Annotated in this window: 45 protein-coding genes and 2 pseudogenes (1 of these 47 running past the window's edge); 29 read left to right on the top strand and 18 right to left on the bottom strand. The window is 70.4% G+C overall.

The features are described from left to right. Both htpX and pspAB read left to right on the top strand, forming a co-directional pair. Positions 1–545: the 3' portion of a zinc metalloprotease HtpX gene (gene htpX / locus N4G66_RS35980; protein ID WP_261708507.1), read on the top strand. It extends 400 nt beyond the left edge of the window; only the last 545 of its 945 coding nucleotides appear in the window; its start codon lies beyond the left edge, outside the window; the stop codon is at positions 543–545. Positions 546–549: 4 nt separating this feature from the next. After that, positions 550–1,134, top strand: coding sequence for a PspA-associated protein PspAB (pspAB, locus tag N4G66_RS35975; protein ID WP_261708506.1), 585 nt, complete (start codon positions 550–552; stop codon positions 1,132–1,134). A gap of 38 nt (positions 1,135–1,172) precedes the next feature. Here the strand turns inward: pspAB and N4G66_RS35970 are convergent, their stop codons facing one another. Beyond that, on the bottom strand, positions 1,173–1,478 hold the full coding sequence (locus tag N4G66_RS35970; RefSeq protein WP_261708505.1) for a hypothetical protein: 306 nt from the start codon (positions 1,476–1,478) through the stop codon (positions 1,173–1,175). Between the two features lie 274 nt (positions 1,479–1,752). Between N4G66_RS35970 and N4G66_RS35965 the strand changes: the two genes are divergently transcribed. Together N4G66_RS35965 and N4G66_RS35960 are read left to right on the top strand one after the other, a co-directional pair. After that, positions 1,753–2,442 carry a DUF1269 domain-containing protein gene (locus N4G66_RS35965; RefSeq protein WP_261708504.1) on the top strand — a complete coding sequence of 230 codons (690 nt, stop codon included), beginning with the start codon at positions 1,753–1,755 and terminating at the stop codon, positions 2,440–2,442. A 131-nt stretch (positions 2,443–2,573) separates the two neighbouring features. After that, on the top strand, positions 2,574–3,359 hold the full coding sequence (locus N4G66_RS35960; protein ID WP_261708503.1) for an alpha/beta hydrolase: 786 nt from the start codon (positions 2,574–2,576) through the stop codon (positions 3,357–3,359). Between the two features lie 120 nt (positions 3,360–3,479). On the opposite strand, the gene N4G66_RS35955 is transcribed toward N4G66_RS35960, so the two are convergent. Beyond that, a complete protein-coding gene (locus tag N4G66_RS35955) occupies positions 3,480–4,838 on the bottom strand; it encodes a DUF2252 domain-containing protein (RefSeq protein WP_261708502.1) in 1,359 nt (452 codons plus the stop codon). A gap of 5 nt (positions 4,839–4,843) precedes the next feature. Further along, complete coding sequence (locus tag N4G66_RS35950) at positions 4,844–5,353, bottom strand: FxLYD domain-containing protein (protein ID WP_261708501.1); 510 nt, start codon at positions 5,351–5,353, stop codon at positions 4,844–4,846. A 145-nt stretch (positions 5,354–5,498) separates the two neighbouring features. Here N4G66_RS35950 and N4G66_RS35945 point away from each other — a divergent pair, with 145 nt between their 5' ends. Then, entirely contained in the window at positions 5,499–6,749 is a 1,251-nt protein-coding gene (locus N4G66_RS35945) for a winged helix DNA-binding domain-containing protein (protein WP_391858942.1), read from the top strand. A gap of 293 nt (positions 6,750–7,042) precedes the next feature. On the opposite strand, the gene N4G66_RS35940 is transcribed toward N4G66_RS35945, so the two are convergent. Further along, positions 7,043–7,351, bottom strand: a complete 309-nt coding sequence (locus tag N4G66_RS35940) for a hypothetical protein (RefSeq protein ID WP_261708499.1) — start codon at positions 7,349–7,351, stop codon at positions 7,043–7,045. Positions 7,352–7,515: 164 nt separating this feature from the next. Here N4G66_RS35940 and N4G66_RS35935 point away from each other — a divergent pair, with 164 nt between their 5' ends. From N4G66_RS35935 to N4G66_RS35905, 7 genes are all read left to right on the top strand, one after another. Then, positions 7,516–7,875 carry an arsenate reductase family protein gene (locus N4G66_RS35935; protein WP_261708498.1) on the top strand — a complete coding sequence of 120 codons (360 nt, stop codon included), beginning with the start codon at positions 7,516–7,518 and terminating at the stop codon, positions 7,873–7,875. A gap of 358 nt (positions 7,876–8,233) precedes the next feature. Further along, complete coding sequence (locus N4G66_RS35930) at positions 8,234–8,908, top strand: septal ring lytic transglycosylase RlpA family protein (RefSeq protein WP_261708497.1); 675 nt, start codon at positions 8,234–8,236, stop codon at positions 8,906–8,908. Positions 8,909–9,326: 418 nt separating this feature from the next. After that, positions 9,327–10,355, top strand: a complete 1,029-nt coding sequence (gene glnII / locus N4G66_RS35925; protein WP_261708496.1) for a glutamine synthetase — start codon at positions 9,327–9,329, stop codon at positions 10,353–10,355. A gap of 128 nt (positions 10,356–10,483) precedes the next feature. Further along, the gene (locus N4G66_RS35920; protein ID WP_261708495.1) at positions 10,484–11,407 is read left to right on the top strand and encodes a DUF6891 domain-containing protein; all 924 of its coding nucleotides are present in this window, start codon (positions 10,484–10,486) and stop codon (positions 11,405–11,407) included. Between the two features lie 330 nt (positions 11,408–11,737). Beyond that, positions 11,738–12,370 (top strand): winged helix-turn-helix domain-containing protein, encoded by a 633-nt coding sequence (locus tag N4G66_RS35915; protein WP_261708494.1) that lies wholly within the window; start codon positions 11,738–11,740, stop codon positions 12,368–12,370. 230 nt (positions 12,371–12,600) lie between these two features. Beyond that, positions 12,601–13,587, top strand: coding sequence for an SDR family oxidoreductase (locus N4G66_RS35910; protein WP_261708526.1), 987 nt, complete (start codon positions 12,601–12,603; stop codon positions 13,585–13,587). A gap of 511 nt (positions 13,588–14,098) precedes the next feature. Beyond that, a complete protein-coding gene (locus tag N4G66_RS35905; RefSeq protein ID WP_261708493.1) occupies positions 14,099–15,664 on the top strand; it encodes a DUF1996 domain-containing protein in 1,566 nt (521 codons plus the stop codon). Between the two features lie 98 nt (positions 15,665–15,762). On the opposite strand, the gene N4G66_RS35900 is transcribed toward N4G66_RS35905, so the two are convergent. Continuing rightward, complete coding sequence (locus N4G66_RS35900; RefSeq protein WP_261708492.1) at positions 15,763–16,191, bottom strand: hypothetical protein; 429 nt, start codon at positions 16,189–16,191, stop codon at positions 15,763–15,765. Between the two features lie 156 nt (positions 16,192–16,347). Between N4G66_RS35900 and N4G66_RS35895 the strand changes: the two genes are divergently transcribed. The 3 genes from N4G66_RS35895 (at position 16,348) to N4G66_RS35885 (ending at position 19,804) form a co-directional block, all read left to right on the top strand. After that, positions 16,348–16,857 carry a tetratricopeptide repeat protein gene (locus N4G66_RS35895; RefSeq protein WP_261708491.1) on the top strand — a complete coding sequence of 170 codons (510 nt, stop codon included), beginning with the start codon at positions 16,348–16,350 and terminating at the stop codon, positions 16,855–16,857. A 50-nt stretch (positions 16,858–16,907) separates the two neighbouring features. Continuing rightward, entirely contained in the window at positions 16,908–18,836 is a 1,929-nt protein-coding gene (locus N4G66_RS35890) for a hypothetical protein (protein WP_261708490.1), read from the top strand. Between the two features lie 266 nt (positions 18,837–19,102). After that, complete coding sequence (locus tag N4G66_RS35885; RefSeq protein ID WP_261708489.1) at positions 19,103–19,804, top strand: TetR/AcrR family transcriptional regulator; 702 nt, start codon at positions 19,103–19,105, stop codon at positions 19,802–19,804. An 85-nt stretch (positions 19,805–19,889) separates the two neighbouring features. Here N4G66_RS35885 and N4G66_RS35880 read toward each other — a convergent pair whose 3' ends face one another. The 4 genes and pseudogenes from N4G66_RS35880 to N4G66_RS35865 all read right to left on the bottom strand — a co-directional run bounded on the left by N4G66_RS35880 (position 19,890) and on the right by N4G66_RS35865 (position 29,189). Next, complete coding sequence (locus N4G66_RS35880) at positions 19,890–20,246, bottom strand: 5-carboxymethyl-2-hydroxymuconate Delta-isomerase (RefSeq protein ID WP_261708488.1); 357 nt, start codon at positions 20,244–20,246, stop codon at positions 19,890–19,892. A 132-nt stretch (positions 20,247–20,378) separates the two neighbouring features. Next, on the bottom strand, positions 20,379–25,778 hold the full coding sequence (gene pulA, locus N4G66_RS35875; protein WP_261708525.1) for a pullulanase-type alpha-1,6-glucosidase: 5,400 nt from the start codon (positions 25,776–25,778) through the stop codon (positions 20,379–20,381). Between the two features lie 144 nt (positions 25,779–25,922). Next, positions 25,923–27,305 (bottom strand): alpha-amylase, encoded by a 1,383-nt coding sequence (locus tag N4G66_RS35870; protein ID WP_261708487.1) that lies wholly within the window; start codon positions 27,303–27,305, stop codon positions 25,923–25,925. A 198-nt stretch (positions 27,306–27,503) separates the two neighbouring features. Next, positions 27,504–29,189 (bottom strand): annotated as a pseudogene (locus N4G66_RS35865) (IS200/IS605 family accessory protein TnpB-related protein). Positions 29,190–29,414: 225 nt separating this feature from the next. Here N4G66_RS35865 and N4G66_RS35860 point away from each other — a divergent pair. Together N4G66_RS35860 and N4G66_RS35855 are read left to right on the top strand one after the other, a co-directional pair. After that, a pseudogene (locus N4G66_RS35860) lies at positions 29,415–29,786 on the top strand (RNA-guided endonuclease TnpB family protein); the annotation flags it as partial. Between the two features lie 50 nt (positions 29,787–29,836). Then, the gene (locus N4G66_RS35855; RefSeq protein WP_261708486.1) at positions 29,837–29,980 is read left to right on the top strand and encodes a carbohydrate-binding module family 20 domain-containing protein; all 144 of its coding nucleotides are present in this window, start codon (positions 29,837–29,839) and stop codon (positions 29,978–29,980) included. 189 nt (positions 29,981–30,169) lie between these two features. Here N4G66_RS35855 and N4G66_RS35850 read toward each other — a convergent pair whose 3' ends face one another. The 4 genes from N4G66_RS35850 to N4G66_RS35835 all read right to left on the bottom strand — a co-directional run bounded on the left by N4G66_RS35850 (position 30,170) and on the right by N4G66_RS35835 (position 35,433). Next, positions 30,170–31,849 (bottom strand): glycoside hydrolase family 13 protein, encoded by a 1,680-nt coding sequence (locus N4G66_RS35850; protein ID WP_261708485.1) that lies wholly within the window; start codon positions 31,847–31,849, stop codon positions 30,170–30,172. 249 nt (positions 31,850–32,098) lie between these two features. Beyond that, positions 32,099–33,010: a sugar ABC transporter permease gene (locus N4G66_RS35845; protein WP_261708484.1), complete on the bottom strand. Its 912-nt coding sequence runs from the start codon at positions 33,008–33,010 to the stop codon at positions 32,099–32,101. A 13-nt stretch (positions 33,011–33,023) separates the two neighbouring features. Further along, the gene (locus tag N4G66_RS35840) at positions 33,024–34,028 is read right to left on the bottom strand and encodes a carbohydrate ABC transporter permease (RefSeq protein ID WP_261708483.1); all 1,005 of its coding nucleotides are present in this window, start codon (positions 34,026–34,028) and stop codon (positions 33,024–33,026) included. Positions 34,029–34,158: 130 nt separating this feature from the next. Then, on the bottom strand, positions 34,159–35,433 hold the full coding sequence (locus tag N4G66_RS35835; protein ID WP_261708482.1) for an extracellular solute-binding protein: 1,275 nt from the start codon (positions 35,431–35,433) through the stop codon (positions 34,159–34,161). Between the two features lie 469 nt (positions 35,434–35,902). Here N4G66_RS35835 and N4G66_RS35830 point away from each other — a divergent pair, with 469 nt between their 5' ends. Both N4G66_RS35830 and N4G66_RS35825 read left to right on the top strand, forming a co-directional pair. Beyond that, a complete protein-coding gene (locus tag N4G66_RS35830) occupies positions 35,903–36,937 on the top strand; it encodes a LacI family DNA-binding transcriptional regulator (RefSeq protein WP_261708481.1) in 1,035 nt (344 codons plus the stop codon). A gap of 108 nt (positions 36,938–37,045) precedes the next feature. Then, a complete protein-coding gene (locus N4G66_RS35825) occupies positions 37,046–37,906 on the top strand; it encodes a phosphatase PAP2 family protein (protein WP_261708480.1) in 861 nt (286 codons plus the stop codon). Positions 37,907–38,049: 143 nt separating this feature from the next. Here N4G66_RS35825 and N4G66_RS35820 read toward each other — a convergent pair whose 3' ends face one another. After that, complete coding sequence (locus N4G66_RS35820; protein WP_261708479.1) at positions 38,050–41,046, bottom strand: bifunctional [glutamine synthetase] adenylyltransferase/[glutamine synthetase]-adenylyl-L-tyrosine phosphorylase; 2,997 nt, start codon at positions 41,044–41,046, stop codon at positions 38,050–38,052. Between the two features lie 265 nt (positions 41,047–41,311). Between N4G66_RS35820 and N4G66_RS35815 the strand changes: the two genes are divergently transcribed. The 4 genes from N4G66_RS35815 to N4G66_RS35800 all read left to right on the top strand — a co-directional run bounded on the left by N4G66_RS35815 (position 41,312) and on the right by N4G66_RS35800 (position 45,242). Further along, the gene (locus N4G66_RS35815; protein WP_261708478.1) at positions 41,312–42,199 is read left to right on the top strand and encodes an alkaline phosphatase family protein; all 888 of its coding nucleotides are present in this window, start codon (positions 41,312–41,314) and stop codon (positions 42,197–42,199) included. Between the two features lies 1 nt (position 42,200). Beyond that, entirely contained in the window at positions 42,201–43,529 is a 1,329-nt protein-coding gene (locus N4G66_RS35810; protein WP_261708477.1) for an MFS transporter, read from the top strand. Next, complete coding sequence (locus N4G66_RS35805) at positions 43,526–44,545, top strand: TolB family protein (RefSeq protein WP_261708476.1); 1,020 nt, start codon at positions 43,526–43,528, stop codon at positions 44,543–44,545. Before N4G66_RS35810 ends, N4G66_RS35805 begins: the two co-directional genes overlap by 4 nt. A gap of 424 nt (positions 44,546–44,969) precedes the next feature. After that, positions 44,970–45,242 carry a hypothetical protein gene (locus tag N4G66_RS35800; protein ID WP_261708475.1) on the top strand — a complete coding sequence of 91 codons (273 nt, stop codon included), beginning with the start codon at positions 44,970–44,972 and terminating at the stop codon, positions 45,240–45,242. A gap of 242 nt (positions 45,243–45,484) precedes the next feature. On the opposite strand, the gene glnA is transcribed toward N4G66_RS35800, so the two are convergent. After that, complete coding sequence (gene glnA / locus N4G66_RS35795) at positions 45,485–46,846, bottom strand: type I glutamate--ammonia ligase (protein WP_261708474.1); 1,362 nt, start codon at positions 46,844–46,846, stop codon at positions 45,485–45,487. A 339-nt stretch (positions 46,847–47,185) separates the two neighbouring features. Between glnA and N4G66_RS35790 the strand changes: the two genes are divergently transcribed. Both N4G66_RS35790 and N4G66_RS35785 read left to right on the top strand, forming a co-directional pair. After that, entirely contained in the window at positions 47,186–48,391 is a 1,206-nt protein-coding gene (locus N4G66_RS35790; protein WP_261708473.1) for a globin domain-containing protein, read from the top strand. A gap of 299 nt (positions 48,392–48,690) precedes the next feature. Beyond that, the gene (locus N4G66_RS35785) at positions 48,691–49,467 is read left to right on the top strand and encodes a DUF4232 domain-containing protein (protein ID WP_261708472.1); all 777 of its coding nucleotides are present in this window, start codon (positions 48,691–48,693) and stop codon (positions 49,465–49,467) included. Between the two features lie 359 nt (positions 49,468–49,826). Here N4G66_RS35785 and N4G66_RS35780 read toward each other — a convergent pair whose 3' ends face one another. Beyond that, positions 49,827–50,261: an RrF2 family transcriptional regulator gene (locus tag N4G66_RS35780; RefSeq protein ID WP_261708524.1), complete on the bottom strand. Its 435-nt coding sequence runs from the start codon at positions 50,259–50,261 to the stop codon at positions 49,827–49,829. 205 nt (positions 50,262–50,466) lie between these two features. On the opposite strand from N4G66_RS35780, the gene N4G66_RS35775 reads away from it, so the two are divergent. Together N4G66_RS35775 and N4G66_RS35770 are read left to right on the top strand one after the other, a co-directional pair. Then, positions 50,467–51,138 carry a DUF3105 domain-containing protein gene (locus N4G66_RS35775; protein ID WP_261708471.1) on the top strand — a complete coding sequence of 224 codons (672 nt, stop codon included), beginning with the start codon at positions 50,467–50,469 and terminating at the stop codon, positions 51,136–51,138. Then, positions 51,135–51,758: a DUF305 domain-containing protein gene (locus N4G66_RS35770; RefSeq protein ID WP_261708470.1), complete on the top strand. Its 624-nt coding sequence runs from the start codon at positions 51,135–51,137 to the stop codon at positions 51,756–51,758. The genes N4G66_RS35775 and N4G66_RS35770 overlap by 4 nt, the downstream gene beginning before the upstream one ends. Positions 51,759–51,838: 80 nt before the next feature. Here the strand turns inward: N4G66_RS35770 and N4G66_RS35765 are convergent, their stop codons facing one another. Beyond that, entirely contained in the window at positions 51,839–52,477 is a 639-nt protein-coding gene (locus tag N4G66_RS35765; RefSeq protein WP_261708469.1) for a hypothetical protein, read from the bottom strand. Beyond that, positions 52,474–52,974: a sigma-70 family RNA polymerase sigma factor gene (locus N4G66_RS35760; protein WP_261708468.1), complete on the bottom strand. Its 501-nt coding sequence runs from the start codon at positions 52,972–52,974 to the stop codon at positions 52,474–52,476. The genes N4G66_RS35765 and N4G66_RS35760 overlap by 4 nt, the downstream gene beginning before the upstream one ends. 304 nt (positions 52,975–53,278) lie before the next feature. Here N4G66_RS35760 and N4G66_RS35755 point away from each other — a divergent pair, with 304 nt between their 5' ends. Then, positions 53,279–55,219, top strand: coding sequence for a S53 family peptidase (locus N4G66_RS35755; protein ID WP_261708467.1), 1,941 nt, complete (start codon positions 53,279–53,281; stop codon positions 55,217–55,219). Positions 55,220–55,391: 172 nt separating this feature from the next. Continuing rightward, entirely contained in the window at positions 55,392–57,437 is a 2,046-nt protein-coding gene (locus N4G66_RS35750) for an NAD(+) synthase (RefSeq protein WP_391858943.1), read from the top strand. Positions 57,438–57,671: the final 234 nt, after the last annotated feature.

Here is a 57,671-nt window from a genome sequence, read left to right as displayed (position 1 = left end):
TCGAGGGCGTCCTCGCGCACGAGCTGTCGCACGTGGCGCACAAGGATGTCGCCGTGATCACCGTGGCGTCCTTCCTCGGGGTGCTCGCCGGGCTGATCGTGCGGTTCGCGTTCTACTCGCAGCTCTTCGGCGGGCGGGGCCGCAAGGACCAGAACACCGTCGCCATCTTCATGGCGGTGATGGCGGTGTCCGCGGCCGTGTACGCCATCAGCTTCATGCTGATCAGGGCGCTCTCCCGGTACCGCGAGCTGGCCGCCGACCGTTCCGCGGCCCTGCTCACCGGCCGCCCCTCGGCACTGGCGTCCGCGCTGACCAAGGTGACCGGCGACATCGGCCGGATCCCGACGAAGGACCTGCGGACCGCGCAGGCCTTCAACGCCTTCTACTTCACCCCCGCGCTCGGCGCCCAGCCGGGCATCGCCAACCTCTTCTCCACCCACCCGAGCCTGGAGCAGCGGCTCGAACAACTGGCCCGCATCTCCGTCGAACTGGGCGAGCCCGCGGTCCCGGACGCGATCACACCGACTCCCGGAGAGGCCCTCTGACCGCATGGGGTTCCTGGACATCCTGCTCGGCCGCAGCAAGCCCGCCGCACCCGACCTCGACCAGCTCTTCGGGCTGCCGTCGGCGGCCGTGACCCTCCAGGCGGCGGCCGGGTTCACCCCGACCGGCACGGGCGCGGTGTGCTTCGCGTCCGCCGAGGGCGCGGCCTTCGCCGAGGCGCACCAGGAGGCACAGGCCCTGCTCGACGCGGACACCGGACGGACGGGCTCCCCCGTGGAAGTCGGCAAGGACGAGTACGGATACTCGTGGCTCGTCTCCCGACGCGCGCCCGACGACCTGCCGGCGCTGGTGAGCGATCTGCACGCGGTCAACAGCTCCCTGGAGAGCACCGGCTTCGGACCCCAGCTGCTCTGCTCCGTGGTGGGTTTCAAGGACAGCGGGCAGCGACGGCTCGACCTCGTCTATCTCTACAAACGAGGTTCCTTCTACCCCTTCGCGCCGCTCGGCGACGAAGGTGAGCGGCGCGACAACGCGCTGGAACTCCAGATCAAGGCGGCGCTCGTCGACGACCTGCGCATCGAGCAGGACCTCGCCCGCTGGTTCCCGATCTGGGGTGCCCCGGGACTGTGACGCCCCGGGCCGGGGCCAGAACCGGACAGGTTCTGCTTCTACTCCTGCTTCTGGCGCTCCTGGCGGCGCGTCTGGAGGGGGCGTTCGCGGCGGTAGCGGCGTTCCCACCTGGCCTGGCGGTCGCGCCGGTCGCGGTACGCCCGGTAGTTGTTGTCCGTGCGGCCCGCGGCTGCGCCCGAGCCCGGTGCGGCGGAGCCCGGGGACCCCGCGGCGGACGCGCTCCCCCCGGTGCGGCCGTAGCGGACGTACAGGAAGAGCAGGACGATCGCCGCGAGCCAGAGGGTGTGGTTGGAGAAACCCATGACGACCAGGATCGCGGTCGCGGAGAAGATCAAGGTGCCCATGACGGGACTCCTTGTATGCGTGAGTGAAAAGGCCTTGACGGCTTTCTGGATGTGCCGACGGGGCGCTGGGGGAGGCGGCCGTCCGGCGGTGCGTAGAGAGTAGCCCCGAGACCGCGAACTGATGCCTGTCCGGCGAGAAGCGGTGCGCTGCTGCTCCGGAACGCGCCTTCGGCGTAGGGAGCGTGACCGCCCGTACGCATCCGGATTTCTCCCGACTGCATCACATCCCATATCGCTATAAAGTCGAACGGAATCGACATAAGGGGTGCCCCTCATGAGCAATCTGTTCGTCATCGCCTACGACGATGTCGCGACCGCGAGCCGGGTGCGCGACAAACTGTTCGAGCTGTCGAAGCAGCATCTCGTCGAGCTGGAGGACGCGGTCGTCGTCGAGCGGAGCGAGGACGGCAGGATCAAGCTGCACCAGGCGGTCAGCCACACGGCCGTCGGCGCGGCCGGGGGCGCGCTGTGGGGCGGGGTGATCGGGCTGCTCTTCCTGGCGCCGCTGCTCGGCGCGGCGGTGGGCGCGGCGGCCGGTGCCGCCGGTGGCGCGATCACGGACACCGGGATCGACGACAAATTCATGAAGGATCTCAGCCAGAACCTGCGGCCGGGCGCCGGCGCACTGTTCGTTCTGGTCAAGCAGGCGGCCGGAGACAAGGTGATCCCTCAGATCGCCGAGTTCGGCGGCCAGTTGGTGCAGACCTCACTGAGCCAGGAGCAGGAGGACGCGCTGCGCGAAGCGGTCGCCGCGGCACAGGCGAAGGCGGCCGGCACCGCCGCGACGCCGGAAGCGGGCGGTACGGCCGCACCGGCAACGGGCGCGACAGCCACACCGGAAGCGGACGCCGCGGCCACATCCCGGACAGGCCCCGCGGCCGCGTCGGGAGCAGGCGCCGCGGTCCCGTCGCCGCCGATCAGCACCACCAAGCCGGACGCGAGCGGGGCTCCCGCATCCTCCTGAGCCGACGGTCCGACCCCGTCAACCACCCATCCCGGAAAGGGATTTCGCGCGTCACTCCCGTCACCCGGGTGACGTCCCACGCGCCGCACCCTCCTCAGGAGCGGCGCGGTCTGCCTGCGTAAATTGAGGGGATGCCCTCTCCCTTCGCACACGACCACGACGGTGAACGACTGAGCTGCGTCAGCGGCGGCGGGGACGACTCCGGTGGCGGCGCGCCCACCGCCGTCCTCCTGCACGGCGCGGGCAACGGCAGCAAGGAGCGACTGCTCCCGCTGCTCGACGACTTCGCCGCGCGAGGCTGCGCGGGGCTCGCCTTCGACTTCTCCGGACACGGTGAAAGCACCGGCGAACTGGGCGAGTTGAGCCTTCGGCGGCGTTTCGAGCAGGCCGTGTCGGTGATCGACGCGACGGTTCCGGCGGGTGCCCCGCTGATCCTCGTCGGGTTCAGCATGAGCGGCCAGACGGTGGCCGATCTCGCGCGGCACTACGGGGAACGCGCGGTGGCGCTCGTGCTGTGCGCGCCCGCGGTGTACGCCGCCGAGGCCTGGCCGGTTCCGTTCGAGGACGCGGAGGGCACCTCCCGGCAGGACGGCGCCGAAGCGGCGCAGAGCCGCTTCAGCCGGATCATCCGTACCCCGGACAGCTGGCGGCGGGCTCCCGCGCTCGACGTACTGCGGGCGTACGAGGGGCGCGCGGTACTCGCCGTACCCGCCGCGGACGCGGTCATCCCGCCCGCGGTGACGGAGGCTGTCGCGGACGCGCTCACCGCCCGCGCCCGCTTCACCCGCTTCGAACTGCCCGACGCCGATCATCTGCTGGGCCTCTGGTTCCGCGACCACGCCGAGGACCGGCAGCGGCTCGTGGACCTCGCCCTCACCGGACTCGGCGACCCGGTCCGGACAGCCGCCGGCGCCTGAACGGCCGCGCGGGGCGCGAAGGATGACGCCGTATCCGACTCCTGTCACCGTCCGGAACTCCTGTCACCGTCCGGAACTCCTGACGGCGGCAGGAGTCCGACAGGAGTTCCGAACGGGGTCTCACACGCCCGGGGCTGCCGGGACCACGCCCGCCATCACCGCCGCGCCCAGTGCCGCGTGGTCGGTGGCGTTGCGGCCCGTGTAACGTAGTGCGAACTCCGCGACGGCGCGGTCGAAGGTGTCGGCGCCGCCGAGATAGGCGGCGATCGCGATCCGGTCGCCGGAGCGGGCGTGCGCGCGGGCCAGGGCGGTGCCGCACAGCCGGGCGTAGGCGCGCAGTTCGCCCGGACTCATGCCGGCGATGTCCGCGGACCCCTTCATGTCGTGCAGTTGGCGCCAGTAGAACGCCCGCCCCTCGGGGCCGGTGGTCCAGCCGAGGAAGATGTCACCGGCGGCCTGCATCAGCCGCTGCCCCGCGACGACCCGGCGCCCGGGATGGACGTACGGGCCGCTGGGCAGATGCTCTTCGAGTACGGACCGTCCCGCCTGCTTGATCTGCAGGAACAGCGGGTCGTCGGCATCCCGCCCGGCGAGCAGCACGATGAAGCAGCGGGTGCCGACACTGCCGACCCCGACGACTTTGCGGGCCGCGTCGACGAACCGGTAGCGGTCGAGGAGCAGGCGGCGTTCCTCGGGGAGCGTGGAGCGGTAGTCACTGAAGATCTTGCGGAGCGAGGCCGTGTCGAGGGATCCGGCCGGTTCCAGCAGGGGCGGGTCGTGGACGATACGGCGGCGTCCGTCGACGGTCTCGGTGAGTTTGCCGAGCGCCTGCAGGCTGGTGCGGCGGCGGGCCCGGGTGAGTGTCGCCTCGGCCCGTCGGCGCTGTCGCCCCGAGCGGACCAGAGGCAGCAGCAGATCGGCGTCGATGTGCTGGTACCAGACGCTCAGCTCGCCCTGCCGGGCCAGCCGTCGCACCACCTCGCGGTACTGCCCGGCGGCGGCTCGTGCCGCGCCGAAGACGTGTTCCTCCTTGTGCCCGTTCTCCCGGGCCGCGACCGCGACGCTGGCCGCGAGGCGTTTGACGTCCCACTCGAAGGGGCCGGGGAAGGTCTCGTCGAAGTCGTTGAGGTCGAAGAGCAGGGAGCGTTCCGGGGAGGCGTACAGGCCGAAGTTCAGCAGGTGGGCGTCGCCGCACAGCTGGACGGTGAGCCCGGTGTGCGGCTGGGCGGCCAGGTCGGCCGCCATGACGGCGGCGGCCCCGCGCAGGAACGCGAGCGGTGACGCCGCCATCCGTGCGTACCGGATCGGCAGCAGTTCCGGAAGCCGCTCCCTGCCCTGCTGTTGCAGGAGGCCGACCGGATCGGGTCGGTCGGCGGCGGGGATCCAGGTGCCGTGCGCGGAACGGGAGACCCTCTTTCGGGCGGCCCGGCCCCGGGCGGCCCGGTCCGCCGAGGTGGCCGTGACGCTGTTGCGGAGCACGGCGGTCAGTGCCTTACTGCTCGGGCGACGGTGGTCTTGACGTCGCCGGTGAGAGAACGGTTGCTGCGGGCGGTGGCGTCCTTGGAACCGTTCCCCGCGACGTCGTTCACCGTCACGACCGTCGTGTCGAGCAGGTTGCCGCTCTGGTCGCGGAAGTCGACCTGGACGACGTACGACTTCGCCGAGGAGGTGGGATTGGTGACGGTCACCTTGACCGTGGCCCGCCCATCGGAGTCGGGGCTCGCGTTCCCGTCGAGCTTCACCTCGTCCTTGGCGTCCACGCCGCCCTTGAACTCGTCGAACTTCCGGCCGGCCTCGGCGGTCGCGGAGGCGAGGGCGTCACCCGCCTGGGTGGCGGCGGACGCGGCCTGCGAGACCGCGGACGCGGCCTTGGAGGCGGTGTCGGAGGGGCTGCTGTCGTCCGAACAGGCGGCCAGCTGCGTGGCCAGGGCCGCCACCACGAACACGGCCAGGATCAGTCGGACCGGTCCTCGTATGCCGTTCCTCTGATGCATCGTCTCTCCCCACGTGGTCCTGGTTCGCCTTTCCGGATTCCGCTTCGTCGCGGTGGCCCCAGTCAAGGCCGAGGGCAGGGCCGCCGCATGCCCGGCTACGTCGAACGGGTGAGCCTCGTCCTGTGACGGGCGGCTGTCCGAGAGGATGGGGAGCGCCGAGCAGGGAGCGCGGAGTACGAGGCGACCGGACGGAGGCGACGTGACGGGGAAGCCGCGGCACATCGGGGTGGCGGAGCGACGGGCACGGCTCGGGCTGCGGCAGCGGCTCGCGGACGCCGCTCGGGCCGCGACCCCCGAGGAGGTGGCGGACTCCCTGGTCGCGCTGCACGGCACCGACCCGGCGACGGTGTATCTGGCGGTGGGCGCACGGCTCGCGGACGCCGGGGGGACGGTGGCGCAGGTCGACCGGGCGCTGTACGAGGACCGGTCACTCGTACGGATGCACGGCATGCGGCACACCGTGTTCGTGTTCCCCACCGGGCTGGCCGCCGTCGTGCATGCCTCGACGGGGCTCGACATCGCCGCGAAGGCCCGTGCCGGGCTGGTCAAGGACATCGCCACCGGAAGCGACGGCCGGCTGACCGAGGAGTGGCTCGATGAGGTCGAGGCGTCCGCGCTCGCCGCGCTGGCCCGGCGCGGACAGGCAACGGTGAACGAACTCACCCGGGACGAGCCGCGGTTGAAGGAGCAGTTCGTCTACGGAGCCGGGAAGAGCTATGAGAGCCCGCAGACCGTGTCGTCCCGGCTGATGCGGGTGCTGGGCGTCGAGGGCCGGGTGGTGCGGGGGCGCCCGCTCGGTTCCTGGACGTCGAGCCAGTTCCGCTGGGCGGTCGCGCCGCCGCATCCTCGGCTCCCGCCCGCCGAGGCCCGGTCCGAGCTGCTGAGCCGCTGGCTCACGGCGTGCGGGCCCGCCACGGAGGCCGACCTGAAGTGGTGGACGGGGTGGAAGGTCACCGACGTACGGCGGACGCTGGCCGCGATCGGTGCGGTGGCCGTCTCGCTCGACGGCGGGGTCACGGGGTACGTGGCGGCGGGCGACGAGGGCCCGGTCGACGGGCCGGACGCGCCCTGGGCCGTGCTGCTGCCGGGCCTCGATCCGACGCCCATGAGCCGGCAGGAGCGGGACTGGTATCTCGGACCGTCCCTGCGGCCCGCCCTCTTCGACGGCAGCGGCAATGTCGGGCCGACGGTGTGGTGGGACGGACGGGTGGTCGGGGGGTGGGCGCAGCGGCCCGACGGCGAGGTCGTCTGGCGGCTGCTGGACACCGAGGCTGTCGGCCGCGAGGCACGGGCCGCGATCTCGGCGGAGGCGGAGCGCCTTCAGACCTGGGTCGGTCGGACCCGGGTCACGCCACGCTTCCGGACCCCCTTGGAACGGGAGCTGTCGGCGGGGTGACCCCCTGTGACGGGAGTTGCCAGGGGGGTGACGACCGGTACGGGAGCGGGAGTTGCCGACGGGTCCCGGTCTGCGCCGGGGCCTGTTCCGAAGGGGTGCCGGCGTCGGGTCGGGGCCGGCGTCGGGTCGGGGCCGGCGTCGGGTCGGGGCCGGTGCCGAAGTCGGGGCCGGTGCCGAAGTCGGGGGCAGGGCCAGGATCGGGGCCAAGGTCAGGGTTGGTGGCGAGGTCGGTGCCGGGTGGCTCCGCGGCGGGCGGGGTCACCCGGCACCGGTGAACCGGCGCGCTCAACTCCTCAACGCGCGTACCTCATCAGCGCACGCACCATGTGGCACGTGATGTCCGACGGCGGGTGAACGCCGATGACTTCCGCGGTGCTGCGGATCTTCTCGTTGCGGGCCTGGTTCGGCACGTACACACCGGAGTCGAGCAGAGCGATGGCGAGTCGCATCGCCTTGAGCCGGCGGTTGTGCGTGACGTACCAGTCGCGGGGGCGCCCCGGCGGCAGCGGGCGCTTCTCCACGGGCTCGTACGGCAGATCCAGCAGGACCGCCCTCTTGGATGTGGACTGAGTGGGCAGCGGCTTCAGTGCGGCAGCGGGCACAGGCATCCTCCTGTCGCGGTCAGGGCGCCGTCCGGACCGCCCGGCGACACCCTCGAACACTGCTTCTATTCTACCGCCGGGCACTGACAAAAGCCGCTGGCCACGAGGCCTTCGGGAGGGCCGTGACGGCAGCGTACGAAGGTGTCCCCCGTAACGTGTGCGGCATGGAGATCTGGATCAACCCGGCCTGTTCGAAGTGCCGCAGCGCGATCGGCCTGCTCGACGCCGAAGGCGCCGACTACACCGTCCGCCGCTATCTGGAGGACGTGCCCGGCGAGGACGAGATCCGCGACGTCCTCGCCCGCCTCGGCCTCGAACCGTGGGACATCACGCGGACCGAGGAAGCCGACGCGAAGGAACTGGGACTCAAGGAGTGGGCGCGGGACGCCGGTTCACGGGACCGGTGGATCAAGGCACTGTCCGAGCACCCGAAGCTCATCCAGCGGCCGATCATCACCGCGGACGACGGGACGGCGCTGGTGGGCCGCACGGACGAAGCGGTGCGGGACGCCCTGTCGCGGTGACGGAGCGGGGCGGAGCGCTCAACATCCCGCCACGTCACTCCCGGAACGAGGGCACCCGGCCGACGCCGGTTCCGACCAGGGGCAACGCCTGGCCGGTGTCGGTCCCGGGACCAGGGGCAACACCCGGCCGGTGTCGGTCCCGGGACCAGGGGCAACACCCGGCCGGTGTCGGTCCCGGGACCAGGGGCAACACCCGGCCCGCCTCCACTCCGGCACCCGGCCGACGCCCGGCCCCCACCCGTTCCGCCCAACTCCCGTGTGATCCAGGTTACTTAAGTGAATGTCGTAACCGTTGAGCAACTGCGTTCGGCATCTCGTACATAGCGGCGTAACGCCCCCCACCGCTCTGGAGGCGCGCATGTCGCGTAGGAGAAGGACTCTCAGCACCAAGAAGAAGATCGCTCTGCTGGTCAGCGCGGCGACCGTGGCGGGCGGCGGGGCCTTCGCCCTGGCCGCCACCTCGAACGCGGCGTCCGTGCAGACCGCTCAGACCTCGGTCGCGTGTCAGGGCCTGGCCACCGCGCTCGGCAACAATCAGAGCTTCATCGCGGACCAGAAGGCCCACCCCGACTCCCAGTCGGCGGCCAGAATCGCGAACCGCGAAGCGGTCATCGCGCAGATCAAGGTTCAGCAGCAGGCGTCGGGCTGCGCTGTCGGGGAATCGGCTCAGGGCTCCCAGACCGCTCAGCAGCCCGCCCAGTCCGCACCGGCCAAGACCGCGCCGGCCGCCTCGGCTCCGGCGCAGACCGCCCCCGCGAACAACGCCGGCGGTGCCGCCGCCACCGGCCAGCAGGTCTGCACCGGTTCGACCGTCACGCTCTCCGGCGAGGCCGGCGCACCGGCCGCGTCCAGCAACCAGTTCCCGGCCGGGACGAAGCTGAAGGTCACCAACCTGGACAACAACAAGTCCACGACCGTTCAGGTCACCTCGGTGTCCGGCAGCTGCGTCCTGCTGAACAACGCGGCCTTCGAACAGGTCCGCGAGCCGGGCAAGTTCCTGATCCGCAAGGCCCGTATCGAGAAGGTCGGATAACGGGCGGAACGTGTCGAAGGCCCTGCCGTCACCGATCCCCTCCCGGTCGGAAGCGGCAGGGCTTTCGCATGGGCGGGCAACCGTTCTCGCGGACAGGCAACCAGGACGGAACCGGGCCACATCCCCCGTACCGCTTCCACGCGCATCGCATACGAGCGGCCCCCGCCGGACCTGCCGGGCCCCGGGCGGACGACGGGTCGGCCGATCGCGGTCGCGAACAATCACGCGCGGACGACCGCGTCGGCGCAGGTCGTGTGAGACCGCGCACACACAGCCCAGGTAACACGGGGTTCACATTCGGGCAACGCTCGGGAAATCGCTGGTTGACAGGCTGCCCGGCATGTCCAGCGGCGCCCCAGTGCCGCAGCGCCGCAGCACCCGCAAGTGCGATCAAGACCCACCCCGAAGGATGTGGCCCGTGAGCTTCAAGGCTGAGTACATCTGGATCGACGGCACCGAGCCGACGGCCAAGCTCCGTTCCAAGACGAAGATCCTGGCCGACGACGCCAAGGGTGCCGAGCTGCCGATCTGGGGCTTCGACGGCTCCTCGACGAACCAGGCCGAGGGTCACGCCTCGGACCGCGTACTCAAGCCCGTGGCCAGCTTCCCGGACCCGATCCGCGGCGGCGACGACATCCTCGTCATGTGCGAGGTCCTCAACATCGACATGACGCCGCACGAGTCCAACACCCGTGCCGAGCTGGCCGGGGTCGCGGAGAAGTTCGGGGTGCAGGAGTCGATCTTCGGCATCGAGCAGGAGTACACCTTCTTCAAGGGTGCGCGCCCGCTCGGCTTCCCCGAGGGCGGCTTCCCGGCCGCGCAGGGCGGCTACTACTGCGGCGTCGGCGCGGACGAGATCTTCGGCCGTGACGTCGTCGAGGCGCACCTGGACAACTGCCTCAAGGCGGGCCTCGGCATCTCCGGCATCAACGCCGAGGTCATGCCCGGTCAGTGGGAGTTCCAGGTCGGCCCGCTGGCGCCGCTGGAGGTCTCGGACCAGCTGTGGGTCGCCCGCTGGCTGCTCTACCGCACCGCCGAGGACTTCGGCGTCTCCGCGACGCTGGACCCGAAGCCGGTGAAGGGCGACTGGAACGGCGCGGGCGCGCACACCAACTTCTCCACCAAGGCGATGCGCGAGGGCTACGACGCGATCATCACCGCGTGCGAGTCGCTCGGCGAGGGCTCGAAGCCGATGGATCACGTCAAGAACTACGGTGCCGGCATCGACGACCGCCTGACGGGCCTGCACGAGACCGCCCCGTGGAACGAGTACAGCTACGGTGTCTCCGACCGCGGCGCCTCGGTCCGCATCCCGTGGCAGGTCGAGAAGGACGGCAAGGGCTACATCGAGGACCGCCGCCCGAACGCGAACGTCGACCCGTACGTCGTGACGCGCCTCATCGTCGACACCTGCTGCACCGCGCTGGAGAAGGCCGGCCAGGTCTGATCCGCCCCCGCACCCACGAAGGGGCGCCCGCCGAATCGGCGGGCGCCCCTTCCGCGTGTCCCGCGCCGCCACGGAGGCCGTTCCGCCCGGCCCGTCGCGTTGTCAGTGGGATGTGTCAGCCTTGATCCATGCGGAGCGACGAGTCCCTCGCCATCAAGGCCGAGACGGAGAACCGGCAGAAGCACGCGCGGATTTCGGGCGGGCGGCTGCGGGAGCTGGTGCACCGGATCGGCGGTGACGACGACCACTTCCTGGTCGTGCAACGGATACCGGACGTCCCGGACGTCTTCGTCCAGGTGTGGCACAAGCACGGCGGGGAGTACCAGCTGGAGTACCGCGAAGGCCGCGCGCGTTTCTTCGGCACGGTTCTGGGCGACCGCGACCGGGTCGCGGACGCCATGACGGGGTGGGCCCGGAAGGATCCCGACTGGGATACGGGCATCACCTGGGAGCCGCTCGGCCACGACGCCCCGCAGGAGATCCCGGAACTCCCCGAGGATGTGCGGGAAGAGGTCGAGGCCCGGATCAGGGAGCTGCTGGCCTGCGGGTACGCGGACCGGGCCCAGCTCGCCGAGGACGCCGAGGAGTGTCTCGTCTCCGGCGACCACCGTCCGGTGTCCAAGGCGCAGGCCCGGGAGCTCGTGGACCTGCTGTGGACGGAGCGGCTGGCCGAGCAGGAGGCCTGGGAAGGGGGCACCGATCCCGAGCGCCTCACCGAGGTCTTCGAGGCGCTGGACGCGAGTGGCATCACCGCGCGCGAGAACTTCGCCTGCTGCCGCAACTGCGGCACCACCGAGATGGCCGAGGAGCGCGGCGAGGGAGCGCGTGGCTTCGTCTACTTCCACAGCCAGTGCACGGAGAGCGTCGTCGCGGGTCACGGACTGAGCCTGCTCTACGGCGGGTTCGACGGCTCGGCCGAGACGACGGCGGCCGTCGGACGCGAGGTCGTCGCGGCGCTCGGCGCTGCCGGGCTGTCCACACAGTGGGACGGCTCCGCCGACAGCACGATCCGCGTCACTGGGCTGACTTGGCACAAGCGCCTGGTCGGATAGGGGTTCGCACCGTCAGCTTCACACCAAGGAAGTGTCCGGCCCTCGCAAGGAGTCTGCTGCCGGGCTCGTGTTTCTGCTTCAATGGGGTCATGGCCAGCTTCCAGAAGTGCATCGCGACGGGTCGCCATGACCTCGAGCCCTTCTGGCCCTCTCGTCAGCACCACGACTTCGACCGGGTGTGTTGTCGCGCGATGAACGCGCCGGCCCTCTAAAGCCGTACACCCCGGCCTTCGGCCAGCGCGCACGACGTACGTCCTCGACGGCCCCGACCACGAACTCGCGGTCGTCGACCTTCCCGACGAACTTCTCGCGCGAAAGAGCTGACCTCTCATGGCTTCCACTCGTTCCTTCTCCTCCGTCGCGACGGCCCCCACCCCCTCGACCGCTCCGGGACGGCACCGACTCCGTGCCGTCGACCGGGACGAGGATTGGGGCCTCCCCCGCTCGAACGCAGTTGAGAGTTCGGGGAACGACGTCGCCGACTTCCTGCCGCCGGGTGCCACCTGGCTGCCCGCTCCTCAGCACGCGCTGCCGGTCCTGCCGGGGCAGCCGCCGATGATCGGCTACCTGGTCCTCGTACCGGCGGACCAGCAGCCCCTGTTCCCGCTCGCCGTGACGGACCGGGCCGAGCCCCCGGCCGCCACCGGTGGCGGCGCCGACCGTGCCGCCGACCCGCTGGTGCGCATCGACACCGTGCAGCGCACCGCCGAGGTCGACGGGCGGGTGCTGGACCTCACCTACCTGGAGTTCGAGCTGCTCGCGCATCTCGTCCGGCATCCGCACCGGGTGCACACCCGCGACCAGTTGGTCTCCACGGTGTGGGGCTACGGGCATGTCGGCGACGGACGGACCGTCGACGTCCATGTCGCCCGGCTGCGCCGCAAGCTCGGCACCCAGCACCGGCAGGCCATCCAGACGGTGCGCCGGGTGGGGTACAAGTACACCCCGCCGACCGGCCGTTGACACCTCCGATCGGACGTTCACCCACCTCCTGACGGGAGTCCACCCACGTCCGGCCGGGAATCGGTCCTCCTCCGGCCGGGCGTTCACGCACATCCGGCCCGGGTTTGATCCGTCCCACGAACCGCCTCCGGCCGGGCGTCGACCCGCCCCGCGAGTCTTCTGTCAGCAGATTCGCGTGCCACCGGGTGGCCGGTCCGTGCAGAGTCGTCCGTATGACACGGAGACTTCTGATGCTGGGCGGTACGGAGTTCGTGGGGCGCGCCGTCGTGGAGGCGGCGCTCGCCCGAGGATGGGAGGTCACCGTCTTCCACCGCGGACGCCACGAACCCCCGGCCGGGGTGCGGTCGTTGCTGGGCGACCGCACCACGCCGGACGGGCTCGCGGCGCTGGCCGGCACCGCGGACACGTGGGATGCCGTCGTCGACACCTGGTCGGCGGCGCCGCGGGCCGTCCGGGACGCGGCCCGTCTGCTGGCCGGGCGGGTGTCCCGCCATGTGTATGTGTCGAGCTGCTCGGTGTACGCGTGGCCCCGGCCGGCCGGGTACACCGAGGACGCCCCGCTGGTGGACGGGGCGTCGGCCGGCGCGGACGCGACCGACTACGCCCGGGACAAGCGGGGCGGGGAGCTGGCCGCTGTCGAAGCCTTCGGCCCGGAGCGTTCGCTGCTCGTACGGTCCGGGCTGATCCTCGGGCCGTACGAGAACATCGGGCGGCTGCCGTGGTGGCTGAACCGGATCGCGGCGGGCGGTCCCGTGCTCGCTCCCGGGCCGCGCGATCTGCCGCTCCAGTACGTCGACGTCCGCGACCTCGCCCAGTGGACGCTCGGGGCGGTGGAAGCGGAACTCGACGGGGCGTACAACCTGGCCGGCCCTCCGGGGCACAGCACGATGGGGGCGCTGCTCGACGCGTGCGCGGAGGTGACCGGGGCGCGGGCCGAGCTCCGCTGGACGGACCCCGAGGTCGTGCTCGGCGCCGGGATCGAGCCGTGGACGCAGTTGCCGGTGTGGGTGCCGGCCGGGAGCGAGCTTCATGCCGCGGTGTATTCGGGGGACGTCTCCCGGGCGGTGCGGACGGGCCTGCGGTGCCGGCCCGTCCAGGAGACCGTCGCCGGCACCTGGAGCTGGCTCAGGTCCCTCGGCGGGCCGGCACCCCGGCGCGCCGACCGGCCGACGGTGGGACTGGACCCCGCGGTGGAGGCGAAGGTCCTCGGAATCTGAAACCCCCGGGAATTCCTGGTCCCGGACGTTCCGGCCGCCGCAAGGGTGGTGTCGGCACACCCACCAGGGGATTCGGTTTCAGTGACCGGCCCCGAGGGTCGGCGGCCGTCTCCTTGTCGCCTGCCGGTCGGGGCTTGCCGCCTGCCGGTCGGGGCCGGGTGCTTCCGGCGTACGGCGTCCATATCGCCGCGCCGGTCAGGGGCAGTCCGAACTTGGCCATGCGGTCGGCCAGTTGGAGCCGGACGTGAGCACCGGTCGACGTACGGCGACGGTTCCATTCGGATCGGGCACTTACTGAATATCAGTCAAAAAAGCGTTCTCAAACCTGAATAGCGAGATCAACTCTCGTGAATTCGCGGGCTTCTGAGACCATTGTGCCTGAATTGACCTCAGGAACCTCCAAGTTTTTTTCGAGACCCCTGAACACCTCACACACCTCCTGCGTATGGAATGGAGCCGCTTCACTCCTGTCGGGCGCCTCGCTGCCCCGCAAGGAAGTCAGAGGAGTTCCATGGGACGCAACATTAGAAAACGCCGTTCGCCGCTGGTCGTTCGCGCCGTTGCCGCGTCGGCAGCGCTCGCGATCGGCGGGGGTGGGCTGGTCTGGGCGAATTTCTACGCCTCGGCGCACGAGAGCAACAACTCGGCTCACAACACCACCAAGGCCGCCGGCGCGCAGGTGGCGACCATCACCTGTCCGGATGTCGGTCAGAAGCTGACCAGCGTTCCGAACCAGGCGCGGGGCGAGGTCGACGGTGAGCTGGCGACGCTCGACCAGCAGATCACCGCCGCCTACCAGCGGCTCGCCACCACTCGTGACGCGCAGACGAGGGACGCGAGCTTCGTCCAGAACTCCATCCTCGTACCGCTGAAGCAGAACCGGTCGGTGATCATCGACCGGATCAAGCTGGAGATCAACCGCGTCGGCGGGAAGGCTCCGGGCTGGCTCGACGGTCTCTCCACCTGCACGGGACAGCCCGCTGACCAGACGAACACCGGCGGGCAGAACAACGGCGGCGCCGCCGCCAGCCCGTCCGCGAGTGCCAGCGCGAGTGCCGGCGCAGGAGCCGGTGCCGGTGCGGGTGCCGGTGCGGGTGCCGGTGCGTCCGCGAGCGCCAGTGCCCCTGCCGGTGGTGTGCAGGCGGGTGGCGGACAGGCCGGAAACGGGCCGGTCGCGGCCGACTTCGTCGACATCACGAAGGTCCAGCCGAACGTCGCCCGCAAGGCCCGGATCGGTGCGGCCGGTTCGTCCGGTGTGTTCTCGACGGCCTGCGGTGTCAACGCGAACAAGAAGTTCAACACGGACAACGTGATCGTGGCGCCCGGTGTCACCAACGGTGCGCACCACCTGCACGACTACGTCGGCAACCAGTCGAACGACGCCTTCGCCACCAACGACACGTTCGCGGCGGCCCAGACGTCCTGCGCCAACCAGGGCGACAAGTCGTCGTACTACTGGCCGGTCGTGCGTATCCAGAACGGTACGCAGGACTTCGACCAGAACAACCTGGGCGGCGGCAAGGAACTCAACGTCGGCCAGATCCAGCAGGTGAGGCAGGCGCAGATCAAGTTCGTCGGCAGCCCGACCAGCAAGGTCGTCGCGATGCCGAAGTTCCTGCGCATCATCACCGGTGACGCGAAGACCACGACCAACGGTCTCGCGAACGCCAACGCCCACTGGAGCTGCACCGGTTTCGAGAACAAGGTGCAGCTGACGGCGCAGTACCCGATCTGCCCGCGCGGCAGCACCGTGGTCCGCACCTTCGCCTTCCAGAGCTGCTGGGACGGGGTGAACGCCGACAGCGCGAACCACCGCACCCACGTGGCCTTCGCCGACGCCCAGGGCAATTGCGCGAACGGCTTCAAGGCCATCCCGCAGCTGACGATGCGCCTGGTCTACGGCTTCCGGGCCCCGACCCTCACCAACGGGCAGATCAAGAACGCCTACGCGGTGGACGGTTTCCCCGAGCAGCTCCACAAGGCCACCACCGACCACGACGACTTCATCAATGTCTTCGACGAGACGCTGATGAACAAGATGGTCACCTGCATCAACAACGGCCAGCGTTGTAAGTAGCCTCCATGAGGAAGCCGGTGGCGGGATCTCCCGCCACCGGCTTTCTTTTGTTTCCGGTATATGTGACCCGCGCGGTCGGCCCCGAGGCCCTCGCGCGGTCAGCCGCTGTGCTCGTGACCGGTGTGCGAGGTCCCTTCTTCGAGGGTCCCGCCGAGCCGGCCGCGCAGCGTCGTGACCATCTTCTGGTCCCCGACGGCGACCCACTTGGCACCCACGAGGTACGAACCGCCGTAGTCCTTGGCCCCGTTGAGCCACTCGCGCTGACCGCGGTCGGTGGCGAAGGTCGCCAGGATGAACTTGCCGGAGCTGATCTTGCAGACGCCCTGGCGGATCTCGTCCGCGTCGGTCTGGATGCTCGGTTTGCACTTCACCTCGGCCGCCAGGTCCTCCAGGCTGCCGGTCGCCGTGGGCGGGACGGTCTCCTTCGCCGCCGCGCCCTTGCCGTCCGATCCGCCGCCGCAGCCGGTCAGTGCCAGCAGAACGGCCACGGCCGCCCCGGCCAGAAGCCTCTCGCGTGTCAACCTCATACGTTCCTCCGGTACCTGTCGGCGCTCACGCCGAGAAGAGCCCCGGCGAGGGCTCTGCCTTCGATACGGCTCCGGGCCGCCCCGTGCTCAATCGGCCGTCGTCACGGGTGGGGAACCCGGTACCGCCGGAGGTACGGCTGTGCGAGGGTGACACCCGTGAACGAAGACTGGGAAGAGCGTACGACGGCGGCCTGGGCCGGCTTCGACGACTACGAGGAAGAGCGGGCGGCGGACTTCCGGGCGGTGATCGACACCCTCGTCGCAGAACTGCCCGCGGACAGCCCCCTCGGCCCCTTCGAGCAGGCCTGCGCCTGGGACTCGACCGGCCACTCCGACAAGGCCGTGCCCCTGTACCGGGAGGCGCTCGCCCGCGGCCTGAGCGGATACAAGGGCCGGCGTGCGAAGATCCAGCTCTCCAGTTCGCTGCGCAACATCGGCCAGGCGGACGAGGGCGTCAAACTCCTCACGCCCGAGCTGGTAGGGCCCTCGGACGAGTTGGACGACGCGGTGCGGGCCTGTCTGGCGCTCTGTCTCGCCGACCTCGGACGCGAACGCGAGGGCCTGTCTCTGGTGATCGGCGCCCTGGCCCCCCATCTGCCGCGCTACCAGCGATCGATGGCGAACTACGCGCGTCTGCTCGTGGAGCCCGGGGACTCCGTGGACTGAGTCCTCGGCGGGGCCGGTGACCATCCATCGATTCGCTCGTTTTGCTGAACGTGCAGTCACAGGATGTAGCCCCGCGCCCCGCACCCTCCTCCGGAGCGGTCGTCGACGTCGAGCAGGCCGAGGCCGCGCTCGTCGAGCACTACCCGCGGCTGGTCCGGCTCGCTTATCTGATGCTTCCGCCGAGCCTCGGCCGCAACCGCAGGGTGCTGACCGCGCACGCCCTCACCCAGCGCGCGCTGCCGCGGGGCCGGGCGTCGGGCGACGCGTCGGTGATCCCGGCCCAGCAGAGCGGCGGCGGCCGCGACGCCGACCCGGGCTACGCCTTCGTACGCCTCCAGGTGGTGCGTACGGCGCTGGAGGCGGGGCTGCCGCTGAAGCGGCGGGCGTGGCCCAAGCGGTCCCAGCTGCCGCCCCTGCTCCCCCACGTGTGGGGCCTGCGGCTCTTCCCGCGCTCGGGCGGCGCCGACGAACTCGCCCTGGACCAGCGGCTGTCCGCGCTCTCGGGGCCGGCCCGCGCCGCGTATGTGCTGCGCGGTCTGGAGCAGCTGCCCGACGCGCATCTGCGCAAGGTGCTGGCTGCCGCCGGTGTCGAGAACCCGGCCGCCGCGCTGCAGGAGGCCGCGGGCGTCGAGGCGCGCGACGCCCTGCTCGAGTCCCCCGAGTTCGACCCCTGTTCGCTGCACGCCCGGCCCACCGACCTGATGCGACGCCGTCGGCACATGAAGGCCGGGCTCGCCGCCACCGCCGCCGTGATCGTGTGCGGCGCGCTGCTCGGACTGCCCGGCGACGGCTGGGGCCCGGACGGCGCCGCGGCCCCCTCCTACGCGCAGAACCCGGCCGCCGAGGCCGCCCTCGACCCGGCCCGGCTGGAGCGCGTGCCGGCCGCGGCCTGGGAGTCCTCCGCGCGTACCGACTTCTCCGTGTGGCCCGCGCGCGGCAACCTCGTCAAGGACACGGCGCTGCTGCGCCGCGCGCTCGCCGTCTGGGCCAGGCCCGGCGAGTCCGTGCGGGTCGCGGCGACGCCCGGCACGCCCTCCGGGGCCCCGCCCGGACCGCCCCAGCTGCTGTACGCGGGCGATGTCGACCAGGCTCGGGTGGTGCTCCTCTACGACGGTCTGCGCATCGCGCGGTACGCCGAGCCGAGGGACGGCACGGGCGGCGCGGCACTCGACTTCGCTCGGGTCGACGGGGCGAGCGGGGCCGGGGCGAGCGCGGTGCTGCTGGGCCGGACCGACGGCAACGTCCGCTATCTGACCGCCCCGTGGGTGACCCAGGCCGCCGAGCGCGACCTGCTGAAGCCCTCCGCCGGGACGATGGACCTCACCCTGTCCGCGGACGGCGCCACCTCTCCGCTGGCAGGACCGCCGCGGACCGGCGCGTGCACGTCGTGGAACGTGCTCCAGATCAAGGACGGTTCCGGCACCCACCTGCTGACCGACCTCGGCGAGCTGGCCCCTGCCCACCTCACCTCGGGACGGCCCACCGCGCCCCGGGAGGCGGCAAGCGCCGAGAGCCTGCGGACGTGGGCGCCGTTCGCGTGCTCGCTGGCCTCCGTGCGCTCGCAGGGCGTGCGGTCCGTGAACGCCTGGCGGTACGCGCAGCAGCCGCTGCCGGACGGGAGCGGACCGGCCGCGTGGGTGTGCACGCGCGCCGACACCTGGCGAGGCGGCGGCACCCTGGCGCTGGCCCTGTTCCGCGCTCCCGGCGGGACGTACGGAGCGGTCGTCGCGAAGGCCGAGGACTCCCCGGCGTGCGGCTCCCGCGATCCGCATGTGCTGGCCGGTGTGCTGTGGAAGTCGGGTGCGGGAGCGTGGTATCTCCTCGCGGCCGGCAGCAAGGACACGGCGTCGGTCGGCGCGACGGGCGGGGTGCGCGGGTCGGCGGAGGGATCCCTGCTCGCCGTACGGACGAAGAAGGGGGCACGGGCCGAGCTGAAGGGGACCCTGACGGACGGCCGAGGGATCACCGGGCTGCGCTGAGCTCCCCCACGCTTTGCCGACGCGCTTTGCCGACGCGCAGTGCCGACAAGCAGCATCACGCGGGCGGAGTGCTCGTCCCCGGGGGACACGGCTTCGCACGCGGTGCAGGTCCGGATACGTCCGGGCAGCCGGTCCCTGATGTCCTTCAGCACCTTGGCGCGGTACCTGCCCGGAGCGAAAGCCGGGACATCCCCGCGGGAGTCAGGTGAACACCGTCGGCCCGGACCGGCCCGTTCCGGGCCGGATCCGATCGGTAAGGTATTCGCATGACAACCGGGGTACGCCGCAGGATGGGTGTCGAGGAGCGACGGCAGCAGTTGATCGGCGTCGCCCTCGAACTGTTCAGCCGACGCTCGCCCGACGAGGTCTCCATCGACGAGATAGCCGCTTCCGCCGGCATCTCGCGACCGCTGGTGTACCACTATTTCCCGGGCAAACTGAGTCTGTACGAAGCGGCGTTGCAGCGTGCCGCCGACGATCTCGCGGGCCGGTTCGTGGAGTCCCGCGAGGGGCCGCTGGGTGCGCGGCTGCTGCGGGTGATGCGCAGGTTCTTCGACTTCGTGGACGACCACGGGCCCGGTTTCGCCGCGTTGATGCGGGGCGGCCCGGCCGTCGGCTCGTCGACCACCAACGCCCTCGTCGACGCCGTACGACAGGCGGCGTACCTCCAGATCCTGTCCCATCTGGACGTCGAGACCCCGCCCGCCCGGCTGGAGCTGGTGATCCGCTCCTGGATCTCGCTCGTCGAGTCGACCGCGCTGATCTGGCTGGACGGGCGGCGGATTCCGCGCGGTGAGCTGGAGGTGCAGCTCGTGCACGACTTCGCGGCCCTGGCCGCGGTGAGCGCCGCCTACGACCCGGAGGTCGCCCAGCTGCTGCGCAAGGGCCTCAGGGACGAGCCGGGCGACGGACCGTTCACCGACCTCGTCGTCCGGCTGCTCGCGCTCGCCTCGCCGCCCACGGCGTAGGCGTCGTAGGCGTTGCGGGAACGGGCGCGGGGTTCTGCCGCGCGCCCGGCCGGGCGCGCCCCGGACCCGGCCCGGAGCCTTGGGACTACGCCTCGAACTTGCGGTACGACGGGTCGAGGTCGCGCACCTCGGCCGAGACGTGCAGCTCCAGCCCTTCGGCCTGCTTCACATGGGTCTTCAGCAGCTCGACTACGGCCTCGGTCAGCTTCACCTTGACCGCCTCGGTCCGCCCGGCGAGCAGGCCGAGGGTGACATGGACGACGGCGTGTCCGGCCGTGTCCGCGCCGACGACGGTGTCCTCGGTCCGGCGGAACTGCGTCTTGCACGCACCGATCTTCGCGGCCGCCGTCTCGACCACCTCCGCGTGCAGGGCCAGGGCGAACCCGTGCCGGTCGAATGCGTCTTCGAGCGACGCGGAGTAGTCGACGGTGATCTGCGGCATGAGCACTCCTGTTCCAGGGACAGTCGTGATCACCCTAGCCGCAGCACCGGCGGCGCAAGCCGGTGAGGGCGGCTCCGGATCCCGGCTCGAACTCCCGGTCTCCGGCTCCGCCCTCACCACGCTAGCCCGCTGTCACGGTGTCCGGGTGAACACCGCCACCGTCCGGCCCGGGACGGCGAAGGTGCCCGTTCCCTTGGCGTAGGACGAGGACTTGACGACCGGGTCCGTGCCCGCCGCCTGCGCCGGGTGCAGCGTGTATCCCGTCCCGGCCAGGGAGCCGACGGTCTGCTCCTGCTTCTCGGGGGTCGCGTTGAAGACGATCACGAGAGCACCGAGGCGCACGGTGATCACTCCAGGGGTCTCGTCCTTCCCCGACAGCGGGAAGGAGAGCTGCGACTGCACCTGACCGGCCGTGGAGAGCGAGAAGACCTTCTCGGTCGTACGGATCCGCTGCAGGTCCCGGAAGGCGGCCGACGTGCCGTCGATCTGGTTGCAGCCCACCTTGACCGAGGTCAACAGCGGTGTGGCGTAAGGCCACTTGGAGGCGCTGTCGGCGGCCATCGGCAGCCCGCGCCCAAAGCCGTTGCCGTCCTGGCAGTTCCAGTGGATGGCGTTGAACCAGTCACCGCTGTCGAAGGAGTTGCGGTCCAGGGACTTGGAGCGCAGCAGGTCGGAGCCGGCCTGGGAGAGGGACGGACCCTGCGAGAGGGTGGCCGTCGCCATCGCCAGGACCTGCATCCGGGCCCGGTCGGCGGCGCTCGTCGTCGCGGGCAGCTTGTACGTCAGCGCGTCGTACAGCGACTCGTTGTCGTGCGCGTCGGCGTAGGCGAGCGCGTCACCGGGCGCGGCCGCGTAGCCGGCGGGCTGGCCGTTGTAGTCGATCTCGGAGCCCTTGACCTCCTTGCCGGCGGAGTCGGTGAAGTGGAACGCGGCCAGGTTGCCGCTCAGGCCGACCTTGATGAGGTCCTGGTAGTGCAGCAGGCGGGCCTTCTGCTCGGCCGGAGTGCCGTTGGCGGCGGAGGAGTTGGGGTCGGTGTAGAGGCCCGAGCCGAAGCCCTGGACGCCGGGGTCGGAGTCGAAGGGGCTGCCGCCGCGGACGGCGTCACGGGCACGGTCGGAGAAGGTCGCGATGCCCGTCCCGGCCATGTTCTTCTGGGTGGCCTGGACGAACCGGGCGTCGTCGGCGACCTCGCCGAAGTTCCAGCCCTCGCCGTACAGGATGATCTTCTTGCCGTCGACGCCGTCCTTCGCGACGGTGAGCCCGTCCAGGGCCTTCCTGACCGCGAGGATGTTGGCCTTGGGCTGGTGTCCCATGAGGTCGAAGCGGAAGCCGTCGACCTTGTACTCCTTGGCCCAGGTGACGATCGAGTCCACCACCAGCTTGCCCATCATGGCGTTCTCGGTGGCCGTGTTGGAGCAGCAGGTGGAGTTGGCGACGCTGCCGTCGGCGAGGAGCCGCTGGTAGTAGCCGGGGACGATCTTGTCAAGGACGCTGGTGTCGGCCTGGCCGCTCGCGGCGGTGTGGTTGTAGACCACGTCCATGACGACCCGCAGGCCGTCCTCGTTCAGCGACTTGACCATCTTGCGGAACTCGACCGTGCGCCCGGTGCCGTCGGGGTCGGTGGCGTAGGAGCCCTCGGGAACCGTGTAGTGGTACGGGTCGTAGCCCCAGTTGTAGGCGTCCTTGGCGGCGGTCTTCGCCACGCACTCCTGCTGCTTCTGGGAGTCGGCCGCGTAGGAGGCGAGATCGCAGTCGGTGCTCTGCTGGTCCGCCTTCTTCTCGGGGATGGTGGCGATGTCGAACGCGGGCAGCAGGTGCACGTACGAGGTGCCGGACGCAGCCAGCTTCCTCAGGTGCTTCGAGCCGTCGCTGTTCTTGTCGGTGAAGGCGAGGTAGGTGCCCTTGTCCTTCGCGGGGACGGTCTTGTCCGCCACCGAGAAGTCCCGGATGTGCAGTTCCTGGATCTGCGCGTCGTTCAGCGGTACGGCCTTGGGCTTCTTCAGCGCCGACCAGCCGGACGGGGCAAGGGACTTGGCGTCGAGGTCGACGACCAGGCTGCGCTCCGAGTCGGCGGTCAGGGCCACCGAGTACGGGTCGGTCACCTTGTTGGTGACGATCTTTTGGACGGTCGGCGCCCACACCTTCACGACGTAGCGGTAGGGCTTGCCCGTCCAGGACTTCTTGCCGGTGACGGACCAGACGCCGGTGGCGTCGTCGCGCTTCATGGCGACGGTGGAGCCGTCGAGGTCGAGGGCGACCGACTGGGCGGTGGGGGCCCACACCGAGAGGGTGGGGACTCCGTGGTGGAAGACCGGTCCGAGGTTCGCCTTCGTCGCGGGGTACAGGTCGTCGAGGGCTCCGGCGATCTGCACGCCGGTCGCCGCCAGCACGGCGCCGTTCGCGGCCCGCTGCGAGGCGACGAGCTGGCCGCCGAGCGCCGAACGCACCCGGTCGCGGTCGCGCGGGTCCACGGACCAGGCGGTGTACGCCTTCAGGTACGGGAACTTCGCCTTCTGGGCGTCGGTGAGCGTGGTCTTGGACAGCCGCAGCCAGCGCTCGTCGTCGCTGGTCAGGCCGCCGTCCTTGACGGCGATCGAGCCGTCGTGGGAGGAGAGGAGCTGGGTGGACACGGCGGCGTCGGAGCCGTTCCAGGCGACCGTGTTCCGGTCGATCCAGACCGCCTTGGAGGTGGTCAGGTCGAGCGCGGCCGCGCTGCCCGCGGGCTGCGGCAGCAGGTACTTCTCCTGACCGTTCAGCAGCCACACCTCGTGGCCGTTGGCCGTGAGGTCCAGGGACTGGTCGGTGGGCAGGTCCTTGTCGTCGCCCTTGTGGAGGATGTAGCTGAGGCTGCCGGCGCCCTCGGCGAGCGGCACCTCGTAGACGGCGCCGTAGGCGTCGGTCCGCACCGGCTCCAGGGGCTTCGTCCAGTCCGTGGGCGTCGCGGCCCCGGTCCACACGTGCAGACCCCAGCCGGCGTAGTCGCCGTCGGCGCGGTGGTAGTGGATGACCGCCTTGGTCTTGTCCTGGGCGGGCAGGTCGGGCTGCTCGGTGAGGATGGTGTCCTTGCCCTGCTCGACCCAGACCTCGCCCGTCTTGGTGACGTCGATCGTGCGGTCGCTCGCGACGTCCTTGTTGCCGTCCTTGTCGATGACCAGGAAGCCCACACTGGAGGCTCCGGGCTTCAGCTTCACGTAGGCGAAGGCGCCGTAGGCGTCCCGGCCGACGAAGTCGTGGCCGGCCGGCCAGGTGGTGCCCTCACCGTCGGCGATGTCGCCCCAGGCGTACAGGCGCCAGTCGGTGTAGTCGCCGTCGGTGCGCTTGTAGTGGACGACCGCGTAGTCGCGCGAGGAGGCCGTCGGGATCTCCGCGGCGGGCGCGGTGCCGGTGGTGGACTCGGCGGTCGCGCTCGCCGTGTGTCCGGCCGAGTCGATGACGACGGCCTTGTAGCGCAGGGCGGTTCCGGCCGGTACGTCCTTGCCGATGGCCTGGGTGACCTTGTACGGGGCGTGGTCGGCGGAGCCGAGCGTGCGCCAGCTGCCGTCGCCGACCTGGGCGGCGAAGACGACACGGTCGAGCTGTCCGCCTTCGACGTCCGCAGACAGTTCGACGGTGCCGGTGGCGCCCGCGGCGGGGGCCTTCAGCGTCAGCGTCGGCTTGGCAGCGGGGGCGGCGAGCCGTCCCGCTGCCTTGAGGACGATGGCCGAGCCGGCCGGGACGGTGACGGTGACCTTCTTGTCCGCGTCGCTCTTCGCCGAGGCCGAGGTTCCGTATACGGCTCGGAAGTCCATGTTCGCCGAGCCCGTCGCGAACGTGGCCGACTTCGCGTCGTCGGCGTTGTTCACGGCGACGACGTACTCGGTGCCGGTCTTCGCGTCCGTGCGGGAGAAGGCGTACACACCGGCGCCGTCCGCGGCGTACCGCTCCGTCTGGACTCCGTCGGTGAGGGCCGGGTTGTCCTTGCGCAGCTTGGAGAGAGCGCTGATCTCGGCGTAGAGCGGCGCGCTCGTGTCGTACGCGTCGCTCGCGTGCGTACGGTCGGTGCCGATCTCGTCGTCGTCGAGGTAGTCCGCGACCTTGGAGGCGAACATCGTCTGCCGGGCGTCCTTGTCACCGCCGGAGCCGGTGAAGCCCTGCTCGTCGCCGTAGTAGACGACGGGGTTGCCGCGGCTGAGGAACATCAGCTCGTTGGCGAGCTTGTCCTTCTTCAGCAGCTGGGCGTCGGTCGCCTCGGGGTTGTCCTGGTTCAGGAAGTACCCGATGCGGCCCATGTCGTGGTTGCCGAGGAAGGTGACCTGCTCGTAGGCGTTGGCCTTGTCGGTCGTGTACTTGTAGTCGTCCGCGAACAGGGACGCCAGCTTCTGCGCGCTGCCGCCCTGCGAGGCGTACGACCGGGCCGCGTCCTGGAAGGGGAAGTCCAGGGTGGCGTCGAGGCGGCCCTGGGTGACGTACGGCGAAGTGATCGACGTGTCGGCGGAGTAGACCTCGCCGAACATGAAGAAGTTCTTGCGCCCGTGCCTGGCCGCGTACGCGTCGAGGGCGGTCGCCCACTGCGTCCAGAACTCCATGTTCACGTGCTTCACGGTGTCGATCCGGAAGCCGTCGATGCCGAAGTCCTCGACCCACTTCTCGTAGATCTTCTCCATGCCGCTGACCACTTCGGGACGCTCGGTCCACAGGTCGTCGAGGCCGGAGAAGTCTCCGTACGTGGTGGACTCACCGGCGTAGGTGGAGTCGCCGCGGTTGGAGTACATCGTCGTGTCGTTGAGCCACGACGGGACCTTGGCGTTCTTCTTCGCGGCGGGAACCGTCGGCGTACGGGGGAAGGAGCCGGTGCCCACGGACGGGAACCCGTGGGTGCCGTCCGCGTAGTCCGCGTCGTCGAAGGGCTTCCCGTCCTTGGTCAGATACGGGAAGGCACCCTTGGAGAGGTAGTTGTAGGACTGCTCCTTGTAGTCGACGACATCGGCCGTGTGGTTGGTGATGACGTCGAAGAAGACCTTCATGCCCTTGGCGTGGGCCTTGGAGATCAGGGTCTCCAGGTCCTTGTTGGTGCCGAAGTGCGGGTCGACCCGGGTGAAGTCGGTGATCCAGTATCCGTGGTAGCCGGCCGAGGCGTCCTTGCCGGTGCCCTGGACGGGCTGGTTCTTGAAGATCGGCGCCATCCAGATGGCGGTGGTGCCGAGACCCTTGATGTAGTCGAGCCTCTTGGTCAGGCCCTTGAGGTCGCCGCCCTGGTAGAAGCCCTTGTCGGTGGGGTCATAGCCGGTCGACAGCCGGGAGCCGGTCAGTCCGCCCTCGTCGTTGGACGTGTCGCCGTTGGCGAAGCGGTCCGGCATCACGAAGTAGAACTGGTCGCGGGTGGAGTCGTGTCGCGCCGGCTCGGCGGCGAGCTTCGCGTCCGACGGCGGTGCGGGCGGGGTCTGGGCCCGCGCCACGAGGGGTTGCGCAAGCGATACGGCCAATGCGGCGGCGAGGACGGCTGCGCGCAGCCTGGGGCGGTCTGTGCGACGCGCCGGCCCTCTCGGTATCAGGTCCACAGCTGTGAACTCCTAGCGATTACGGCGTACTCGGGTCCGACCCCGCGCAGCGTTTCGGCCACGATGCCGAACGCCCGCGTGACCGTATCGCTCACGCAAGGTTTACAGCAAGAGTCTTGCAACGTGCGGAAAGACTTTTCAGCAGCTGGACTTGCCCGCGTAGATGGCAAGTGCTGTGTTGGCACCCAGCGTCGCTGTGAACTGGCCGGAACTGTTCACCGTGATGCTCGTGCTGTTCTGGACGTTGCAGTAGGTTCCCGCGGTGAGCGAGGTGCTGTACGTCCGGCTCAGCGAGGAGGTCTCGTGGTTGATGGCCACGAAGCCCTTGCTGCCACGGCCGAAGGCGATGGCGTCGCCGCCGTTGTCCCACCAGTTCGTGAGGGACTGCCCGCGGGTGGCGTTACGGAAGGCGACCATCGACTTGATCTCCGGCCAGGCGTGCTGGCACTTCCAGCCGTCCTGCCAACAGGCGTTGACGGTACCGCCGTTGGGCGGTCCGGCGTCCGCGTCGGACCACTCGTAGCCGGAGTTGATGTCGGGGGCGCCGTAGGGGTACGCGAGCATGAAGACGTTGGCGAGGGTGTAGTTCGCCCCGTCCTTGTAGTTGAGCGTCGAGCCGTTGCGCTCGGTGTCGTGGTTGTCGACGAAGACGGCCGCGACCGAGCTGCTCATGTAGCCCCAGCCCTCGCCGTAGTTCTTCAGGTAGGCGAGGTTCTCGTTGTTGAAGACCCGCTTGAGGTCGTAGGCGTAGCGGAACTCCTGGACGTCGCCGTTGCCGGTGTACTCGGTGGGCTGGACGGCCTCGCCCGAGCCGTAGATGACCTCCTGCTTCCAGTAGACGGACGGATTGCTCAGCCGGGACTTGATGTTGGCGAGGTCGGCCGCCGGGATGTGCTTGGCGGCGTCGATGCGGAACCCGTCGACGCCGTAGCCGAGCAGGGTGTTCATGTAGCCGGCGATGGCCGAGCGGACGTACGTCTCGCCGGTGTCCAGGTCGGCGAGTCCGACGAGTTCGCAGTTCTGGACGTTGGCGCGGTTGGTGTAGTCGCTGATGGTGGCCGTGCAGTCGTCCATGTCGGCGGACGAGTACAGGCCCGGGTAGTTGTACTTCGTGTACGAAGAGCCGCCCGTGCCGGTGCCGGATCCGGCCGACATGTGGTTGACGACCGTGTCCGTCACGACCTTCACACCGGCCGCGTGGCAGGTGCTGACCATGTTCTTGAAGGCGGTGGCGTCGCCGAGCCGGCCGGCGATCTTGTAGCTCACGGGCTGGTACGAGGTCCACCACTGCGAGCCCTGTATGTGCTCGGCGGGCGGGGACACCTGGACGTAGCCGTATCCGGCGGGGCCCAGCGTGTTGGTGCATTCCTTGGCGACCGAGTCGAATTTCCACTCGAACAGGACGGCGGTGACGTCCTTGGTGCCCGGCGGCGAGGCCGCCGCCGAACCGGGGGGAACGGTCACCGAGACCGCCAGGCCCGCCACGAGGGCGAACGAGGCGGCAAGCGTTTTCCTTGCCATGTGTGTGTGCTCCTGCACTTCGTCGTGCGGGTGGGGGGATCGGAACGTACCGCTTGCAATCAAGTTTCAGCAAGATGTCGAAAGAACTTCCAACTCCCTTATTGACGCGCCCCCTTCGGCGGTCCCACGCTCCACATGGGTCGGCTCTCCGCGCCCCGCGGACATGCCGACCGGATCAGGAGAGGAGCCGCACCGTTCCTAAAGACCGAGCGGGAGTGAGTCCTGTTGCCAGGACTCGTGCTCGGCCGAACGCCCCGGACGGTGTTGGGCTCCCCCACTGCCTTAAGGGCGTGGGAGGTACCCCCAGGTTGCCCGCGTTCGCTCCGCGTCCGGGCGGCACGGATCGTGTCCGTGGTCCGGGAATGCGGGGGCGGCCCGCGGCCGGAGGCCGCTGATGAACAGCGCCTCACGTCCCGGGGTGGCCGGTCGGGCCTGGACGGTCCGATGCCCGTACCCATCACTCTGGTGGGTACGGGGCGGTGCCGTCCGACGCCTGACCGGATGCCCCAGGGCGCGCCTTCCGATCGCCACGGCGGCAGCGTCGTGGCGGGTGGTGGTGCGTTTGCTGGTGGTGAGGGGTTTTTGCCAGTGCTGGGCGCCCCAGCGGGAGGTGCAGGCGGGGTCGACCGCGACCAGCGGGATGCCAAGCTCGGCGGCCATGGAGACCAGCCGGGCGCGGAGCCGGGCGACTGGCATGCCGGAGATCAGTTTGCGGAAGTGTTTGCGGCGGCCGTGTTTCTCCCGGCTGGTCTCGGCGGTGAAGTCGAGGTCCTCCACCGCGATCGCCAACCGGTGCCGGGCGGCCCAGTGGAGCAGGCGGGTCAGGGCGTGGCGTACCTGGGCGTCGCGGTGGTCGGCGGTGCCGGACAGGGTGTAGTCGAAGCGGCGCGGGGCGCCGACCGGGTTGCCGTGCACGTCCAGCCGCCAGGCCGCGAGGTGATCGGCGTTCGTGTCGACACCGATCAGGCCGCCGGTCCGGACGGCGGCCAGGAGCACCGTCTGGACGGGTGGGATGGTCCAGGAGGCGGTCAGATACCAGCGGTTGCGCTGGACGTCCTCGTGGATGCGGTAGGCCACCGCCCGGTTCGCACCGACGCGGTCGCGCCATGTCTCGCCCCGGTGCGCGAACGACACCCTTGCCGCCAGGACGTAGCGCCCGTGCGGAGCATTGGCGAGGTGGGCGAGCGGGGCCGGGAGCCTGATGCTCACCTCACCGTCGGGGCTGACCCGGATCGTCTCGTTGCCGTACCGCTTCCCGGACTCGCCGTCCGCCCGCAGGAACCGACGCGACGCCTCCCACCGTGCACGCCACCGCTCCTCGGCGAGCTGGGCCTGTTCCAGGTGGTAACGGTTGTTGAACAGCCGTTTCCCTCCCCGCACCACCCGCACCCGCCCGGCCGCCCAGTCGGCCCCCGCCCGCTCCAGCCGGTCCTCCAGTACCCCCAGTCGACGCGTCTTGGCATGCCACTCCCGCCGACTCCTGTAACCACCGGGCCCCCGCTTCGAACCCTTCTCTCCGAGTGGGAGCGACAGTCGATGCCGGATAGTGTTCACGCCGGCTTCGAGCTGCTGGATGTGCGCGGCCTGGCCGCGCCGGGCCAGCGCCCACTGATCGTGCGTGGCCTTCGTCAACGACCCCGCCCACCGCGACGACGACTCCCCCGTCAGCGCACGCTTACGCGACGCCCACGCCTCGTTGCCGTGCTCCAGACCGGCCGCACACCGCGCCTTCAGGTCCCGGGACGCCAGCGAACCCAGATGGTCACCGACCAGCCGCAGCACCCTCTCGTCCTCAACCGTCAGCCCCTTGAGCCGGTCCCGGACCGCGACACCCGACGGACCGGGCACCACGAACGACGCGCCCACCACCCGCAACCCACCCAACCCGAACACCCCCAGCCCAGACCGGCCCAAGCGCCCCGCACCCCACTCAACGACCACCACCCGCACAGGTCACGCCTTCGAGACAAGAACTCCCGTTCCCACTTGCACCCTCATGCGGACCAACGTCATCGACAATCACCCATGCACGCCAGAACACCCTCACCGGCATTCAAAGAGCAGCAGTTGCCAACCCTCGATGGCCTACGACGAAGAAGGGTTCCCCGGCTGCTGGTGACCGTCGCGCTGGCGAAGGCATTCGGGTGTGGTTGGGTGGTGTTCGACGATGTGGTGCGCGCCCACCGGGCGGCCCACGCGGCCGGGCGCCCATCCCGACCACCGGGCAGCTGTCGAAGCAGCTGATCACCCAGGCGAAGACGACGCCTGAGCGGGCCCTGGCTGGGCGAGGTGTCCAGTGTGGTCCTGGAGCAGTCGCTGCGCGACACCGAGGCCGCGTACAGGAACTTCTTCGCGTGCCTCAAGGGCGAACGCAATGGCGCGAGGACCGGAGCGCCCCGGCTCAAGTCCCGTAAGGACAACCGGCAGTCGATCCGCTTCACCGCTAACGCCCGCTGGTCGATCACCGGCACCGGGAAGCTTGCGAGGATGGCGCACTGCCCTCGGCGTCGTACCCGTACTGGGGCCGGCCGGTGATCGTGCCCAAGTCGACGTCGTTCACCTACAAGTACATCAAGAAGGACGCCTCGGGCGCGGTGACCTGGGAGTCCGGGGACAACCGCGGCTACACCACGGGCTCGGGCGCCGGGTACTCGGTCAGCGACACCTGGAAGTAAGGGGCCACGCACGGAAGCGGTGCTCCGGCCGTCAGGTCCCGGAGCACCGCTCTCGCACGGGTCGGGCCGGCCATCAGGTGAAGGGTGCTCCGGCGGTCAGGACCGGAGCACCACTCACGCGGAGGCCGGGACGCCCGGCAGGCGAGCGGTACTCCGGCGGTCAGGACCGGAGCACCACTCACGTGTGTGTCAGACCGCCCACCACACGGTCGTGTCGGCGGGCAGCTTCGCCTTACCGTCCTGCGACAGGGTCACCTCGCCGCTGGCCACGAGCACCCGGCCGTACGCGGGAACGGTCACGGCCTCGCTGCCGGTGTTCGCGGTGCAGACGAACTCGCCGCGCCTGAAGGCGAGAACGCCCTCCGGTGCGGTCAGCCAGCTGACGGTCTCGCCCGCGCCGAGGTCGGCACGCTCGCGCCGCACCGCGAGCGCGTCGCGGTACAGCTCCAGGGTGGAACCCTCCGCACCGGTCTGCGCCTCGACGCTCAGCTCGGCCCACTCGGCGGGCTGCGGCAGCCAGCTGCCCCCGTCGCCGAAGCCGTACGACGAGCCGGCACGGGTCCACGGGATCGGCACCCGGCAGCCGTCGCGGAAGCCGTCCTGTCCGGCGCCCCGGAAGAAGGCGGGGTCCTGGCGCGCGTCGTCCGGCAGGTCGACGACGTCGGGCAGGCCGAGCTCCTCGCCCTGGTAGACGTAGGCGGAGCCGGGCAGAGCCAGCATCAGCAGGCTCGCCGCGCGGGCCCGGCGCAGACCCAGCGCCCGGTCGCCCGCGGTGCGGATCTGGGTGCCGAGGCCGGCCTCGTTGGCGAACCGGGTGGCGTGCCGCGTCACGTCGTGGTTGGACAGCACCCAGGTGGAGGGAGCGCCGACCGGGCGCATCGCGTCGAGCGTGCGGTCGATCACCGAGCGCAGCTCGGCCGCGTCCCAATGGGTGCCCAGGTACTGGAAGTTGAAGGCCTGATGCAGCTCGTCGGGGCGCACGTAGTTGGCGGTGCGCTCGATCGTCGGGGTCCACGCCTCGGCGACGAAGATGCGCTCACCGGAGTACTCGTCGAGGATCGTGCGCCACTGCCGGTAGATGTCGTGCACGCCGTCCTGGTCGAAGAACGGCATGACATCGTTGCCCAGCAGTTTCAGCTGGTCGTGGTCGCCGAGGTCGGGCAGGCCCGCCGCCTTGACCATGCCGTGCGCGACGTCGATACGGAAGCCGTCGACGCCCATGTCCAGCCAGAACCGCAGGATCGAGCGGAACTCGTCGCCCACGGCCGGGTGTTCCCAGTTGAAGTCGGGCTGCTCGGGCGCGAAGAGGTGCAGGTACCACTCGCCGGCCGTGCCGTCCGGCTCGGTGACCCGGGTCCACGCCGGGCCGCCGAAGATGGACTCCCAGTCGTTGGGCGGCAGCTCGCCGTTCTCGCCCTTGCCCGGCTTGAAGTGGTAGCGGTCGCGCAGGGAGGAGCCGGGGCCCTCGCGCAGCGCACGCTTGAACCACTCGTGCTGGTCCGAGGAGTGGTTGGGCACGAGGTCGACGATGATCCGCAGGCCCAGGCCGTGGGCGTCGCGGATCAGGGCGTCGGCGTCCAGCAGGTTGCCGAACATGGGGTCGACTGCCCGGTAGTCCGCCACGTCGTAGCCGGCGTCGGCCTGCGGCGAGGCGTAGAAGGGGCTGAGCCACACGGCGTCCACGCCGAGGTCGCGCAGGTACGGAAGTCGGGAACGTACGCCCTCCAGGTCACCCATGCCGTCGCCGTTGCTGTCGGCGAAGCTGCGCGGATAGACCTGGTAGATCACCGCGTCGCGCCACCAGTCGCGATGCGCGGCGACGGTGGCGAGAACGGAGTTCGGGGCCTGGTCGGCGGAGTGCTGGCTCATGGCGTCCTTGATGCGATGAGGGTCCCCGCGACCGAGCGCGGTCGGGCGTGGGGAGGAATTCGGCTGTGGGGGCAGACCCCTGCTCACGCGAGGCCGGGAGCACGGGGCGAGAGGCTTCGGGGCGAGAGGTGTCGGGGCAAGGAAATGAGGCGGCCGCGGTACCGGCGGGGTCGGATGGGCACCGCGGCCGCCACCCGCGCACTTCGAGCGCGCGGGAGTCTGCGGGCGTTCTGGGGGCGTCCTTACGGATCAGCCCTTCGTGCCGCCCGCGGTGAGTCCGGTCACCAGGTTCTTCTGCACCAGGTAGAAGAAGAGGGACACGGGTATCGCGACCAGCACGGCCGTCGCGGCCGCCAGGTTGCGCTGCGCGTCGTGCTCGCTGACGAAGGTCTGGAGTCCGACGGCGAAGGTGTACTTCGAGTCGTCCAGCATGAACGTCGAGGCGAAGGCGACCTCACCGAACGCGGTGATGAAATTGTAGAACGCGGCCACCGCGAGGCCCGGCTTGGCCAGCGGCAGGATCAGCCGGAAGAAGGTGCCGAAGGGGCTCAGCCCGTCGACGCGTCCGGCCTCGTCGATCTCGAACGGAATGGTGTCGAAGTAGCCCTTGAGCAGCCAGGCGCTGTAGGGCACCGCCGTCGAGCAGTAGACGATGATCAGGCCGAGGTAGGAGTCGATGAGCTGCAGGTCCGAGAGGATCTGGTACATCGGCACGATCAGCACGGCGATCGGGAACATCTGGGTGACCAGCAGGACCCACATGAACTTCTTGTAGCCGGGGAAGCGCATGCGCGAGACGGCGTAGCCGGTGGTGGCCGCGATCATCACGCCGATGACCGTGGTGCCGAGCGACACGATGAGCGAACTCTTCATCCACTCGAAGAAGCTCGTGTGCTGGAGCACGAACGAGTAGTTGCTGAACGTCATCGTGTTCCAGATGCGTCCGGGGTGCAGATAGTCGTCCTTGTCCGGGCCGAGGGACAGGAAGACGAGCCAGGCGATCGGGAACAGCGCGGCCAGGCTCGCGACGATCAGGATGCCGTGGGAGACGAGCCTGCCGGCGAGGCCGCGCCGGCCGCGCCTGCGCGCCGGACGCGGCGCCTCCTCGTGCACGGAAGCCTGGTCGGCCGGAGGAGGCGTCTGAAGTGTGGTGGTGCTCATGGAGACTCCTGCCTCAGATCGCGAGCTGCTGGTCATTGCGGTTCAGCCAGCGGCGGTAGAAGGAGGTGAAGACGATCAGGATGGCCAGCAGCAGCATGCCGTAGGCCGCCGACTGCGCGAAGTCGCGCGGCTGCTGTCCGAAGCCGAGGTAGTAGGCCCAGGTGACGAGGATCTGCGCGTCCGGCGCGGTGTTGCCGAACAGGATGAAGATCACGGCGAACTGGTTGAAGGTCCAGATGATGCCGAGGAGCACGACCGTGGAGCTGACCGACCGCAGACCCGGCAGGGTCACGAAGCGGAACTGCTGCCAGGCGTTCGCGCCGTCCATCTCGGCGGCCTCGTACAGCGTGCCGTCGATGGACTGGAGTCCGCCGAGCAGCGAGACCATCATGAACGGCACACCGCACCAGGTATTGACCATGATCGCGGAGAAGCGCTGCCAGAAGGTGTCCTCCAGCCACGCCGGCGACGGCAGGTGCACCGCGTGGAGCATGGAGTTGATGATGCCGCCGTCGGCGAGCATGAAGCGCCAGCCGAAGACGGTGACGAAGGTCGGCACGGCCCACGGCAGCACCAGGATCAGCCGGTAGACGGTGCGGCCGCGCAGCTTCTGGTTGAGGAGCAGCGCGAGACCCAGGCCGATGCAGTAGTGCAGGGCGACACACAGAACGGTCCAGGCGATGGTCCAGATGAAGTGCGACCAGAAGCGGTCGTACGACGTCGGACCCCACAGGATGTCCTTGTAGTTGTCCAGGCCGATGAACTTGTAGGTGGCGTCGATGTGATTGACGCCGATCGTGCGGGCCGAGTTGAGGCTGTTGGCGTCCGTGAACGTCAGATAGAGGCCCCGTACCAGGGGATAGAGCACCAATCCGCCGAGTACGACGACGACCGGGGCGATCATCGCGTACGCGTACCAGTACTTCTGGTACGAGTGCTTGAGACGCTGCATCCGGCCGGGACGCGGTGCTCGGTCACCGCGGCGCTTGCCGGTCGCGCGGTCGATGGCGACTGTCATGGTTCGACACCTTCTGCAAGATCAGGAGTTGGGCGCACACAGCCGGTGGCCGCCGGTTCCGTTCCCCCTGTCGGGGTCCCCCCGGCCCGACCGAAGTCGGGCCGGGGAAGGATCCGGCGGCCACACGGGCTCACTTGCTGAAGTCCGGGACCAGCTTGGCCATCGCCAGTTCGGCGTTGCTCAGGCCCTTGTCCAGGGACTCCTTGCCACCCGCGATCTTGGGCAGCTCGATGTCGAGCGGGCCCCACAGCGAGCTGTACTCGGGCAGTGCCGGGCGCGGCTGGGCGGCGGCGAGGACACCTTGGTAGCCGGCGATGCCCGGGTTGGCGTTGACCTCGGCGGTGTAGGCGTCGTCACGCGTCGGCAGCGTGGAGTTCTTGAGCGCGATGGTCGCCTGCGACGCCGCCGAGGTCATGAACTTCACGAACTTCAGCGAGGCCTCCTGGTGGGCCTTGTCCGAACCCGCGTACACGGAGAGGTTGTGGCCGCCGGTCGGGGCGCCCGCCTTGCCGGTGGAGCCGGCCGGGACGGTGGCGACACCGAGGTTCGTCTTGTCCGCGAACGCCGAACCCTTGTAGAAGTTGGTGATCTCCCACGGGCCCTGGACGATCGCGGCGACCTTGCCGTTCACGAACGCGTCCTGGATGTGGGCGTACGCGTCGGCGGTGGTGTCCGCCTTGTGCAGGCCCTTGCCGGAGAACAGACCCTGCCAGGTGCCGTACGCCTTCTTCGCGGCGGCCGAGTTCACCGTGATCTTCTTGGCGGTGGCGTCGACGGTGTCGGTGCCCTCGCCGTAGAGGAAGTTCATCGCGTAGTAGGCCTGGGTCGAGCCCCAGTAGCCGTCGACGCCGGTCTTCTTCTTGATCGTCGCGGCGGCGGTCTTCAGGTCGGCCCAGGTCTTGGGGGCCTCGCTGATGCCGGCCTTCTTGAACAGCGCCTTGTTGTAGACGAGGGCGAGGGTGTCGGTGACCAGCGGCACACCGTACGTCTTGCCGTCGAACTTGGCCTGCTCGATCAGGTTGGACTTGAACTTGGCCTGGTCCGCGAGGGCGGCGGTGCCGTCGAGCGGCAGGAAGAAGCCCTTCTTCGCGAAGGCCGGGGTCCAGCCGACCTCGGAGCGCAGGATGTCCGGGGCGCCCTTGGAACCGGCGGCCGTGTCGAACTTGTTCTGCGCCTGGTCGAAGGGCACGTTGACGTACTTGACCTTGATGGTCGGGTTGGCCTTCTCGAACTGCTTGGCCAGGGCCTGGTACGTCGGCGCCTCATTGGTGGCGTTGGAAGTGTCCCACCATGTGATGGTGGTGGGGCCCGCAGACTTGTCGCTGCTGCTGTCACTGCCGCCGCAGGCCGTCGCCGCGAGGGCGATGGACGCCACCAGCGCGGTGGCCGCTATGCCACGCCGCATGAGATCTCCTTGAGGGTGAAAGCCCGAGTAGGTGGGGAATCGGTCCCGCCCGATCCCCTTGCCGACTTGCCGACTGCGCCGTTGCGTCCGCCGGGCGACGTGAACGTAACAGCGTTGTAAGCGGCGCGAAAGACCTTGCAGCAAAAAAGTGCAAGAACTGCCGACAGTTACGGGCCCGTGACCTCGGGGCAGCCGTCCCGAAACCCTGCTACCAGGCCGCTCAGCAGACATCCGGGCCTCTGTGCAAGACTCTGCAAGCTCTTGCCATGGGTGTCGCGTACGGGGATCATCGGCCCGTCAGCGTCTTGCAGGAGCCACCCCTTCCCGCGCGGCGCACGCACGGGACACCGAGCCGACCAGAACACGAGGGAGCGCGATGACGCAGCAGCCCGGAGCGGGCCGATCAACCGCCCGCACACGGCGTCTGGTTGGTGGGCAGGGTGAGATGCGACCGGTACAGTCCAATCCCGTGACCACACGGCTTGCCGACATCGCAGCCCAGGCGGGGGTCAGTGAGGCGACTGTCAGTCGCGTCCTGAACGGGAAGCCGGGCGTCGCCGCGACCACCCGCCAGTCCGTCCTGGCCGCTCTCGACGTACTGGGCTACGAACGCCCGGTGCGCCTGCGGCAGCGCAGCGAGGGCCTCGTCGGCCTCATAACCCCCGAGCTGGAGAACCCGATATTCCCTGCCCTCGCGCAGGTCATCGGGCAGGCCCTGACGCGCCAGGGCTACACCCCCGTCCTCGCGACCCAGACACCGGGCGGCTCGACCGAGGACGAGCTGACCGAGATGCTGGTCGACCGCGGGGTGGCCGGCATCATCTTCGTCTCCGGACTGCACGCCGACACCTCGGCCGACATGCAGCGGTACGAGCAACTGCGCGGCCGGGGTGTCCCTTTCGTCCTGGTCGACGGCTTTTCGCCGAAGGTGCAGGCGCCGTTCATCTCACCGGACGACCGCGCCGCGATGGCCCTCGCGGTCACCCACCTCGCCTCGCTCGGGCACACCAGCATCGGTCTCGCCCTCGGCCCCAAGCGGTTCGTGCCGGTGCAGCGCAAGATCGAGGGCTTCGTGCGCACGATGCAGGAGCAGCTGAACCTGAGCCCCGCGGACGTCGAGGAGCGGCTGATCCAGCACTCTCTGTACACACTGGAGGGCGGCCAGGCCGCCGCGAGCGCGCTCATGGACCGCGGCTGCACGGCGATCGTCTGCGCCAGCGACATGATGGCGCTCGGCGCGATACGGGCGGCGCGTCAGCGCGGCCTGGAGGTCCCCACGGACATCTCGGTCGTGGGCTTCGACGATTCGCCGCTGATCGCCTTCACCGACCCGCCGCTCACGACGGTCCGCAAGCCGGTGCCGGCGATGGGCCAGGCCGCGGTGCGCACGTTGCTGGAGGAGATCGGCGGGACGCCCGCGCCGCACAGTGAGTTCGTGTTCATGCCGGAACTCGTGGTGCGGGGTTCGACCGCTTCTGCCCCTGGGGACCGGAATCGTCCCTGAGAAGGACGACAAAGGGGGCGAAGCACTCCCACAGGCGTAGAAAGTGCGGCCAGGACCCGACCAGAGCATCATCGGTGAGGGAAGGCTTTTCTGGCAGACTCTGTGCCTATGGGTGATTCGACCGTGACGACACTGGAAGGCCGGGACCAGGCCACTCCACAACCCGTCGCGGAGGAGAAGGCGGGGAACAGACTCCTGCGTCGTATGCGGACCCCGCGTCGCCCCCGCCTCTGGTTCGAAGTCCTGCTCATCGCCATGAGTTACTGGACCTACTCGCTGATCCGCAACGCCGTGCCGGAGCAGAGACGCGAAGCGCTGCGCAACGCGGACTGGATCTGGCGGATGGAGCACCATCTCGGTGTCGCCATCGAGGAGTCCGTCAACCACGCGGTGAACTCCGTCGGCTGGCTGATCATCGGGATGAACTACTACTACGCGACCCTGCACTTCGTGGTGACGCTGAGTGTTCTGGTCTGGCTGTACCGCTGTCATCCCGGCCGCTACGCGGCGGCCCGTCTCACGCTCTTCGCCACCACGCTGGTGGCCCTGGTCGGCTACTACTTCTTCCCGCTCGCGCCACCGCGCCTGATGACCGGCGGCAACTTCGTCGACACGGTCACGGTCCACGAGACCTGGGGCTCGATGGCCTCCGGCGATCTCAAACACATGTCCAACCAGTACGCGGCGATGCCGTCGATGCACATCGGCTGGTCCATGTGGTGCGGACTGACCGTCTTCGCGCTGGCCTCGGCCCCCTGGGCGCGCATCCTCGGCGTCCTCTACCCGGCGGCCACCCTGCTGGTCATCGTCGCCACCGCCAACCACTTCTGGCTGGACGCGGTGGGCGGCCTGCTCTGCCTCGCCTTCGGCTTCCTGGTGGCACGCCTGTGGTACGGAGCGCTGCCGTACGCGCTGCCGCAGTGGGTACCGGGGACGCGCGGTACACCGGTCCTGCCGGTGAAGACCTGAACAACGCCCCGCGCCGTCACGTTCAGTGACCAGCGGGGTGTCCCGCGGGCGCCCTTGCCGGGCCGGTCCACAGCACGCGCGGCCGGGCCGGTCCACAGCACGCGCGGCCGGGCAGGTCCACAGCACGCGCTCCGGCGCGCGGCTCAGGCGCCGTAGAACAGTTCGTCCACCACGGCCCGGGCCCGCCGGGTGGTGCGCCGGTAGTCGTCGAGCATGTCTCCGACATGGCCCGGGTCGTACCCCAGATAGCGGCCCACGGCGGCGAGCTCGCGCCCGTCCGAGGGGAAGGTGTCGCCGGCCCTGCCCCGCACGAGCATCACCGCGTTCCGTACGCGCGTGGCCAGCACCCAGGCCTCGTCCAGTGTCGCCGCGTCCTCCGTGGACAGCAGCTCCGCGGCACACGCGGCGGCCAGCGCCTCCCGCGTCCGGGTCGTCCGCAGGCCCGGCTCGACCCAGCCGTGCCGGAGCTGGATCAGCTGGACCGTCCACTCCACGTCGGACAGCCCGCCGCGCCCGAGCTTGGTGTGCAGCGTGGGGTCGGCGCCGCGCGGCATCCGTTCCGACTCCATCCGGGCCTTCAGCCGCCGGATCTCCCGTACGGCGTCCTCGCCCAGTCCCTCCGCCGGATACCGCAGCGGATCGACCAGCTCCATGAACCGGCTCCCGAGGTCGGCGTCCCCCGCCACCACCTCCGCGCGCAGCAGCGCCTGCGACTCCCACACCAGCGACCAGCGCCGGTAGTACGCCCCGTACGACTTCAGCGTCCGTACCAGCGGCCCGGACTTCCCCTCGGGTCGCAGATCCGCGTCGATCAGCAGCGGCGGATCCGCGCTGGGGAGCTGCAGCAGCCGCCGCATCTCGGCCACCACGGCGTTCGCGGCCCGTGACGCCTCCTGCTCGTCCACACCCTCCCGCGGCTCGTGCACGAAGAGCACGTCCGCGTCGGAGCCGTAGCCGAGCTCATGGCCCCCGAAGCGGCCCATCCCGATCACCGTGAACCGGGTGGGCAGGGTGTCGCCCCAGCCGTCCCGCACCACGGCCCGCAGGGTTCCCGCGATCGTCGCCGCCGTCAGATCCGACACCGCCCCGCCGACGAGGTCGACCAGTGCCCCCTGATCGGCGACGGCGGGCGTCTCCTCGGTTCCGTACGAGGCGACGATGTCCGTCGCGGCGGTACGGAACAGCTCCCGCCGCCGCACCCCGCGCGCGGCGGTCACGGCCTGCTCGCCGTCGCCGGCCCGCCGCACCGCGGCGAGGATCTCCTGCTCCAGATGGGCACGGCCGCGCGGTTCGAGGCCGCCGCTCTCCCCGTCGCCCAGCAGGGCCACCGCCTCCGGAGCGCGCATCAGCAGGTCGGGGGCGAGCCGGCCCGCCGAGAGCACCCGTGCGAGGTTCTCGGCCGCGGCGCCCTCGTCCCTCAACAGCCGCAGATACCAAGGGGTCTTGCCGAGCGCGTCCGACACCTTCCGGAAGTTGAGCAGGCCCGCGTCGGGATCGGCGGAGTCCGCGAACCACCCCAACAGCACTGGGAGCAGCGTCCGTTGGATGGCGGCCTTGCGGCTGACCCCGGACGCCAGCGCCTCCAGATGGCGCAGCGCGCTCGCCGGGTCGGCGTACCCGAGCGCGACGAGCCGCTCCCGGGCCGCATCCGGACTCAACCGGGTCTCGCCCGGCGCCAGTTGGGCGACGGCATCGAGCAACGGCCGGTAGAACAGCTTCTCGTGCAGCCGCCGCACCATGGCCGTGTGCCGCTTCCACTCCCGGTTCAGCTCCTTGACCGGGTCGACGCGCAGCCCGAGCGACCGCCCGATCCGCCGCAGATCGGCCTCGTCCTCCGGCACCAGATGGGTGCGCCGCAGCCGGAAGAGCTGGATGCGGTGCTCCATCGACCGCAGGAAGCGGTAGGCGTCATCGAGCTGCACGGCGTCGGCGCGGCCCACGTATCCGCTCGCGGCGAGCGCCTTCAGGGCGTCCAGAGTCGTACCGCTGCGCAAGGACGTGTCGGCCCGGCCGTGCACCAACTGCAGGAGCTGTACGGCGAATTCGACGTCCCGGAGCCCTCCGGGACCGAGCTTCAGCTCCCGTTCGATCTGGGCGGCCGGAATGTTCTCGACGACCCGGCGCCGCATCTTCTGCACATCCGCGACGAAGTTCTCGCGCTCGGCGGCGTGCCACACCAGCGGGGCCAGGGTGGCGACGTACTCCTCGCCCAGTTCCAGGTCCCCGGCCACCGGGCGGGCCTTGAGCAGCGCCTGGAACTCCCAGGTCTTGGCCCATCGCTGGTAGTAGGCGAGATGGCTGCTGAGCGTCCGCACCAGGGGGCCGTTGCGGCCCTCGGGGCGCAGATTGGCGTCGACCGGCCAGATGCTGCCCTCGACGGTCGTCTCGGAGCAGATCCGCATCATGTGCGAGGCGAGCCGGGCGGCCGCCTGCACGGCCTTTCCCTCGTCGGCCCCGTCGACGCCCTCCCCCACGAAGATCACGTCGACGTCGGACACGTAGTTCAGCTCGTGTCCCCCGCACTTGCCCATCGCGACGACCGCGAGCCGGCACAGCGCCGCGTCGTCGGGCGCGGCGGCCTCGGCTATGGCGAGCGCGGCGCGCAGGGTCGCGGTGGCGAGGTCGGCGAGTTCGGCGGCGGTCTGGGCGAGGTCGGTGGTACCGCACACGTCGCGCGCGGCTATGGAGAGCAGGCAGCGGCGGTAGGCGACACGCAGCGAGACGGGGTCCGTCGCGTCCGCCAGCCCGCGTTCGAACTCCTGGACCCCGGGATGCAGGTCCCGCGCCTCGTAGGTGACGAGGGTCTGCCAGTCGTGCGGGTGCCGGGCGAGGTGGTCGGCGAGCGCGGCGGAGGCGCCGAGCACGCCGAGCAACCGGTCCCGCAGCGGTTTGGCCGCGATCAGCGTGTCGAGGAGCTCCCGCTGGGCGGGGTGCGTGTCCTGCGCCTCGACGAGCCGGACGAGCCCGAGCAGGGCGAGGTCCGGGTCGGCGGTGGCCCCCAGCGCGTCCAGGAGGACCGGGTCGGACCGTACGGGTGCCAGTTCGGGCCCTTCCAGGAGCCGCTCGGCCGCCGAAGGATCGGTGAAGCCGTGCCGCAGCAGCCGCGTGAAGGTACTGCTCCTGCGCCCCGGCGCCGTCATCCCGGCCTCCTGTCGATCGATGTCGTACGTCCGGTCCCGTCCCGCACACCTGGCCCGATCAAGGTCGTACGCGCCCGAGCCTAACCCCGGTCCGCCCGGTAGCGCCCCGCGCCGACGGCCGTGCGAGGCGGTACAAAGGACGGGGAGGCTTTAGTTCATCGGCTCTTCATCCCGCCGGTTGAGGGATGTGAGCCCGGGGAATGTTGGCGTGTGCATGCTCTGTCTGCACCGCCACCGTCGCCTCTCCCCCCACCGGAGGTCTGAAGTGTCCGGCAGAAACGTGTACATCCGCGGTCGTGCCGTCGTGGCATCCGCCCTCGCCTTCACCGCGGCCGCGGTCGGGCTGTGGACCGGGTTCGCCGGTTCGGCCCCCGCGCACGCCGCGGCCGCGGTCCCGACCCCGGACCACGTCGTGGTCGTGGTCTTCGAGAACCACGCGTACAGCCAGGTGATCGGCTCCTCGAGCGCCCCGTACATCAACTCGCTCAAGACCGGCGGGGCCAACCTCTCCCAGTCGTACGCCGAGACGCACCCGAGCCAGCCCAACTATTTCGCCCTGTTCTCCGGCTCCACCCAGGGCATCACGGACGACAGCTGCTACACGCCCGGCTTCTCCTCCGCCCCCAACCTCGCCTCCGAGCTGATCGCCGCGGGCAAGACCTGGGGCAGCTACAACGAGACGCTGCCCAGCCAGGGTTCGACCACGTGCAGCAGCGGGAACTACGCCCGCAAGCACAACCCCTGGTTCGGCTTCAGCAACGTACCGACGTCCAGCGCCAGGACGTTCGCCCAGTTCCCGACGGACTACACGACGCTTCCGCAGGTCTCCTTCGTCGTCCCGAACCTGTGCAGCGACATGCACGACTGCTCGGTGTCCACCGGTGACACCTGGCTGAAGAACAACCTGAGCGCCTACGCCACCTGGGCCAAGACCCACAACAGCCTGCTCGTCGTCACCTTCGACGAGGACAACCGGCTCGCGGGCAACAAGATCCCGACGGTTCTGTACGGCCAGCAGGTGACCGCGGGTTCCTCCTCCACCACCACCTACAACCACTACGACCTGCTGCGCACGCTGGAGGACATGCACGGCCTCACGCACGCCGGCAACGCGGCCTCCGGCAAGGACATCACGGGCATCTGGACGTCCTGACATGTACGTAGCGGACAGCCGCGCCAGTACACCCAAGACTCCGGCGGCGTCCGCGGAAAGCGCCGCCCGGCCCCGAGCCGGGCGGCGCGTCGCCGCGATCGCTCCCACGGTGCTGGCACTCGGCACGGTCAGCCTGATCACCGACGTCTCCTCGGAGATGGTGACGGCGGTCCTGCCCCTGTACCTGGTGACGGGCCTCGGCCTGTCCCCCCTCGGTTTCGGACTTCTCGACGGGATCTACAACGGCTTCTCGGCGCTGGTCCGCCTGGCCGGGGGGCATCTCGCCGACCGGGGCGGCGGCCGCCACAAGTGGGTGGCGGGTGCCGGGTACGCCCTCTCGGCCGCCTGCAAACCCCTGCTCCTGGTGGCACAGACCCTGACCCCGATCGGCCTCGTCCTCGCCGCCGACCGCACCGGCAAGGGCCTGCGCACCGCCCCGCGCGACGCCCTGATCTCCCTGTCCAGCACCCCGGAGACCCGCGGCCGGGCCTTCGGCGTCCATCGCGCGATGGACACGGCGGGCGCCCTGCTGGGACCGCTGGCCGCCTTCCTGATCCTGCGGGCGACCGTCGACGGCTACGACGCGGTGTTCATGGTGAGCTTCTGCGTGGCCGTGGTGGGCGTCCTGGTCCTGGTGCTGTTCGTGCCGGGCGGTCCGGCCGCGCGGGCCACGCGTACGGCTGTGACGGACGGCCCGGTCGCCTCCGCCGCCCCCGCCGCTCCGCGCCCCACCCTGCGCGCCGCCCTGGCCCTCCTGCGCCGGCCGGAGTTGCGCGGTATCGCGCTCTGCGCGCTGCTGCTCGGCCTCGCCACGGTCAGCGACTCGTTCGTGTTCCTGCTGCTCCAGCGCAGGCTCGGGGTGCCGGACCGCTGGTTCGCGCTGCTGCCCGTCGGCACGGCCGCTGCGTTCCTGCTGCTGGCCGTCCCGCTCGGCCGGCTCGCGGACCGGGCCGGCCGCTGGCGGGTGTTCCTGGCCGGCCACGGCGCGCTGCTCCTCGCGTACGCCCTGCTGCTCACGTCCTGGCACGACACGGCGCTGCCGTTCGCCGTCCTGTTCCTGCACGGCGGCTTCTACGCGGCGACGGACGGGGTTCTCATGGCCGCGGCCTCGGACAGCGTGCCGGAGGAACTGCGGTCGTCCGGGCTCGCGCTGGTCCAGACGGGTCAGGCGCTGGCCCGTTTCGTCTGCTCGCTCGCCTTCGGCGCGGCCTGGACGGCGTGGGGCGACCGTACGGCACTCACGGCGTCGGCCGTGGCACTCGCCCTGTGCGCCCTCTTCTCGATGAGCCTGCGCCCCGTCCGCCGCACCCCCTCAGAAGGCCCCGCATGACACTGCGAACCCGCATCCTGGTCCTGGTCTGCGCCCTGGTCGTCCTGGCGGGCGTCGCGACGGCCTCCGTGCTGCACGCCTCGGCCCGCGCGGAGCGCCGGAACCAGGCCCGGCCGGGCGGCCCGCGGATCACCGCGGGGACCGTCTCCCTGACCGACTCCCGGCGGCTGGTCTTCCGCAACATGGCGTGGGGCCCGCACCGCGACGAGCTGACGTCCGTCCCGGCGTCCGACCCGTCGGGCCCGCGCACGGCGTCCCAGGTCAAGTGCCTGCGCTTCTACGCCGCTTCGGGCACCGGGGTGTGCCTTCAGACGGTGCACGGCACGGTCCAGGACACCTACCGGGCGGTGATCCTCGACGCCACTCTGCACGTCAGGGCCCGCTACGACGTGCCCGGCATCCCGTCCCGCGCGCGCGTCTCGCCCAGCGGTCGGTACGCCGCGTGGACGGCGTTCGTGGGCGGCGACTCCTACGCGGGCACGAACTTCTCGACCCGGGCGGCGATCGTCGACACCCGCACGGGGAAGCTGACGTCGTCACTGGAGGAGTACCGCGTGCTGAAGGACGGCAGGACCTACCACGCGGCCGACGTCAACTTCTGGGGCGTGACGTTCGCGGGCGACGACCGCACGTTCTACGCGACGATGGCCACGCACGGCACGACCCACCTGGTCCGCGGCGACCTGGTCACCCGCACCGTCACCACCCTGCGCACGAACGTCGAATGCCCGTCCCTCTCCCCCGACGGCACCCGTATCGCGTTCAAGAAGCGCGTCAAGGGCCTTCCCAAGGACGCCCCTTGGCATCTTTACGTCCTCGATCTGCGCACCGGGCGCGAGACCCCGCTCACCGAGCCACGCAGCGTCGACGACCAGGTGGTCTGGCGCGACGACCACACCCTCGTCTACGCCCTCCCCGGCGACTACGGAGCCGACCTCTGGACCCTCCCGCCCGACGGCACGGGAAAGCCACGGCGCGTCAGCACCGCGGCGGTGTCTCCCGCGTACGTGCGGTAGGGACGCACCCCCGGACGATCCCGCGGACGGCGGCCAACCCCACGGCTCCGGGCCACGGCTTCGGACCACGGCTCCGCGCCAGGAGGCCGGGCCGAAAACGCCGTGGGGCCGGCCTCGGACACGGCGTCGGCGAACACGCGGAAGCCATCGCCGCTCGACTCCGAACTGTGCCTCTGACTTCGGTATATCCGAGGTGACGATCAAGGGCTCTTGCCCTATGCTGCGGCTTGCACATCCGGGGGGCGGCCGGCCGTCATGACGGCCGGCACCGTGACAAGTGCGCATCACCCACGCCATCTCAACTCGTGCTTCAGCATGCCGTCAGGCGTCCGCGCCTGTGCGCGACTGCTGCCCGAGGCTGCCCGCAAGGGACCGGATCGGCGCGTTTCCCCGGGTCCATGGTCATCGGAAGGCAGAGAACGTCATGGCAGAACGTCAGTACCTCGGACAGGGCTCCACCACCTCGGCGGAGAAGTTCTGGTACATCCTCGGTTGCATCTACTTCGGTGCCGCCTACATGCAGAAGGTCCCGGTCAAGAAGGCGCTGAGCGAGTACGGGCTGGTCGAGATGACCGGGGCCGAGAAGTTCTGGTACGTCGTCCAGTGCATATTCTTCGGCGCCGGCTACCTCGCGAAGGTCACCATCAAGAAGGCGCTGTCCGAGGTGCCGAGCGTCGGCGGAGTCCCCACCGTCTGACGACGCCAGGGCGGCGAACAGGCCGCGGGCCCGGACCGCGACGAGCGGTCCGGGCCCGCGGCCGTTCACAAAACCATCGGCACCGGCCGTGCTCGCGTCGCGCAGGGCGCCGGTCACCACGACAGGCGTGTCGCCCGCGGTGACAAGGACGCGGCCCAGGGCCGTGAAACACGCCGGGGCCGACGGTCCGCGACCGTCGGCCCCATCCGCCGAATCAGCAGGAAATCCGCTCCGACCCGCGCCTACAGCACCGGCAGGTTCTTCCGCAGCTCGAAGGCGGTGACCTCGGAGCGGTACTCCTCCCACTCCGCCTTCTTGTTGCGCAGGAAGAAGTCGAAGACGTGCTCGCCGAGGGTCTCGGCGACGAGTTCGCTGCGCTGCATGAGGGCCAGGGCCTCGCCGAGGTTCTGCGGGAGGGGCTCGATGCCCATGGCCCGGCGCTCGGCGTCGGACAGGGCCCAGACGTCGTCGTCGGCGCCCGGCGGGAGCTCGTAACCCTCCTCGATGCCCTTCAGGCCCGCGGCCAGGAGCAGCGCGTACGCGAGGTACGGGTTCGCGCCGGAGTCGATCGAGCGGACCTCGACCCGCGCCGAGCCGGTCTTGCCGGGCTTGTACATCGGCACGCGGACGAGGGCCGAGCGGTTGTTGTGGCCCCAGCAGATGTACGACGGGGCCTCGCCGCCGGCGCCCGCGGTGCGCTCCGAGCCGCCCCAGATGCGCTTGTAGGAGTTGACCCACTGGTTGGTGACGGCGGAGATCTCCGCGGCGTGCTTCAGGAGGCCGGCGATGAAGGAGCGGCCGACCTTGGAGAGCTGGTACTCCGAGCCGGACTCGTAGAACGCGTTGCGGTCGCCCTCGAAGAGCGAGAGGTGCGTGTGCATACCGCTGCCCGGGTACTCCGAGAACGGCTTCGGCATGAAGGTGGCCTGGACACCCTGCTCCAGCGCGACCTGCTTCATGATCAGCCGGAAGGTCATGATGTTGTCGGCCGTGGAGAGCGCGTCGGCGTAGCGCAGGTCGATCTCCTGCTGGCCGGGGGCGCCCTCGTGGTGGCTGAACTCGACCGAGATGCCCATCGACTCCAGCATCGTGATGGCCTGGCGCCGGAAGTCCTGGCCGACGTTCTGCGGGGTGTGGTCGAAGTAGCCGGAATTGTCGGCGGGGGTGGGCCGCGAGCCGTCCAGCGGACGGTCCTTCAGCAGGAAGAACTCGATCTCGGGGTGGGTGTAGAAGGTGAAGCCCAGATCCGAGGTCTTGGCGAGGGCGCGCTTGAGGACATAGCGCGGGTCCGCGAAGGACGGGGAGCCGTCCGGCATCAGGATGTCGCAGAACATCCGGGCCGTGCCGGGGGCCTCGGCGCGCCAGGGCAGCACCTGGAAGGTGGACGGGTCCGGCTTGGCGATCATGTCCGACTCGTATACGCGGGCGAAGCCCTCGATGGCCGAGCCGTCGAAGCCGATGCCCTCGTCGAAGGCCTGTTCCAGCTCCGCCGGGGCCACTGCCACCGACTTGAGGAAGCCGAGTACGTCCGTGAACCACAGACGTACGAACCGGATGTCACGCTCCTCCAGTGTCCGGAGCACGAACTCCTGCTGCTTGTCCATCTTCCGCTTCCACCCATCCTTGCTGGTCAGGCCGCCTGCTCCCACGCCTCGAAGACGATCGGCGCACCTGAGCATCCCACCACAACACCATTTCATGCGCGTTGCGGACCATGATCGGCCGGGCGACCTCGGTCTGAACGCCTCGCGTACGGCAGGTGTCCTGCTCTGCCGCACATACTGCCTGCTCACACGCGCACCCGTAAGAGCCGACCGGCACTCTCTCGCCACACGCTCTCGCCACAGGGGCTTTAATTTGCATCTCAGATGCAAGTTTTATTAGTGTGCGGGACAGATAGGGGGCGCAACCCTCCGTTCCCGCCCTGGCTTTGAGGAGTCTCGATGCTGTCCGAACAATCCGCCTCCACCGTGCGCGCGACCCTCCCCGTGGTCGGCGCCGCCATCGGCGAGATCACCGAGCGCTTCTACGCCGGACTGTTCACCGCCCACCCCGAACTGCTCCGTGACCTGTTCAACCGCGGCAACCAGGCCGCGGGCACCCAGCGTCAGGCCCTGGCGGGATCCATCGCCGCCTTCGCCACCTATCTGGTCGAACACCCCGACGAGCGGCCCGACGCGATGCTGAGCCGCATCGCCCACAAGCACGCCTCCCTGGGCGTCGCGCCCGAGCAGTACAAGGTCGTGCACGAGCACCTCTTCGCCGCCATCGTCGAGGTGCTCGGCGACGCGGTCACCGCGGAGGTCGCCGCCGCCTGGGACGAGGTCTACTGGCTCATGGCGAACGCCCTGATCGCCATCGAGAAGCGCCTGTACGACGAGAACGCGGACGACGGGGCCCTGCACCCCTGGGTGGTCACCGGGCGCGTCGAGGAGACCGCCGACGTCGCCACCTTCCACATCCGCCCGGCCGACGGCGGAGCCCTGCCGGACTTCCGTGCGGGCCAGTACGTCTCCGTGGGCGTGGAACTCCCGGACGGCGCCCGCCAGATACGTCAGTACAGCCTCTCCAGCGCGCCCGGTTCCCCGGTCCGCCAGATCAGCGTCAAGCGGGTGCGCGCGGACGAGAACGCCGGCATGCCGAGCCCCGAGGGCGAGGTCTCCAACCATCTGCACGCCCACGTCCGCGAGGGCAGCGTCCTGGAGGTCTCCGCGCCGTACGGCGACCTGGTCCTCGACGACACGGACGCCCCCCTCCTCCTCGCCTCCGCGGGTATCGGCGTGACTCCGGTGATCGCCATGCTGGAGCAGCTCACGATCTCCGGCCACAAGGCCCCCGTCACCGTGGTGCACGCCGACCGCTCCCCCGCCGAGCACGCGCTGCGCGCCGACCACGAGGCGTTCGCGGGCAAGCTCGCCGACGCGGAGGCCCACTTCTGGTACGAGCGGGCCGAGCCGGGCCACCCCGCCGAGCGGACCGGTCTGGTCGACCTCTCCGGAGTCACCGTGCGGCCGGGCACGCACGCCTACCTGTGCGGCCCGCTGCCCTTCATGCGCGCGGTACGGGCCCAGCTCCTCGACAAGGGCGTGCCCGCCTCCGACATCCACTACGAGGTGTTCGGACCGGACCTCTGGCTGGCCCAGGCCTAGCCAGGACCTGTCGGGCGGCCCGTCGGGGCGAGGGGGAGCGGGGTCCGGTACGCACCGGGCCCCGCTCCCCCTCGCCGAACAGGCGGCAGTACCAGGCGGCGGTACGCGGGAGCGTCGCACCCGGTCGCCGGTGCCCGCCGACAACCGTGTGCGCACGGTCACAACGAGGACGTCAGCGGCACGGCAGCGCGACGTCAGCGTGACGTGAGCGGCAGACCCAAGACTGATGCATGTCAGCAGTTCAGGGACGGCGCGCCACATGACCCGGCGTTCGCCGCACACACCTCGGGGGATCCATCGTGAGCACCATCCGTAACCGCACCACGCTCCTCACCGCCACGACCACGGCCCTGCTCGCCCTGGCCCTCACCGCCTGCGGGCCCGACGGATCCGGTACGAAGTCCTCGGGCCCGGAGACCGGCGGCACCGCGCAGGACGCCTCCGCGACGGCATCCGCGGCGAACACCGGCAGCACGACCGGCACCACGGGCGGTTCCTCCACCTCGAAGAGCTCGACCGGTTCGGGCTCGAAGTCGGCCTCGGGCTCGAAGTCGGGCTCGGGCTCCGGAACCACCACGGGTGCCGGCGGTGGCAACGCGACCAGCGACAGCTACGCATACAAGCACCCGTGCTCCGGCGGGCAGGTCTCGGTGAACGTGACCACCAGGGACGGCGCGTCCAGCCAGCGCGTGATCGCCGTACGCAACAACGGCGCGAGCTCCTGCGGGCTGAGCTACTACCCGCGGGTCTACCTCGACCAGGCGAGCGCCCAGGGCGGCAAGAACGTCAAGCCCCTGATCCCGAGCGGGCTCGGCGGGGCCCCCGCCTACCCGGTGTACGCAGGACAGACCGCCTACGCCGTCATCGACGTCGACCCCAGCGGGGCGACCACCGGCACCGTCTCCGGTATCGACGAGCTGAACGTCCTGGCCGACGGCGACCACATGCCCAACGCCGACACGCACAACTTCCCTCTCGGCTCGGGCGCGCTCGTACTGAAGCCGAAGCTGGGCCTGTACCGCAGCACGATCGCGGACGCCGTCAGCTCCATGAAAGCCGCGGACACCCAGTCCTGACCGGACGTGCCGCCCGCGCCGCGCCGCCCTCTCCATGCCCGCGCGCCGCGCCGGTATGGCGAGCACGGCCATGGAGCCCGCCCCGGGCCGGAGGCGGAGCGGGCCAGAGGAAAAACCCGCCGGAGACGGAGCCGGGCGCCGAGGCAAAACCGGGCAGGTAGCGGTGCAAGGCGCTGAGCCGGGCCGATAGCGGAGCCGGGCCGGAGGCAAACCCGGGCAGATGGCGTAGCCAGGCCCGTAGCCGAGCCAGGCCGAGCCCGGCTCGACCAACCCGGCCCGATCACCAGCCCGGCCGAGGACGGAGCGGGGCGCAGCAGCCCGCAGGGAAGCGGGAACGACCCGACCGGCAGGCCGGGCCGCTAAGGCCTGCGGCTGATGCCGAGCAGCACGGGCCCCGTCGGCTCGGCCACGACGTCGGCGATGGTCAGCGGGTCCAGAGAGGCGTAGAAGGCCTCCTGGGCCCGTCGCAGTGCACCCCGCAGCCGGCATGCGGAGATGAGCGGGCACGGCGTGGCCCCCTCGCATTCGACGACGTCGCCTTCGCCTTCGAAGGAGCGCACGATCGCGCCGACGGAGGCGCCGCGCCCCTTCCCGGTGAGCGTGAGACCGCCTCCCCTGCCGCGCCGGGCATCGAGCAGCCCGAGGTGCTGGAGTTCGGCGACGACCTTGGCGGCGTGCGTGTAGGGGACCCGCATGTCGTCCGCGACCTCGCGCGTGGTGGGCGTCGAGTCGTCGGCGACGGCCAGTCGCATCAGGACGCGAAGGGCCAGGTCGGTGGAGCGCAGCAACCGCATACCGACAGCGTAGGTAATGCGCATCTTCGGTTCAAATTTTCTGGCCGGCCCCGTCGGACACGCTCCGGCCGACCGCCGTCGGAGCGCACCCCGCCCGCGTCCGCCACCCCCTTCTTCGGCCAATCCCGTGCCCTTCTTGCCGACGACCCTCCCTTCCCGATTACGATCGGCGAACCCGACCGTCCCATCCCGATAAGGACTCACCATGGGTTCCGCCAAGAACACCAGCACCGGATCGCGCAAGGCGCGCATCGAGGAGCTGCGCCGTGCCGAGCGCGCCCGTGACCGGCGTAACCGGATCCTCGTGGTAGCGGCCAGTGCGGTCGTCGTCGCCGGTCTCGTCGCCGGTGGTGTCGTGCTTGTCCGGTCGCAGTCGGACGACGGCAAGAAGGACACGGCGAGCGACTCGAAGGCGGCGTCGGGGCACTTCGTCACGGGCACGGACGGGGTGAAGACCTGGAAGGGCACGCTGGCGCGCAACCACGTCGCGAAGACCGTGACGTACCCGATGGAGCCGCCGGTCGGCGGTGACCACAACCAGGTCTGGATGAACTGCAACGGCGACGTCTACGCCAAGGCGGTCAACAACATGAACGCCGTGCACTCCCTGGAGCACGGCGCGGTCTGGGTGACGTACAACAGCAAGGCGTCCGACGCCGATGTGAAGGCGCTCGCGGCGAAGGTCAAGAAGACCCCGTACACGCTGATGAGCCCGGTCGAGGACCAGAAGGACCCGATCATGCTGAGCGCCTGGGGCAAGCAGCGCACGGTGACCGGCGCGGGCGACAAGAACGTCGACGCGTTCTTCTCCGAGTTCGTCCAGGGCAAGCAGACGCCCGAGCCGGGCGCGGCCTGCACCAACGGTCTGTCCCAGTGAGGCACGTCGGGTGGATCGCGGGCGCCGCGGCGGCCGTGCTCGTCGCGGCCGGAACGATCACGTACGCGGTCGCCGCCGGCGACGACTCCGGGACCCGGGCGCCCGCCGCGGACTCGGCGGACGCGGGCTTCGCCCGGGACATGGCGGTCCACCACCAGCAGGCCGTCGAGATGTCGTACATCGTGCGGGACCGCACCAAGGACGTGGAGGTACGGCGTCTCGCGTACGACATCGCGCAGACGCAGGCCAATCAGCGCGGCATGCTGCTCGGCTGGCTCGACCTGTGGGAGCTGCCGAAGGTTTCCTCGGACGCGCCGATGACCTGGATGGGCATGGGTGACATGGCGTCCGGCGAGGACGGCTCGCTGATGCCGGGCATGGCCACCGACACCGAGATGAAGCGGCTCGGGGCGCTCAACGGGAAGCAGGCCGAGGTCTTCTACCTCCAGCTGATGACCGACCACCACAAGGGCGGTGTCCACATGGCCGAGGGCTGTGTCGCCAAGTGCACCGTCGGCGTGGAGAAGCGGCTCGCGCAGGGCATGGTCGCCGCCCAGCAGTCGGAGATCAAACTGATGGCGGACATGCTGAAGGAGCGGGGCGCGAAGGCGCGCGACTAGGACCCGGCCGGTCTGCGCGCCGGGATGTGGAACGGGTCCGGGGCAGCGCCCCGGACCCGTTCACCCCCTCCGCCGCATGGTCAACCGCGCCAGTCCGTACCGCACTTCAGGGTGACGCCGGTCGGTACGAGCCGTTCCATCGAGCCGGGCCGGCCGTGGGTGACGGCGAGCTGGGCCTTGTTCAGGTAGCCGATGAAGAGCTGGGTGTGGGCCGGCATGGCCGCCGGGTCGTAGATGAAGACGACGGTGCCGTCGCCGCGCCGCTCCCGCTCGACGACCTTGTCGACCCCTGGTCCGGAGCCGTGCTTGTCGACCTGTGTGTGGTCGTCCGGGCCCTTGCAGAACACCCCGGTCTTCACGAGGACGGGGAATCCCGCCGCGCGCAGCGCCTTCTGGAGTCCCGCCGGGTTCTTGAAGTACTGCTCCTTGGTCCAGGTCACCGCGACCGTGCCGTCCGAGCGCTTGGCGACGGTGAACGCGACGGCCTCGGTGTTCCCGCCCGTGGGCGGCGCGGTGGACGGGTGGCCGTAGCCCGGCGCGCCGAGCGCGAGGCCGGCGGCCGCGGTGACGCCCACGGCCGCGACGGCCACCCGGCGGCGCCGCCGCCGGGCCGCGCGGCCCTCGGCCACGATCCGCTCGACGGGCACCGCCATGGTGATGTCGTCGAGGGAGCCCCTCAGCGCGTCCAGGACGTCCCTGTCGTCGTCGGTTCCGTTCATGATCCTGCCTCCGGTGTGTCGAGGGTGACGAGGTGGCCGCGGAGTGTCCCGACGGCCCGTGCCAGATGGGCGGTGACGGTTCCGGGAGCGATCCCGAGGGTCTTCGCCGTGGTCGCCGTGTCGAGGTCGAGGAAGACCCGCAGGGCGACGACCTCCCGCTGTCTGCGCGGCAGTTCGCGCAGTACGGCCAGCAGCGCGGGGTCGAGTCCGGCGCCGCCGGACTCCATGGCCGCGCCGTCCCGGCCGTCGTGGTCGCCGAGCGCGACCTCGTGCCGTCGCCGACGCCACCACGAGATACGGGTGTTGAGCGCCGTCCTGACGATCCACGCGCGGGGGGCGGGGTGACCGCGGACCCGGGGCCAGGCCGCCCAGGCCCTGGCGAACGCCTCGGCCACGAGGTCCTCGGCCAGCTGACGGTCGCCCACCGCGGCGAGGACCGCCCGCAGGCAGACGTCCCGCCCGCTCCGGTAGAACTCTTCGAACTCCAGCTCCTTCACACCCCCAACACGCCCCGGGGACTCGATCCGCTTACAGAAGCCGGGCACCTCTTCACAGACCCCGGAACGGGATAGAGGGAAAACCCTTGACTATGCGCAAGGGTCCACTCCAAACCATCCCAAATGATCGCCAATCGCGGCCACTTGGTCTTTCCTTGGCTTTTTCATTCCCCTGGCATGAACGGTTCACCGAAAGAGTGACCCCCATCTGTGATCCATTCCTCACGCTCCGGCAGGACGTGAGGCTCTCGCGTGGATCACCGACCAACCACTACATGCGACGAACCGCATCGCAGGGGGTTCTATGAGATCCAACCGCGCCACCGCGCGCGCCGGAGTGAGCTTGGCGGCGACACTGCCTCTGCTCGCCGGTGCGCTGGCGCTCGGCATACCCGCGGCCCACGCCACGGACGGCCCGAGCCGGGACACCCTCGCGGGCACCAGGCCCGCGTGGGCGACCGCCAAGGCGGACAAGGGAGCGGCGTCCGACAGCTCCCAGGTCTCGGCCCGGGTGTACTTCGCCGGACGGGACGCCAAGGGTCTGGCCGCGTACGCCAGGTCCGTGTCCGACCCGCACTCGGCTTCGTACGGGAAATACCTCAGCGCCAAGAAGGCGCAGGCACGTTTCGGCGCCACCAAGGCCCAGGTCACCGCGGTGACCTCTTGGCTGAAGTCGGCGGGCCTGAAGGTCACCGGAACGACGCAGCACTACGTCTCGGTGACCGGCGACGTGGCCGCCGCCGAGAAGGCGTTCGCCACCCAGCTGCACAACTACACCAAGGGCAAGAAGACTTACCGGGCGCCGTCGAAGACGGCTTCCGCGCCCGCCGCCCTGAACGGCGCCGTCCTGACCGTCACCGGCCTGGACAACGCGCCGCACAAGGCACAGCACGCCGATCAACTGCCGCCTCCGGACGCGGTGTTCAAGAACTCCGGGCCGTTCTCCTCGTACTACGGCTCGAACGTCGCGAGCACCCTGCCCAACGCGTACGGGAAGAAGATCCCGTACGCCGTCCAGGGTTACACGGGCAAGCAGCTGCGCGCGGCGTACGGAGCGGGCAAGCGCACCGGCAAGAACGTACGGGTCGCCATCACCGACGCGTACGCCTCGCCGACCATCGCGTTCGACGCGGCCACCTACGCCGGGAAGCACGGCGACGCCGCGTACACCAGCGGCCAGCTGCGTCAGGTGCTGCCCAAGTCGTACACGAAGACCGAGGAGTGCGGGGCGGCGGGCTGGTACGGCGAGGAGACCCTCGACGTCGAGGCCGTGCACGCCGTCGCGCCGGACGCGAGCATCACGTACGTGGGTGCCGCCTCCTGCTACGACGACGATCTGCTCGCCTCGCTCAACAAGATCGTCGACGGGCACCTGGCCGACATCGTCTCCAACTCGTGGGGCGACATCGAGGCCAACCAGACCCCGGACCTCGCGGCGGCCTACGACCAGACCTTCCAGTTCGGCGCGGTCGAGGGCATCGGCTTCTACTTCTCCTCCGGTGACAACGGCGACGAGGTCGCCAACACCGGGACGAAGCAGGTCGACACCCCGGCCAACTCGGCGTGGGTGACGGCGGTCGGCGGTACCTCGCTGGCAGTCGGCAAGGGCGACAAGTACCTGTGGGAGACCGGCTGGGGCACCGAGAAGGCCGCGCTGTCCACGGACGGCAAGAGCTGGACCGGGTTCCCGGGCGCGTTCACCTCGGGTGCGGGCGGTGGCACCAGCAAGACCGTGGCGGAGCCCTTCTACCAGAAGGGTGTCGTCCCGAACGCGCTGGCCAAGGCCAACAACGCCGCGGGTAACCGGGTCGTCCCGGACATCTCGGCGATCGCCGACCCCAACACCGGTTTCAAGGTCGGCCAGACGCAGACCTTCCCGGACGGGACGGAGCAGTACAGCGAGTACCGGATCGGCGGCACCTCGCTGGCCGCTCCGGTGATCGCGGCCGTCCAGGCCCTCGCCCAGGAGGCGCGCGGCGGCAAGGCGATCGGTTTCGCCAACCCGTCGATCTACTCCAAGTTCGGTTCGAAGGCGTACCACGACGTCACGGACAACCCCACGGGCTCCGGACTCGCCGTGGCGCGCGTCGACTTCGCGAACGGCTTCGACGCCGCGGACGGTCAGGTCGTCTCCGTCCGCAGCCTCGGCAAGGACAGCTCCCTGAAGGCCGTGAAGGGCTACGACGACGTCACCGGTGTGGGCTCCCCCGCCCCGGGCTACGTCGACTCGTTCAGCCGCCGCTGACCGGCGTTCTCGGACGATGCGCCCGCCTCTCCAGTGGAGGCGGGCGCATCGCGCGTTCTCCGGGCCCCCTCCCGACACCCCGGGCACCCGACGTCTGCCGTGAAGGGTGGTCCGCCACGCACCCCGCACCACATCGCGTCGCTCTGACGATTACACTGGCCGGGTGCCTCCTCTGAACTTCCGGTCGCTCTATCAGCACGGCTTCGCACGCGTCGCCGCCTGCACGGGCCACACCGTCATCGCGGACCCGCACGCCAACGCCGAGGCGGTCCTGCGCCAGGCGCGCAGGTGCGCCGGGGAGGGTGTCGCCGTCGCCGTCTTCCCGGAGATGGGACTGTGCGGCTACTCGATCGAGGACCTGCTCCTCCAGGACGCGCTGCTCGACCAGGTCGAGGAGGCGCTCCGAGCGGTGGTGACGGGGTCGGCGGAACTCCTGCCGGTCCTGGTCGTGGGCGCCCCGCTGCGCCACCGCAACCGGGTCTACAACTGCGCGGTGGTCGTGCACCGCGGCCGGGTCCTCGGTGTCGTACCCAAGTCGTACCCGCCGAACTACCGGGAGTTCTACGAACGCCGTCAGATCGCCGCGGGCGACGACGAGCGCGGCGGCACGATCCGGGTCGGCGGTGAGTCCGTGCCGTTCGGCGTGGACCTTCTCTTCGCCGCCGACGACGTCCCGGGCCTCGTACTGCACGCGGAGATCTGCGAGGACATGTGGGTGCCGGTGCCGCCGAGCGCCGAGGCGGCCCTGGCGGGCGCCACCGTCCTCGCCAACCTCTCCGGCAGCCCGATCACCGTGGGCCGGGCCGAGGACCGCAAGCTGATGTGCCGTTCGGCGTCCTCACGCTGCATCGCCGCGTACGTCTACGCGGCGGCCGGACTGGGCGAGTCGACCACCGACCTGTCCTGGGACGGCCAGACCATGATCTACGAGAACGGGTCGCTGCTGGCCGAGTCGGACCGCTTCCCGCTCGACGACCAGTTCGCCGTGGCGGACGTCGACCTCGACCTGCTGCGGCAGGAGCGGAGCCGGACGGGCAGCTTCGACGACAACCGGCGTACCCACACCACCCGCACCGCCGATTTCCGGACGGTGTCGTTCCGGCTCGACCCGCCGGCCGGCGACCTGGGTCTGCGGCGCCGCATCGAGCGCTTCCCGTTCGTGCCCGCGGACCCCGACCGGCTGGCCCAGGACTGCTACGAGGCGTACAACATCCAGGTCGCGGGGCTCCAGCAGCGGCTCGCGGCGATCGGTGGCCCGAAGGTGGTCATCGGGGTGTCCGGCGGTCTCGACTCCACGCACGCGCTGATCGTCGCCGCCCGCGCGATGGACCGGGCGGGCCGCCCGCGCAGCGACATCCTCGCCTTCACCCTGCCCGGCTTCGCCACCAGCGACCACACCAAGGGCAACGCGCACGAGCTGATGCGCTCCCTCGGCGTCACGGCGGCCGAGCTGGACATCACGCCGACCGCCCGGCTGATGCTGGACGAGATGGGCCACCCCTTCGCCTCCGGCGAGCCCGTGTACGACGTCACCTTCGAGAACGTGCAGGCCGGACTGCGCACCGACTACCTGTTCCGGCTCGCCAACCAGCGCGGCGGCATCGTGCTCGGGACCGGTGACCTGTCGGAGCTGGCGCTCGGCTGGTCCACGTACGGCGTGGGCGACCAGATGAGCCACTACAACGTCAACTCGGGTGTGCCGAAGACGCTGATCCAGCATCTGATCCGCTGGGTCATCGGCAGCCACCAGTTCGGCGAGGACACCGACCGGACGCTCGCCGCGATCCTCGACACCGAGATCAGCCCGGAGCTCGTGCCGGGCGAGGAGATGCAGTCCACCGAGTCGAAGATCGGCCCGTACGCCCTGCACGACTTCACCCTCTTCCACGTGCTGCGCTACGGCTTCCGGCCGTCGAAGATCGCCTTCCTGGCCTGGCACGCGTGGCACGACCCCGACGCGGGTGCCTGGCCGCCGGGCTTCCCCGCGGCCGAACGGGTCGCGTACGACCTGCCGGAGATCCGGCGCTGGCTGGACGTGTTCTGCCGCCGCTTCTTCGGGTTCGCGCAGTTCAAGCGCTCGGCCATGCCGAACGGGCCGAAGGTCTCGGCCGGTGGTTCGCTCTCACCGCGCGGCGATTGGCGCGCGCCGTCCGACAGTTCGGCCCGCATCTGGCTGCGCGACCTGGCCCGCTTCGACCCCCCGGGGTCGGAGGGCTGACTTCCCCGGGGACGGCTGACCTCCCCGGGTCCGACGCCCCGACCGGTGCTACCGGCCGCGCGGGGCGAACCGGTGCGGCAGCCCGGCGAGGGTGCCGCACCCGGCCGGGCGGCGGCGCGCCGCCGGGGACACCGCCGTCAGGCGACGCCGTCAGGCGTCCTCACCTGTGCGCGTGTTCCGCGGGCGCGGGCAGGTGGGTGGCGACGAGGCGGCCGGGTGCCCCCGCGACCGCCG

Source organism: Streptomyces rhizosphaerihabitans (assembly GCF_025399795.1).
Classification (GTDB): Bacteria; Actinomycetota; Actinomycetes; order Streptomycetales; family Streptomycetaceae; genus Streptomyces; species Streptomyces rhizosphaerihabitans.
This window is presented reverse-complemented; position numbering and strand designations above follow the sequence as displayed.

Bases quoted from the DNA above. Each gene is read 5' to 3' on its own strand.
- N4G66_RS35835 (WP_261708482.1), bottom strand. From the start codon at position 35,433: ATGCGGCGTGGCATAGCGGCCACCGCGCTGGTGGCGTCCATCGCCCTC.
- N4G66_RS35970 (WP_261708505.1), bottom strand. From the start codon at position 1,478: ATGGGCACCTTGATCTTCTCCGCGACCGCGATCCTGGTCGTCATGGGT.
- N4G66_RS35790 (WP_261708473.1), top strand. From the start codon at position 47,186: ATGCTGTCCGAACAATCCGCCTCCACCGTGCGCGCGACCCTCCCCGTG.
- N4G66_RS35905 (WP_261708493.1), top strand. From the start codon at position 14,099: ATGGGACGCAACATTAGAAAACGCCGTTCGCCGCTGGTCGTTCGCGCC.
- N4G66_RS35950 (WP_261708501.1), bottom strand. From the start codon at position 5,353: ATGCATCAGAGGAACGGCATACGAGGACCGGTCCGACTGATCCTGGCC.
- N4G66_RS35805 (WP_261708476.1), top strand. From the start codon at position 43,526: ATGACACTGCGAACCCGCATCCTGGTCCTGGTCTGCGCCCTGGTCGTC.
- N4G66_RS35775 (WP_261708471.1), top strand. From the start codon at position 50,467: ATGGGTTCCGCCAAGAACACCAGCACCGGATCGCGCAAGGCGCGCATC.
- N4G66_RS35870 (WP_261708487.1), bottom strand. From the start codon at position 27,305: ATGGCAAGGAAAACGCTTGCCGCCTCGTTCGCCCTCGTGGCGGGCCTG.
- N4G66_RS35755 (WP_261708467.1), top strand. From the start codon at position 53,279: ATGAGATCCAACCGCGCCACCGCGCGCGCCGGAGTGAGCTTGGCGGCG.
- glnA (WP_261708474.1), bottom strand. From the start codon at position 46,846: ATGGACAAGCAGCAGGAGTTCGTGCTCCGGACACTGGAGGAGCGTGAC.
- N4G66_RS35930 (WP_261708497.1), top strand. From the start codon at position 8,234: ATGTCGCGTAGGAGAAGGACTCTCAGCACCAAGAAGAAGATCGCTCTG.
- N4G66_RS35935 (WP_261708498.1), top strand. From the start codon at position 7,516: ATGGAGATCTGGATCAACCCGGCCTGTTCGAAGTGCCGCAGCGCGATC.
- N4G66_RS35840 (WP_261708483.1), bottom strand. From the start codon at position 34,028: ATGACAGTCGCCATCGACCGCGCGACCGGCAAGCGCCGCGGTGACCGA.
- N4G66_RS35850 (WP_261708485.1), bottom strand. From the start codon at position 31,849: ATGAGCCAGCACTCCGCCGACCAGGCCCCGAACTCCGTTCTCGCCACC.
- N4G66_RS35910 (WP_261708526.1), top strand. From the start codon at position 12,601: ATGCTGGGCGGTACGGAGTTCGTGGGGCGCGCCGTCGTGGAGGCGGCG.
- N4G66_RS35900 (WP_261708492.1), bottom strand. From the start codon at position 16,191: ATGAGGTTGACACGCGAGAGGCTTCTGGCCGGGGCGGCCGTGGCCGTT.
- pspAB (WP_261708506.1), top strand. From the start codon at position 550: ATGGGGTTCCTGGACATCCTGCTCGGCCGCAGCAAGCCCGCCGCACCC.
- N4G66_RS35800 (WP_261708475.1), top strand. From the start codon at position 44,970: ATGGCAGAACGTCAGTACCTCGGACAGGGCTCCACCACCTCGGCGGAG.
- N4G66_RS35920 (WP_261708495.1), top strand. From the start codon at position 10,484: ATGCGGAGCGACGAGTCCCTCGCCATCAAGGCCGAGACGGAGAACCGG.
- N4G66_RS35780 (WP_261708524.1), bottom strand. From the start codon at position 50,261: ATGCGGTTGCTGCGCTCCACCGACCTGGCCCTTCGCGTCCTGATGCGA.
- N4G66_RS35885 (WP_261708489.1), top strand. From the start codon at position 19,103: ATGACAACCGGGGTACGCCGCAGGATGGGTGTCGAGGAGCGACGGCAG.
- N4G66_RS35960 (WP_261708503.1), top strand. From the start codon at position 2,574: ATGCCCTCTCCCTTCGCACACGACCACGACGGTGAACGACTGAGCTGC.
- N4G66_RS35820 (WP_261708479.1), bottom strand. From the start codon at position 41,046: ATGACGGCGCCGGGGCGCAGGAGCAGTACCTTCACGCGGCTGCTGCGG.
- N4G66_RS35965 (WP_261708504.1), top strand. From the start codon at position 1,753: ATGAGCAATCTGTTCGTCATCGCCTACGACGATGTCGCGACCGCGAGC.
- N4G66_RS35825 (WP_261708480.1), top strand. From the start codon at position 37,046: ATGGGTGATTCGACCGTGACGACACTGGAAGGCCGGGACCAGGCCACT.
- N4G66_RS35845 (WP_261708484.1), bottom strand. From the start codon at position 33,010: ATGAGCACCACCACACTTCAGACGCCTCCTCCGGCCGACCAGGCTTCC.
- N4G66_RS35945 (WP_391858942.1), top strand. From the start codon at position 5,499: ATGGGGAGCGCCGAGCAGGGAGCGCGGAGTACGAGGCGACCGGACGGA.
- N4G66_RS35880 (WP_261708488.1), bottom strand. From the start codon at position 20,246: ATGCCGCAGATCACCGTCGACTACTCCGCGTCGCTCGAAGACGCATTC.
- N4G66_RS35810 (WP_261708477.1), top strand. From the start codon at position 42,201: ATGTACGTAGCGGACAGCCGCGCCAGTACACCCAAGACTCCGGCGGCG.
- N4G66_RS35915 (WP_261708494.1), top strand. From the start codon at position 11,738: ATGGCTTCCACTCGTTCCTTCTCCTCCGTCGCGACGGCCCCCACCCCC.
- N4G66_RS35765 (WP_261708469.1), bottom strand. From the start codon at position 52,477: ATGAACGGAACCGACGACGACAGGGACGTCCTGGACGCGCTGAGGGGC.